60 protein-coding genes (2 of these 60 running past the window's edge) are annotated in these 55,593 nt (G+C 72.5%); 47 read left to right on the plus strand and 13 right to left on the minus strand.

Annotated features, from left to right (window positions below; genetic code table 11):
• The 15 genes from rplF to truA form a co-directional block, all read left to right on the plus strand.
• Positions 1–28 carry the 3' portion of a 50S ribosomal protein L6 gene (gene rplF, locus AB0P07_RS01555; RefSeq protein ID WP_030145478.1) on the plus strand. It extends 512 nt beyond the left edge of the window, so the window shows 28 of its 540 coding nt (coding positions 513–540); its start codon lies beyond the left edge, outside the window; the stop codon is at positions 26–28.
• Positions 29–31: 3 nt separating this feature from the next.
• On the plus strand, positions 32–415 hold the full coding sequence (rplR, locus tag AB0P07_RS01560) for a 50S ribosomal protein L18 (protein ID WP_052839849.1): 384 nt from the start codon (positions 32–34) through the stop codon (positions 413–415).
• Between the two features lie 43 nt (positions 416–458).
• On the plus strand, positions 459–1,064 hold the full coding sequence (gene rpsE, locus AB0P07_RS01565; RefSeq protein ID WP_003974251.1) for a 30S ribosomal protein S5: 606 nt from the start codon (positions 459–461) through the stop codon (positions 1,062–1,064).
• 2 nt (positions 1,065–1,066) lie between these two features.
• Complete coding sequence (gene rpmD / locus AB0P07_RS01570; RefSeq protein ID WP_003974250.1) at positions 1,067–1,249, plus strand: 50S ribosomal protein L30; 183 nt, start codon at positions 1,067–1,069, stop codon at positions 1,247–1,249.
• A gap of 2 nt (positions 1,250–1,251) precedes the next feature.
• On the plus strand, positions 1,252–1,707 hold the full coding sequence (rplO, locus tag AB0P07_RS01575; protein WP_043381011.1) for a 50S ribosomal protein L15: 456 nt from the start codon (positions 1,252–1,254) through the stop codon (positions 1,705–1,707).
• Positions 1,708–1,963: 256 nt separating this feature from the next.
• Positions 1,964–3,277 carry a preprotein translocase subunit SecY gene (gene secY, locus AB0P07_RS01580; protein ID WP_365543536.1) on the plus strand — a complete coding sequence of 438 codons (1,314 nt, stop codon included), beginning with the start codon at positions 1,964–1,966 and terminating at the stop codon, positions 3,275–3,277.
• A complete protein-coding gene (locus tag AB0P07_RS01585; protein WP_030400231.1) occupies positions 3,277–3,930 on the plus strand; it encodes an adenylate kinase in 654 nt (217 codons plus the stop codon). Before secY ends, AB0P07_RS01585 begins: the two co-directional genes overlap by 1 nt.
• A 130-nt stretch (positions 3,931–4,060) precedes the next feature.
• Positions 4,061–4,897 (plus strand): type I methionyl aminopeptidase, encoded by an 837-nt coding sequence (gene map, locus AB0P07_RS01590; protein WP_365543539.1) that lies wholly within the window; start codon positions 4,061–4,063, stop codon positions 4,895–4,897.
• A gap of 158 nt (positions 4,898–5,055) precedes the next feature.
• Entirely contained in the window at positions 5,056–5,277 is a 222-nt protein-coding gene (infA, locus tag AB0P07_RS01595) for a translation initiation factor IF-1 (RefSeq protein ID WP_003948620.1), read from the plus strand.
• Positions 5,278–5,345: 68 nt separating this feature from the next.
• Positions 5,346–5,459 (plus strand): 50S ribosomal protein L36, encoded by a 114-nt coding sequence (gene rpmJ / locus AB0P07_RS01600; RefSeq protein ID WP_003974245.1) that lies wholly within the window; start codon positions 5,346–5,348, stop codon positions 5,457–5,459.
• Between the two features lie 188 nt (positions 5,460–5,647).
• Positions 5,648–6,028 (plus strand): 30S ribosomal protein S13, encoded by a 381-nt coding sequence (gene rpsM, locus AB0P07_RS01605; RefSeq protein WP_004984507.1) that lies wholly within the window; start codon positions 5,648–5,650, stop codon positions 6,026–6,028.
• A 66-nt stretch (positions 6,029–6,094) separates the two neighbouring features.
• Positions 6,095–6,499, plus strand: coding sequence for a 30S ribosomal protein S11 (gene rpsK, locus AB0P07_RS01610; RefSeq protein ID WP_007443997.1), 405 nt, complete (start codon positions 6,095–6,097; stop codon positions 6,497–6,499).
• 123 nt (positions 6,500–6,622) lie between these two features.
• Positions 6,623–7,645: a DNA-directed RNA polymerase subunit alpha gene (locus tag AB0P07_RS01615; RefSeq protein ID WP_004946635.1), complete on the plus strand. Its 1,023-nt coding sequence runs from the start codon at positions 6,623–6,625 to the stop codon at positions 7,643–7,645.
• Positions 7,646–7,826: 181 nt separating this feature from the next.
• Positions 7,827–8,330 (plus strand): 50S ribosomal protein L17, encoded by a 504-nt coding sequence (rplQ, locus tag AB0P07_RS01620; RefSeq protein ID WP_365543544.1) that lies wholly within the window; start codon positions 7,827–7,829, stop codon positions 8,328–8,330.
• Between the two features lie 140 nt (positions 8,331–8,470).
• A complete protein-coding gene (gene truA, locus AB0P07_RS01625) occupies positions 8,471–9,325 on the plus strand; it encodes a tRNA pseudouridine(38-40) synthase TruA (RefSeq protein WP_365543546.1) in 855 nt (284 codons plus the stop codon).
• A 9-nt stretch (positions 9,326–9,334) separates the two neighbouring features.
• Here the strand turns inward: truA and AB0P07_RS01630 are convergent, their stop codons facing one another.
• Positions 9,335–10,231 carry a hypothetical protein gene (locus tag AB0P07_RS01630; RefSeq protein WP_365543549.1) on the minus strand — a complete coding sequence of 299 codons (897 nt, stop codon included), beginning with the start codon at positions 10,229–10,231 and terminating at the stop codon, positions 9,335–9,337.
• 74 nt (positions 10,232–10,305) lie between these two features.
• Here AB0P07_RS01630 and AB0P07_RS01635 point away from each other — a divergent pair, with 74 nt between their 5' ends.
• The 4 genes from AB0P07_RS01635 to glmM all read left to right on the plus strand — a co-directional run bounded on the left by AB0P07_RS01635 (position 10,306) and on the right by glmM (position 14,300).
• Positions 10,306–11,511 (plus strand): glycosyltransferase family 87 protein, encoded by a 1,206-nt coding sequence (locus AB0P07_RS01635; RefSeq protein ID WP_365543551.1) that lies wholly within the window; start codon positions 10,306–10,308, stop codon positions 11,509–11,511.
• Positions 11,512–11,718: 207 nt separating this feature from the next.
• Entirely contained in the window at positions 11,719–12,162 is a 444-nt protein-coding gene (rplM, locus tag AB0P07_RS01640; protein WP_031034795.1) for a 50S ribosomal protein L13, read from the plus strand.
• A 42-nt stretch (positions 12,163–12,204) separates the two neighbouring features.
• Positions 12,205–12,717 carry a 30S ribosomal protein S9 gene (gene rpsI / locus AB0P07_RS01645; RefSeq protein WP_061443016.1) on the plus strand — a complete coding sequence of 171 codons (513 nt, stop codon included), beginning with the start codon at positions 12,205–12,207 and terminating at the stop codon, positions 12,715–12,717.
• Between the two features lie 224 nt (positions 12,718–12,941).
• The gene (glmM, locus tag AB0P07_RS01650) at positions 12,942–14,300 is read left to right on the plus strand and encodes a phosphoglucosamine mutase (protein WP_031034797.1); all 1,359 of its coding nucleotides are present in this window, start codon (positions 12,942–12,944) and stop codon (positions 14,298–14,300) included.
• A 130-nt stretch (positions 14,301–14,430) separates the two neighbouring features.
• Here the strand turns inward: glmM and AB0P07_RS01655 are convergent, their stop codons facing one another.
• Entirely contained in the window at positions 14,431–15,378 is a 948-nt protein-coding gene (locus AB0P07_RS01655; RefSeq protein ID WP_365543556.1) for a DUF389 domain-containing protein, read from the minus strand.
• A 154-nt stretch (positions 15,379–15,532) separates the two neighbouring features.
• Between AB0P07_RS01655 and AB0P07_RS01660 the strand changes: the two genes are divergently transcribed.
• A complete protein-coding gene (locus AB0P07_RS01660; RefSeq protein WP_365543559.1) occupies positions 15,533–16,042 on the plus strand; it encodes a hypothetical protein in 510 nt (169 codons plus the stop codon).
• Between the two features lie 19 nt (positions 16,043–16,061).
• Here the strand turns inward: AB0P07_RS01660 and coaA are convergent, their stop codons facing one another.
• On the minus strand, positions 16,062–17,051 hold the full coding sequence (coaA, locus tag AB0P07_RS01665) for a type I pantothenate kinase (RefSeq protein ID WP_365543561.1): 990 nt from the start codon (positions 17,049–17,051) through the stop codon (positions 16,062–16,064).
• Between the two features lie 239 nt (positions 17,052–17,290).
• On the opposite strand from coaA, the gene AB0P07_RS01670 reads away from it, so the two are divergent.
• Both AB0P07_RS01670 and glmS read left to right on the plus strand, forming a co-directional pair.
• Complete coding sequence (locus AB0P07_RS01670; RefSeq protein WP_365543564.1) at positions 17,291–18,097, plus strand: hypothetical protein; 807 nt, start codon at positions 17,291–17,293, stop codon at positions 18,095–18,097.
• 114 nt (positions 18,098–18,211) lie between these two features.
• Positions 18,212–20,059, plus strand: coding sequence for a glutamine--fructose-6-phosphate transaminase (isomerizing) (gene glmS, locus AB0P07_RS01675; protein WP_365543567.1), 1,848 nt, complete (start codon positions 18,212–18,214; stop codon positions 20,057–20,059).
• Between the two features lie 14 nt (positions 20,060–20,073).
• On the opposite strand, the gene AB0P07_RS01680 is transcribed toward glmS, so the two are convergent.
• Together AB0P07_RS01680 and AB0P07_RS01685 are read right to left on the minus strand one after the other, a co-directional pair.
• Positions 20,074–20,532 (minus strand): ASCH domain-containing protein, encoded by a 459-nt coding sequence (locus AB0P07_RS01680; RefSeq protein WP_365543570.1) that lies wholly within the window; start codon positions 20,530–20,532, stop codon positions 20,074–20,076.
• Between the two features lie 42 nt (positions 20,533–20,574).
• Positions 20,575–22,035 (minus strand): NAD(P)H-hydrate dehydratase, encoded by a 1,461-nt coding sequence (locus tag AB0P07_RS01685; protein WP_365543573.1) that lies wholly within the window; start codon positions 22,033–22,035, stop codon positions 20,575–20,577.
• 86 nt (positions 22,036–22,121) lie between these two features.
• On the opposite strand from AB0P07_RS01685, the gene AB0P07_RS01690 reads away from it, so the two are divergent.
• On the plus strand, positions 22,122–22,730 hold the full coding sequence (locus AB0P07_RS01690; protein ID WP_365543576.1) for a helix-turn-helix transcriptional regulator: 609 nt from the start codon (positions 22,122–22,124) through the stop codon (positions 22,728–22,730).
• Positions 22,731–23,387: 657 nt separating this feature from the next.
• Here AB0P07_RS01690 and AB0P07_RS01695 read toward each other — a convergent pair.
• Positions 23,388–23,759, minus strand: a complete 372-nt coding sequence (locus AB0P07_RS01695; RefSeq protein WP_164247434.1) for a holo-ACP synthase — start codon at positions 23,757–23,759, stop codon at positions 23,388–23,390.
• A 69-nt stretch (positions 23,760–23,828) separates the two neighbouring features.
• Here AB0P07_RS01695 and alr point away from each other — a divergent pair, with 69 nt between their 5' ends.
• The 4 genes from alr (at position 23,829) to AB0P07_RS01715 (ending at position 27,480) form a co-directional block, all read left to right on the plus strand.
• Positions 23,829–24,998 carry an alanine racemase gene (alr, locus tag AB0P07_RS01700; protein WP_365543580.1) on the plus strand — a complete coding sequence of 390 codons (1,170 nt, stop codon included), beginning with the start codon at positions 23,829–23,831 and terminating at the stop codon, positions 24,996–24,998.
• A gap of 91 nt (positions 24,999–25,089) precedes the next feature.
• Positions 25,090–26,340 carry an alpha/beta hydrolase gene (locus tag AB0P07_RS01705; protein WP_365543583.1) on the plus strand — a complete coding sequence of 417 codons (1,251 nt, stop codon included), beginning with the start codon at positions 25,090–25,092 and terminating at the stop codon, positions 26,338–26,340.
• Positions 26,309–26,851 carry a tRNA (adenosine(37)-N6)-threonylcarbamoyltransferase complex ATPase subunit type 1 TsaE gene (tsaE, locus tag AB0P07_RS01710; protein WP_365543585.1) on the plus strand — a complete coding sequence of 181 codons (543 nt, stop codon included), beginning with the start codon at positions 26,309–26,311 and terminating at the stop codon, positions 26,849–26,851. The genes AB0P07_RS01705 and tsaE overlap by 32 nt, the downstream gene beginning before the upstream one ends.
• A gap of 410 nt (positions 26,852–27,261) precedes the next feature.
• Positions 27,262–27,480 carry a hypothetical protein gene (locus AB0P07_RS01715; protein WP_365543588.1) on the plus strand — a complete coding sequence of 73 codons (219 nt, stop codon included), beginning with the start codon at positions 27,262–27,264 and terminating at the stop codon, positions 27,478–27,480.
• 31 nt (positions 27,481–27,511) lie between these two features.
• Here the strand turns inward: AB0P07_RS01715 and AB0P07_RS01720 are convergent, their stop codons facing one another.
• Positions 27,512–28,066, minus strand: coding sequence for a hypothetical protein (locus AB0P07_RS01720; protein ID WP_365543591.1), 555 nt, complete (start codon positions 28,064–28,066; stop codon positions 27,512–27,514).
• Between the two features lie 182 nt (positions 28,067–28,248).
• Between AB0P07_RS01720 and tsaB the strand changes: the two genes are divergently transcribed.
• The 12 genes from tsaB (at position 28,249) to AB0P07_RS01780 (ending at position 41,881) form a co-directional block, all read left to right on the plus strand.
• Positions 28,249–28,902: a tRNA (adenosine(37)-N6)-threonylcarbamoyltransferase complex dimerization subunit type 1 TsaB gene (tsaB, locus tag AB0P07_RS01725; protein ID WP_365543594.1), complete on the plus strand. Its 654-nt coding sequence runs from the start codon at positions 28,249–28,251 to the stop codon at positions 28,900–28,902.
• 44 nt (positions 28,903–28,946) lie between these two features.
• A complete protein-coding gene (gene rimI, locus AB0P07_RS01730) occupies positions 28,947–29,432 on the plus strand; it encodes a ribosomal protein S18-alanine N-acetyltransferase (protein WP_365544494.1) in 486 nt (161 codons plus the stop codon).
• Entirely contained in the window at positions 29,425–30,537 is a 1,113-nt protein-coding gene (tsaD, locus tag AB0P07_RS01735; protein WP_365543596.1) for a tRNA (adenosine(37)-N6)-threonylcarbamoyltransferase complex transferase subunit TsaD, read from the plus strand. The genes rimI and tsaD overlap by 8 nt, the downstream gene beginning before the upstream one ends.
• Complete coding sequence (locus AB0P07_RS01740; protein ID WP_365543599.1) at positions 30,534–30,788, plus strand: hypothetical protein; 255 nt, start codon at positions 30,534–30,536, stop codon at positions 30,786–30,788. The genes tsaD and AB0P07_RS01740 overlap by 4 nt, the downstream gene beginning before the upstream one ends.
• A 114-nt stretch (positions 30,789–30,902) precedes the next feature.
• Positions 30,903–31,301, plus strand: a complete 399-nt coding sequence (locus AB0P07_RS01745; protein WP_365543602.1) for a CU044_2847 family protein — start codon at positions 30,903–30,905, stop codon at positions 31,299–31,301.
• Positions 31,302–31,304: 3 nt separating this feature from the next.
• On the plus strand, positions 31,305–33,446 hold the full coding sequence (locus tag AB0P07_RS01750) for a trypsin-like peptidase domain-containing protein (RefSeq protein ID WP_365543604.1): 2,142 nt from the start codon (positions 31,305–31,307) through the stop codon (positions 33,444–33,446).
• Entirely contained in the window at positions 33,443–34,393 is a 951-nt protein-coding gene (locus tag AB0P07_RS01755) for a MoxR family ATPase (protein ID WP_365543606.1), read from the plus strand. Before AB0P07_RS01750 ends, AB0P07_RS01755 begins: the two co-directional genes overlap by 4 nt.
• A 2-nt stretch (positions 34,394–34,395) precedes the next feature.
• Positions 34,396–37,740, plus strand: a complete 3,345-nt coding sequence (locus tag AB0P07_RS01760) for an SAV_2336 N-terminal domain-related protein (RefSeq protein WP_365543609.1) — start codon at positions 34,396–34,398, stop codon at positions 37,738–37,740.
• Between the two features lie 94 nt (positions 37,741–37,834).
• Entirely contained in the window at positions 37,835–38,887 is a 1,053-nt protein-coding gene (locus AB0P07_RS01765) for a LacI family DNA-binding transcriptional regulator (RefSeq protein WP_102931226.1), read from the plus strand.
• 170 nt (positions 38,888–39,057) lie between these two features.
• The gene (locus tag AB0P07_RS01770) at positions 39,058–40,095 is read left to right on the plus strand and encodes an LCP family protein (RefSeq protein WP_365543612.1); all 1,038 of its coding nucleotides are present in this window, start codon (positions 39,058–39,060) and stop codon (positions 40,093–40,095) included.
• Positions 40,096–40,203: 108 nt separating this feature from the next.
• A complete protein-coding gene (locus AB0P07_RS01775) occupies positions 40,204–40,560 on the plus strand; it encodes a YciI family protein (RefSeq protein ID WP_134654388.1) in 357 nt (118 codons plus the stop codon).
• A 64-nt stretch (positions 40,561–40,624) separates the two neighbouring features.
• Positions 40,625–41,881, plus strand: coding sequence for an RNA polymerase sigma factor (locus AB0P07_RS01780; protein WP_365543616.1), 1,257 nt, complete (start codon positions 40,625–40,627; stop codon positions 41,879–41,881).
• On the opposite strand, the gene AB0P07_RS01785 is transcribed toward AB0P07_RS01780, so the two are convergent.
• A complete protein-coding gene (locus AB0P07_RS01785) occupies positions 41,878–43,068 on the minus strand; it encodes a methyltransferase domain-containing protein (RefSeq protein ID WP_365543619.1) in 1,191 nt (396 codons plus the stop codon). The two genes, AB0P07_RS01780 and AB0P07_RS01785, sit on opposite strands and share 4 nt — an antisense overlap.
• Before the next feature lie 90 nt (positions 43,069–43,158).
• Here AB0P07_RS01785 and AB0P07_RS01790 point away from each other — a divergent pair, with 90 nt between their 5' ends.
• From AB0P07_RS01790 to groL, 4 genes are all read left to right on the plus strand, one after another.
• Positions 43,159–44,151: a polysaccharide deacetylase family protein gene (locus tag AB0P07_RS01790; RefSeq protein ID WP_365543621.1), complete on the plus strand. Its 993-nt coding sequence runs from the start codon at positions 43,159–43,161 to the stop codon at positions 44,149–44,151.
• Positions 44,148–44,894 carry a polysaccharide deacetylase family protein gene (locus tag AB0P07_RS01795; protein WP_365543624.1) on the plus strand — a complete coding sequence of 249 codons (747 nt, stop codon included), beginning with the start codon at positions 44,148–44,150 and terminating at the stop codon, positions 44,892–44,894. The genes AB0P07_RS01790 and AB0P07_RS01795 overlap by 4 nt, the downstream gene beginning before the upstream one ends.
• A gap of 361 nt (positions 44,895–45,255) precedes the next feature.
• On the plus strand, positions 45,256–45,564 hold the full coding sequence (groES, locus tag AB0P07_RS01800) for a co-chaperone GroES (RefSeq protein ID WP_055418319.1): 309 nt from the start codon (positions 45,256–45,258) through the stop codon (positions 45,562–45,564).
• A 130-nt stretch (positions 45,565–45,694) separates the two neighbouring features.
• A complete protein-coding gene (gene groL / locus AB0P07_RS01805; protein ID WP_365543627.1) occupies positions 45,695–47,314 on the plus strand; it encodes a chaperonin GroEL in 1,620 nt (539 codons plus the stop codon).
• A 182-nt stretch (positions 47,315–47,496) separates the two neighbouring features.
• Here groL and AB0P07_RS01810 read toward each other — a convergent pair whose 3' ends face one another.
• The 4 genes from AB0P07_RS01810 to AB0P07_RS01825 all read right to left on the minus strand — a co-directional run bounded on the left by AB0P07_RS01810 (position 47,497) and on the right by AB0P07_RS01825 (position 50,691).
• Positions 47,497–48,744, minus strand: coding sequence for a hypothetical protein (locus tag AB0P07_RS01810; RefSeq protein ID WP_365543630.1), 1,248 nt, complete (start codon positions 48,742–48,744; stop codon positions 47,497–47,499).
• A gap of 180 nt (positions 48,745–48,924) precedes the next feature.
• Positions 48,925–49,077 carry a hypothetical protein gene (locus AB0P07_RS01815; RefSeq protein WP_365543633.1) on the minus strand — a complete coding sequence of 51 codons (153 nt, stop codon included), beginning with the start codon at positions 49,075–49,077 and terminating at the stop codon, positions 48,925–48,927.
• Between the two features lie 116 nt (positions 49,078–49,193).
• On the minus strand, positions 49,194–49,967 hold the full coding sequence (locus AB0P07_RS01820; protein WP_134654396.1) for an SDR family oxidoreductase: 774 nt from the start codon (positions 49,965–49,967) through the stop codon (positions 49,194–49,196).
• Positions 49,968–50,022: 55 nt separating this feature from the next.
• Entirely contained in the window at positions 50,023–50,691 is a 669-nt protein-coding gene (locus AB0P07_RS01825; protein WP_365543636.1) for an MOSC domain-containing protein, read from the minus strand.
• A gap of 96 nt (positions 50,692–50,787) precedes the next feature.
• On the opposite strand from AB0P07_RS01825, the gene AB0P07_RS01830 reads away from it, so the two are divergent.
• Positions 50,788–51,702 (plus strand): LysR family transcriptional regulator, encoded by a 915-nt coding sequence (locus AB0P07_RS01830; RefSeq protein ID WP_365543639.1) that lies wholly within the window; start codon positions 50,788–50,790, stop codon positions 51,700–51,702.
• A 109-nt stretch (positions 51,703–51,811) separates the two neighbouring features.
• Here the strand turns inward: AB0P07_RS01830 and AB0P07_RS01835 are convergent, their stop codons facing one another.
• On the minus strand, positions 51,812–52,144 hold the full coding sequence (locus AB0P07_RS01835; protein ID WP_356364186.1) for a WhiB family transcriptional regulator: 333 nt from the start codon (positions 52,142–52,144) through the stop codon (positions 51,812–51,814).
• Between the two features lie 381 nt (positions 52,145–52,525).
• Here AB0P07_RS01835 and AB0P07_RS01840 point away from each other — a divergent pair, with 381 nt between their 5' ends.
• From AB0P07_RS01840 to guaB, 3 genes are all read left to right on the plus strand, one after another.
• A complete protein-coding gene (locus tag AB0P07_RS01840; RefSeq protein WP_003948568.1) occupies positions 52,526–53,137 on the plus strand; it encodes a response regulator transcription factor in 612 nt (203 codons plus the stop codon).
• Between the two features lie 280 nt (positions 53,138–53,417).
• A complete protein-coding gene (locus AB0P07_RS01845) occupies positions 53,418–54,005 on the plus strand; it encodes a sigma-70 family RNA polymerase sigma factor (protein WP_031034860.1) in 588 nt (195 codons plus the stop codon).
• Positions 54,006–54,155: 150 nt separating this feature from the next.
• Positions 54,156–55,593, plus strand: the 5' portion of a protein-coding gene (guaB, locus tag AB0P07_RS01850; RefSeq protein WP_365543643.1) for an IMP dehydrogenase. Its footprint extends 68 nt past the window's final position; only the first 1,438 of its 1,506 coding nucleotides appear in the window; it begins with the start codon at positions 54,156–54,158; the stop codon falls past the right edge of the window.

Genomic DNA, 55,593 nt, shown 5'->3' on the forward strand with positions numbered 1-55,593 from the left:
CCGCAAGGTCGGAAAGGCGGGTAAGTAAGCCATGGCATACGGACAGAAGATCCTCAAGGGCGACGCCTACAAGCGCGCCGCGATCAAGCGCCGCCACATCCGGATTCGCAAGAATCTCTCGGGTACGGCGGAGCGTCCCCGTCTGGTCGTTACCCGCTCGAACCGCCACATCGTCGCCCAGGTGATCGACGACATCAAGGGTCACACCCTTGCGTCGGCGTCCACCCTGGACACGTCGATCCGCGGCGGCGAGGCCGACAAGTCCGCGCAGGCCAAGCAGGTCGGCGCCCTGGTCGCCGAGCGCGCCAAGGCCGCCGGTATCGAGGCCGTCGTGTTCGACCGTGGTGGCAACCAGTACGCCGGGCGCATCGCCGCCCTGGCGGACGCCGCCCGCGAAGCCGGTCTGAAGTTCTGAGCCGGTTCCGTAACGCTAGCGGAAACAGAGAGAGGTAATTCCAATGGCTGGACCCCAGCGCCGCGGCAGCGGTGCCGGTGGCGGCGAGCGGCGGGACCGGAAGGGCCGTGACGGTGGCGCAGGTGCCGCCGAGAAGACCGCTTACGTTGAGCGCGTCGTCGCGATCAACCGCGTCGCCAAGGTTGTGAAGGGTGGTCGTCGCTTCAGCTTCACCGCGCTGGTCGTGGTGGGCGACGGTGACGGCACCGTGGGTGTCGGATACGGCAAGGCCAAGGAGGTGCCGGCCGCCATCGCCAAGGGCGTTGAGGAGGCCAAGAAGCACTTCTTCAAGGTCCCCCGCATCCAGGGCACCATCCCGCACCCCATCCAGGGTGAGAAGGCTGCCGGCGTCGTGCTGCTCAAGCCCGCGTCCCCCGGTACCGGTGTGATCGCCGGTGGTCCGGTGCGCGCCGTGCTCGAGTGCGCCGGTATCCACGACGTGCTGTCGAAGTCGCTCGGCTCCGACAACCAGATCAACATCGTGCACGCGACCGTGGAGGCCCTCAAGGGCCTGCAGCGTCCCGAGGAGATCGCGGCCCGCCGTGGTCTGCCGCTCGAGGACGTCGCCCCCGCGGCTCTTCTCCGTGCGCGTGCCGGGGCGGGTGCGTAATCATGGCGCAGCTCAAGATTACGCAGGTCAAGTCCTACATCGGCAGCAAGCAGAACCACCGTGACACCCTGCGTTCCCTTGGTCTCAAGGGGATCAACACGCAGGTCGTCAAGGAGGACCGCCCCGAGTTCCGCGGCATGGTGCACACCGTCCGCCACCTCGTGACGGTCGAGGAGGTCGACTGATCATGGGTGAGCAGAACCCGCTCAAGATCCACAACCTCCGTCCGGCCCCCGGCGCCAAGACCGCCAAGACCCGTGTCGGTCGTGGTGAGGCGTCGAAGGGCAAGACGGCCGGTCGTGGTACGAAGGGTACGAAGGCCCGTTACCAGGTTCCGGAGCGCTTCGAGGGTGGCCAGATGCCCCTCCACATGCGTCTTCCGAAGCTGAAGGGCTTCAAGAACCCGTTCAAGACCGAGTTCCAGGTCGTGAACCTCGACAAGCTGGCCGCGCTGTACCCCGAGGGTGGCGAGGTCACCGTCGAGGGCCTGGTGGCCAAGGGCGCCGTTCGCAAGAACAGCCTCGTCAAGGTCCTCGGCCAGGGCGAGATCTCCGTGGCGCTGCAGGTGACGGTCGACGCCGTCTCCGGCTCCGCCAAGGAGAAGATCACCGCCGCCGGCGGTACCGTCACCGAGCTCGTCTGAACCCATCAGGCGTCTCGATGACTTGAGCGATCCCAACCGGGGATGCCCCACAAAAGGGGTATCCCCGGTTGGTCGTTCCAAGGGCATAGGTCCCGCCGGTAAGGTGGCCTGCGCTGCCCTCTTTCCCGGGTGTCTCACATGAGGCACTCTGGGCGGCGGTTCAGCGTTACCCACTTAGCCGTCCACTTATCAGTCGTCAGTCGAACCTCAAGACCGTCACCCTTGACGCAGTAGCGCGGGGGTCGCAGGAGGCACCGTGCTCACCGCGTTCGCCCGGGCGTTCAAGACGCCCGACCTGCGCAAGAAGCTGTTCTTCACGCTCGGCATCATCGTGGTGTACCGGCTCGGTACCCACATCCCCATTCCAGGCGTCGACTACAAGAACGTCCAGGAGTGTGTGGACCAGGCGTCCGGCAACCAGGGCCTGTTCGGCCTGGTCAACATGTTCAGCGGTGGCGCCCTGCTGCAGATCACGGTCTTCGCGCTCGGCATCATGCCGTACATCACGGCGAGCATCATTCTTCAGCTGCTGACCGTCGTGATCCCGCGCCTGGAAGCCCTCAAGAAGGAGGGCCAGGCCGGCACGGCGAAGATCACGCAGTACACCCGCTACCTGACCGTCGCGCTCGCCATCCTCCAGGGCACCGGTCTGGTGGCCACCGCCCGCAGCGGCGCCCTGTTCTCCGGCTGCACCGTCGCCGGCCAGATCGTGCCCGACCAGGCGATCTTCACCACCATCGTCATGGTGATCTGCATGACCGCCGGTACGGCCGTCGTCATGTGGCTCGGTGAGCTGATCACCGACCGCGGCATCGGCAACGGCATGTCGATCCTGATGTTCATCTCGATCGCCGCCACCTTCCCCTCCGCCCTGTGGGCCATCAAGGAGTCGGGCGACCTGGCGGGCGGCTGGATCGAGTTCGGCACCGTCATCCTCGTCGGCCTGGTCATGGTCGGCCTGGTGGTCTTCGTGGAGCAGGCCCAGCGCCGCATCCCGGTGCAGTACGCGAAGCGCATGATCGGCCGCCGCTCCTACGGCGGTACGTCGACGTACATCCCGCTCAAGGTGAACCAGGCGGGCGTCATCCCCGTCATCTTCGCCTCGTCGCTGCTCTACATCCCGGCGCTGATCGTCCAGTTCTCCGGCTCGACCTCGGGCTGGGCCGTCTGGATCCAGAAGAACCTCGCGGACACCGCGGCGACGCCGCACATCGTCCTGTACTTCTTCCTGATCGTCTTCTTCGCCTTCTTCTACGTGGCCATCTCGTTCAACCCCGAGGAAGTCGCGGACAACATGAAGAAGTATGGTGGCTTCATCCCGGGCATCCGGGCTGGCCGACCGACCGCTGAGTATCTGAGCTACGTACTCAACCGGATCACCTGGCCGGGTTCGCTGTACTTGGGTCTGATCGCTCTCGTCCCGACAATGGCGTTGGCTGGTTTCGGGGCAAACCAGAACTTCCCGTTCGGCGGCACCAGCATCCTGATCATCGTGGGTGTCGGTCTCGAGACGGTGAAGCAGATCGAGAGCCAGCTCCAGCAGCGCAATTACGAAGGGTTCCTCCGCTGATGCGAATCGTCCTCGTCGGGCCTCCGGGTGCCGGAAAGGGAACGCAGGCCACCCGCCTTGCCGAGACGCTGCACATTCCGCACATCTCCACGGGCGACCTGTTCCGCGCGAACATCAGCCAGCAGACCGAACTGGGCAAGCTCGCGAAGTCCTACATGGACGCCGGCAATCTCGTGCCGGACGAGGTCACCATCGCCATGGCGAAGGACCGCATGGAGCAGCCCGACGCCGAGGGCGGCTTCCTGCTGGACGGTTTCCCGCGCAACGTCTCCCAGGCCGAGGCGCTGGACGAGCTGCTCGAGACCGAGGACATGAAGCTCGACGCGGTGCTGGACCTGGAGGCCCCCGAGGACGAGGTCGTCAAGCGGATCGCCGGCCGGCGCGTCTGCCGCAACGACTCGGCCCACGTCTTCCACGTGACGTACACCCCGCCGAAGCAGGAAGGCGTCTGCGACGTCTGCGGCGGCGAGCTGTACCAGCGGGACGACGACTCCGAGGAGACGGTCCGCAAGCGGCTCGAGGTCTACCACACGCAGACCGAGCCGATCATCGACTACTACAAGTCGCAGGGCCTGGTCGCCACCATCGCGGCGACGGGCCCCGTGGACGAGGTCACCCGCCGTGCGCTGGAGGCGCTCAAGCGCGACCAGTAGTTCCCGACTCCGGCTGCAGCCGCGGTCCCCGCCCGGGGCCCGCGGCTGTGCTGTGCGGTGGGGGTGGCCCCCGCCCCGTATCGTTGGAAGCGTTCCCCAGACCCCCCGGTCCAGAAAGGCCGCAGCCCCCATGGTGCAGATCAAGAACCCCGAGCAGATCGCCAAGATGCGCGAGGCGGGGCTGGTCGTCGCCGCCATCCACGCGGCCACCCGCGAGGCCGCCGTGCCCGGCGCCACGACCAGGGACCTGGACCAGGTCGCCCGCAAGGTCCTCGCGGAGCACGACGCCAAGCCGAACTTCCTCGGTTACGGCGGCTTCCCCGCCACCATCTGCACCTCGGTGAACGAGGTCGTCGTCCACGGCATCCCGTCCGACGACGTGGTCCTGGGGGACGGCGACGTCATCTCCATCGACTGCGGCGCGATCATCGACGGCTGGCACGGCGACGCCGCCTACACCGCCTTCGTCGGCTCCGGTCACTCCCCGGAGCTGGTCGAGCTCTCCCGGGTGACCGAGGAGTCCATGTGGGCGGGCATCGCGGCCATGAAGCAGGGCAACCGCCTGGTGGACGTCTCCCGCGCCATCGAGACCTACATCCGCCGCCAGCCCAAGCCCGGCGGCGGCAAGTACGGGATCATCGAGGACTACGGCGGCCACGGCATCGGCACCGAGATGCACATGGACCCGCACCTGCTGAACTACGTCGACCGCAAGCGCGGCAAGGGCCCGAAGCTCGTCCCCGGCTTCTGCCTCGCCATCGAGCCGATGGTCTCCCTCGGCACCCCCCGCACCGAGGTCCTCTCCGACGACTGGACGGTCATCACCACGGACGGCACCTGGTCCTCCCACTGGGAGCACTCGGTGGCCCTGACCGAGCAGGGTCCCCTGGTCCTGACCGCCCCGGACGGGGGCAAGGCCAAGCTGGCGGAGCTGGGGATCACCGCGGCCCCGGACCCCCTTGCATAACGATCGCGTATCCGGGGCAGACTTCCTCGTTTCGCCTTTCCGGGTTCGCTGACGTAGACTGACTCGTCGGCTCACGTGTGCCCGCATGTCTGGTGGTTCGCCCCGGGGATGCGCCGCCCGCGGGAGCCGATCAAGGTAGTCGATTCGAAGGGCGAAGCGTGGCCAAGAAGCAAGGTGCCATCGAGATCGAAGGCACTGTCGTCGAGTCTCTTCCGAACGCCATGTTCAAGGTGGAGCTCCAGAACGGCCACCAGGTCCTGGCACACATCAGCGGCAAGATGCGTATGCACTACATCCGCATCCTCCCTGACGACCGGGTCGTGGTGGAGCTGTCTCCGTACGACCTGACGCGTGGACGGATCGTCTACCGGTACAAGTAGATCTTGCCCACGTCCCGTGCGCCCCGCGCGCGGGTCCGCCGGCAACTGACCCGGAGAACCTCACACCCATGAAGGTCAAGCCGAGCGTCAAGAAGATCTGCGACAAGTGCAGGGTGATCCGCCGTCACGGTCGGGTCATGGTCATCTGCGACAACCCGCGCCACAAGCAGCGCCAGGGCTGACGTCTGACCGTTCCCTCCGCGATTCGCATGACTTCGCGCGACGCGAGCTGAACATGTTCATACGCAGGACCCGGGTGAGCAATCGCCCGACACCCCCGGCTCGGAGGCCGGGGACCCGGTTCGTACCTCATACGGCGGCTGGGATCCGGTTCTGTGGAAGACCTCCGACAATCAACTGGAGCCATTGAATGGCACGCGTTTCCGGTGTTGACATCCCGCGCGAAAAGCGCGTGGAGATCGCCCTCACCTACGTGTTCGGCATCGGCCGGACGCTCTCGCAGCAGACGCTCGCCGCCACCGGCGTGGACCCGAACACCCGTGTTCGGGACCTCTCCGAGGAGCAGCTAGTCGCGATCCGCGAGTACGTCGACAACAACATCAAGACCGAGGGTGACCTCCGTCGCGAGATCCAGGCCGACATCCGCCGCAAGGTCGAGATCGGTACCTACCAGGGTCTCCGTCACCGTCGCGGTCTGCCCGTCCGCGGTCAGCGCACCAGCACGAACGCCCGCACCCGCAAGGGCCCGCGTCGCGCCATCGCCGGCAAGAAGAAGCCGGGCAAGAAGTAGTCCGCAGCGGACTCGCCGTCCAGCGGTCTTCGCTGTAGGACCGACCACCTCCCGTAGGAGAACGACATGCCCCCCAAGGGACGTCAGGGCGCGACCAAGAAGGTGCGCCGCAAGGAAAAGAAGAACGTCGCTCACGGCCACGCGCACATCAAGAGCACGTTCAACAACACGATCGTGTCCATCACGGACCCGACCGGCAACGTGATCTCCTGGGCCTCCGCCGGCCACGTCGGCTTCAAGGGCTCCCGGAAGTCCACGCCGTTCGCCGCGCAGATGGCCGCCGAGTCGGCTGCCCGCCGCGCGCAGGAGCACGGCATGCGCAAGGTCGACGTCTTCGTCAAGGGCCCGGGTTCCGGTCGTGAGACCGCCATCCGCTCCCTGCAGGCGACCGGCCTCGAGGTCGGCTCCATCCAGGACGTCACGCCCACCCCGCACAACGGCTGCCGTCCGCCGAAGCGTCGTCGCGTCTGATCTCGCCTCAGCGCTTCACCAGGGTTTCCCGGGCGGTACGGCTCTTTCGGGTCGTATCGCCCGTACCCTTGCAGTACTAGTCGGGCGTCAAATAGCGGGCGCCCCTGACTGAAGGATCACCACATGCTGATCGCTCAGCGTCCCTCGTTGACCGAAGAGGTCGTCGACGAGTTCCGCTCCCGGTTCGTCATCGAGCCGCTGGAGCCGGGCTTCGGCTACACCCTCGGCAACTCCCTCCGCCGGACCCTCCTGTCCTCGATCCCGGGTGCGGCGGTCACGTCCATCCGCATCGACGGTGTCCTGCACGAGTTCACCACCGTGCCGGGCGTCAAGGAGGACGTCACCGACCTGATCCTCAACATCAAGCAGCTGGTCGTCTCCTCGGAGCACGACGAGCCCGTCGTGATGTACCTGCGCAAGCAGGGCCCGGGTCTGGTCACCGCCGCCGACATCGCGCCCCCGGCCGGTGTCGAGGTGCACAACCCCGACCTCGTCCTGGCCACGCTCAACGCCAAGGGCAAGCTGGAGATGGAGCTGACCGTCGAGCGCGGTCGCGGCTACGTCTCCGCCGTGCAGAACAAGCAGGTGGGCCAGGAGATCGGCCGTATCCCGGTCGACTCGATCTACTCGCCGGTTCTCAAGGTCACGTACAAGGTCGAGGCCACGCGTGTCGAGCAGCGCACCGACTTCGACAAGCTGATCGTCGACGTCGAGACCAAGCAGGCCATGCGCCCCCGGGACGCCATGGCTTCCGCCGGTAAGACCCTCGTCGAGCTGTTCGGTCTCGCCCGCGAGCTGAACATCGACGCCGAGGGCATCGACATGGGCCCGTCCCCGACGGACGCCGCGCTCGCCGCCGACCTGGCGCTGCCGATCGAGGAGCTGGAGCTCACCGTTCGGTCGTACAACTGCCTCAAGCGCGAGGGCATCCACTCCGTGGGTGAGCTGGTCGCCCGCTCCGAGGCCGACCTGCTGGACATCCGCAACTTCGGTGCGAAGTCCATCGACGAGGTCAAGGCCAAGCTCGCGGGCATGGGGCTCGCGCTGAAGGACTCGCCTCCCGGGTTCGACCCGACCGCCGCCGCGGACGCCTTTGGCGCCGACGACGACGCGGACGCGGGCTTCGTGGAGACCGAGCAGTACTGAGCGCTCCGCGAGGAGGGCCGTATTGCGGGTGCGGGTGGACTGCGGCTGGTCGCGCAGTTCCCCGCGCCGCTTCCGGAGACGCCCCTTCGGGGCTGCCTCCGGATCTCTGACAGACAACCGTCTGCGCAGATACTGACTCCGGTACCTGATACGGCCGGGGCAGACACCTAGGAGAAACACCATGCCGAAGCCCACCAAGGGTGCCCGTCTGGGCGGCAGTGCCGCGCACGAGAAGCTGCTCCTCGCGAACCTGGCGAAGAGCCTCTTCGAGCACGGCCGCATCACCACCACCGAGGCGAAGGCGCGCAAGCTGCGTCCGTACGCCGAGCGTCTGGTCACCAAGGCGAAGAAGGGCGACCTTCACAACCGTCGTCAGGTGCTCCAGGTGATCACGGACAAGAGCATCGTCCACACGCTCTTCACCGAGATCGGCCCGCGCTACGAGAACCGTCCCGGTGGCTACACCCGGATCACCAAGATCGGTAACCGCCGTGGCGACAACGCGCCCATGGCCGTCATCGAGCTGGTCGAGGCGCTGACCGTGGCGCAGCAGGCCACCGGTGAGGCCGAGGCCGCGACCAAGCGTGCCGCCAAGGACGCCGAGGGCACCGAGGCTGCCGAGGCCAAGGTCGACACGGCCAAGGCCGACGACGAGGCTGCGGCCGAGGAGTCGAAGGACGCGTAGGCGTCTGCCGGGTGGCTGTGCGATCGCGGCTGCGGCTTCGTCGTAATCGTTCGCGCAGTTCCCCGCGCCCCTGGAGGGCGTTGCGGGTCCGTTCCTTTTCGGGGCGGGCCCGCTTTTTTCTTTGGTGAGAGGATCTCCGGGTGAGTGATGAAGCAGAGGCCGGGTTCGTGCGGGTGCGGCTGGATCTCTCCTACGACGGCGCCGAGTTCTCCGGGTGGGCCAAGCAGGCCGGGGGGCGGCGGACCGTGCAGGGGGAGATCGAGGACGCGTTGCGGACCGTCACCCGGTCGCGGGAGACGTACGAGCTGACCGTGGCTGGGCGGACCGACGCCGGCGTGCACGCGCGGGGGCAGGTCGCGCACGTCGATCTGCCGCGCGAGGTGTGGGCCGAGCACCACGTGAAGCTGCTCAAGCGGCTCGCCGGGCGGCTGCCCAGGGACGTGCGGGTGTGGGCGCTCAGGGAGGCGCCGAGCGGCTTCAACGCGCGGTTCTCGGCGCTCTGGCGGCGCTACGCCTACCGGGTCACCGACAATCCCGGCGGCGTCGACCCGCTGCTGCGCGGACACGTGCTGTGGCACGACTGGCCCCTCGACGCGGACGCCATGAACGAGGCCGCCCGCGGGCTGCTCGGCGAGCACGACTTCGCCGCCTACTGCAAGAAGCGGGAGGGGGCCACCACCATCCGGACGCTGCAGGAGCTGAGTCTCGTGCGGGGCGAGGACGGCATCGTCACCGCGACCGTGCGCGCCGACGCCTTCTGCCACAACATGGTGCGCTCCCTCATCGGGGCGCTGCTCTTCGTCGGCGACGGGCACCGTACGCCCGACTGGCCGGCGAAGGTGCTCGCCGCGGGCGTACGGGACTCCGCCGTGCACGTCGTGCGGCCGCACGGGCTGACCCTGGAGGAGGTCGGCTACCCGGCCGACGAGCTGCTGGCGGCCCGGAACAAGGAGGCGCGCAACAAGCGGTCGCTGCCGGGGACCGGCTGCTGCTGAGGCGGGCCGTCAGCCCTCCGCCGCCGCCGATGCCTGGGCCTCGCCGCGCCGGCGGATCTGCCGGAAGGCGAACTCGGCCAGGTCGTCACCGGCCCGGAACACCCCGGTGGACTTCTCCGTGACGTTCTCGCCGTCCGTGAAACCGGCGACCGTGAAGTAGGCGTAGCGGCCGTAGGAGTTGGTGGTGGAGCGGCAGATGGCGCCGGCGCAGAAGGACTTGACGCCGCCGCCGGACAGCGAGCGCACGATGCTCTCCTTGTCGGCGTCCTTCTTCGCCTTCGAAGCCTGAGCCTCGGTGTCGAAGACGGCCACGCCGACCGTCACGGCGGTGTCGCCCTTGGTGTAGGTGACGCGGAGCAGGCGCGTGCACTGGTTGGTGTCGAGGACCTTCGGCAGGGTGCCCTGGGCGGCGGAGCCGCAGGTGCGGGTGTCGGCCGTCGGCCCCTTCTTGTACACCGTCTCGCCCATGGTCAGCTGGGTGCCGGGGAAGAGCAGGTCCGGGCTGAGCGGGGCCTTGTCCTTCTTGGCGCTGGAGACGAAGTCCTTCGGGTCCAGCGGCGGCGGCGCGCTGGTCGGGGCGAAGGACGGCCGGGTGGCCGTGGCGCTGGGTATGTCCGCCGTCGAGGGGAGCTGCGAGGAGGGGCTGTCGGAGGCCTGGCCGGAACCGTTCGCCGAGACGACGGCCACCGCCACGGCCCCGGCTATCGCCACGGTGGCCAGCGCGCCGCCGCCGATGAAGAGCAGCCGGCGCCGCTTGGCACGGGCCTCGGAGGCCTCGGCGAGGGCGGCCCAGTCCGGGGTGTCGTCACTGTTCCCGCTGTTCCAGGGCTGCTGCGACTGCGGCTGCTGCGATTGCGGTGTCCAGGGATCCCACTGCGACTGAGGTCCCCCCTGCCCAAAGCTCATGGGCGGCATCTTAGACGGGCCTATGGGCGTGCTGGTGCCGGGACTTGGGGCCCGCAGGGCCTAGCGTTCCGTACATGCGGACGGGCAAAAGCGACATCTCCGGGTGGTTGGTGCGGCCGGCGGGCGGACATCTGTGGGCGGTGCTCGTGACGGTGCTGGCGGCGTCCGCCGCGCACGCGGCGCGGGCGACCCCGGACGGCGGGATGGACAACGCGATCGTGGTGCGGGCGGCCCGTACCTGGCTGGCCGGCGGCTCCCCGTACGACGATCCGCACTTCCTCTATCTGCCGAGCGCCGTCCTGGCCGCCGCCCCGCAGGCGCTGCTGCCCGGGGCCGTCCTGCGGGGGCTGGTGCCGTGCGCGGTGACGGCCCTGCTGGCGCTGGCCTGGGCCTGTGCGCTGCGGCTGCACCGGGTGCCGCTGGGCAGCCGGCTCGCGGCCCTCGGGCTGACCGGGCTCGCGCTGGGCTTCGCGCCGTTCGGGCACCTGGTGCGGCTCGGCAACTGGACGGTGACGGCGACGGTGGCGCTGCCGCTGGCCCTGCTGCTGGCGAGCCGGGGGCGCTGGACCGGGGCGGGGGCCGTCATCGGGGCGGCCGTGGCGCTCAAGCCGCTGCTCGCGCCGGTCGCCCTGCTCTTCCTCTTCGCCGGGCGGTGGCGGGCCCTGGGAGCCGCCGTTCTGGTGCCCGCGCTGGCCTCCGCCGCGGCGGCCCTGGCGATGCCCGACCCGGCGGGCTTCTTCACCCGCACCCTCCCCTTCCTGCTGCGTGGCGACGACGGCTTCGTACGGCTCTACGAGGCCTCCCCGGCGGCCGTGCTGCCTCGGCTCGGGGTGCCGGCGGCACTCGCGCAGGGGCTCGCGGTGGCGGCGGCGTGCGCGGGGGTGCTCTGCGCGTACCGGCGCTGGCGGCGCGCCGACCCCGGGCCGCTGCGGCTGGCGGAGACCGGCGCGGGGCTGATGCTCTCGGCCTTCCTGGTCTCCCGGCCGTCCTACGACCACTACCTGCTGGTCGCCCTGCCGCTGCTGCTCGCCGGGCTGCCGTACGCCGGGTCGGTGGCCCGCGGGGTGTGGTTCTGGATCGCCCTGGTGCCCCAGGTGCCGGGACTGACCTGGCCCTGGCTGGAGGGGGAGCGGCGGCGGGCCTTCCGGGACGCGTTCACGCTGTGTGTGCTGGCGGTGACGGTCGCCCGGCAGGCCGGGACCGGTGCGGCGGGCGCCGGGGGACGGGTGCCGCCGGGCCGGGCGCCGGAGCCCGAGCGCGCCCCCGCGGCCCCGTTTTGACCGGGCCGCCGGGGCCCGGGTATTCTGCACAGCTGTATGTGTATTGGCTTGCTCATTCTCACGTGAGGGGCCCTTACACCGGTCCACCGGGACCGATGACCAGCGACCTGCACGCGGTTTGCGTCACCGCGGTGCGGTCAGGGCTGTCGTGATCGTCTTCGGTGACCATGTCAGGACCACTCACTGAAGAAGCGAAGGCTACGAACCGTGCGTACGTACAGCCCCAAGCCCGGCGATGTGACGCGCCAGTGGCACGTCATCGACGCTCAGGACGTCGTCCTGGGTCGTCTCGCCACCACCGCTGCCACGCTGCTGCGCGGCAAGCACAAGCCGATCTACGCGCCGCACGTCGACGCTGGTGACTTCGTCATCATCATCAACGCCGACAAGGTGCACCTCTCCGGCAACAAGCGGACCCAGAAGATGGCGTACCGCCACTCCGGCTACCCGGGCGGCCTGCGCTCCGTGCGCTACGACGAGCTGCTCGACAAGAACCCGGAGAAGGCCGTCGAGAAGGCCGTCAAGGGCATGCTCCCGAAGAACTCCCTGGGCCGTCAGATGCTCTCGAAGCTGAAGGTCTACAAGGGTGACCAGCACCCGCACGGCGCGCAGCAGCCGCAGCCGTTCGAGATCACCCAGGTCGCGCAGTAAGTCCGGCCACCCCCTAAGACTGAAGAGAATCTGAGGAGCATCGTGGCCGAGACCACTGCCGAGCAGCCGCTCGAAGAGCTTGACATCGACAGCTACACCACCGAGTCCGAGGTCCCCGTCGAGGGCGAGTACACCTCGGAGTCCCTGGCCTCCGCGTTCGGCGAGCCCCAGCCGGCCGCCGGCCTGGGCCGCCGCAAGAACGCCATCGCCCGTGTCCGGATCGTCCCGGGCACCGGCAAGTGGAAGGTCAACGGGCGCACGCTCGAGGACTACTTCCCGAACAAGGTGCACCAGCAGGAAGTCAACGAGCCCTTCAAGGTGCTCGAGCTCGACAACCGCTACGACGTCATCGCCCGCATCTCGGGCGGCGGCGTCTCCGGTCAGGCCGGTGCGCTCCGTCTCGGTGTCGCGCGTGCGCTGAACGAGGCGGACGTCGACAACAACCGCGGTCCCCTCAAGAAGGCCGGCTACCTGACCCGTGACGACCGTGCGGTCGAGCGGAAGAAGGCCGGTCTGAAGAAGGCCCGCAAGGCTCCGCAGTACAGCAAGCGCTAAGTCGTACCGGCTGGTCCGGCTGTACTCCGAACGCCCCGGCGGCACGCCACTGTGCTGCCGGGGCATTCGTTTATCCCTGCCGTTGGGCGTATAACGGCACAAGACGTTCTAAGGCTTATGTGATCGATGGTCGGGCGCCGCGCGCCCGGGCCTTCGGGAGCCGACTGCGTGGGCCGCACTCATCGTCAGCCGCTTCCGGAATTGACGTTTCCTCAGGAGGACAAGTGGGACGACTCTTCGGCACGGACGGTGTGCGCGGTGTCGCCAACGCGGATCTGACGGCCGAGCTGGCGCTCGGCCTCTCCGTCGCCGCGGCGCACGTACTGGCCGAGGCGGGCACCTTCGCCGGGCACCGCGCGACCGCGGTGGTCGGCCGGGACCCGCGCGCCTCCGGGGAGTTCCTGGAGGCCGCCGTGGTCGCGGGCCTGGCCAGCGCCGGCGTGGACGTGCTGCGGGTCGGCGTACTGCCGACGCCCGCGGTGGCCCACCTCACCGGCGCGCTCGGCGCCGACCTCGGCGTGATGCTGTCCGCCAGCCACAACGCCATGCCCGACAACGGCATCAAGTTCTTCGCCCGCGGCGGCCACAAGCTCGCCGACGAGCTGGAGGACCGCATCGAGGCCGTCTACGCCGAGCACCGCACCGGCGCCCCCTGGGACCGCCCGACCGGCGCCGGCGTCGGCCGCGTCCGCGACTACGACGAGGGGCTCGACCAGTACGTCGCCCACCTCGTCGGCGTCCTGCCGAACCGTCTCGACGGGCTGAAGATCGTCCTCGACGAGGCGCACGGCGCGGCCTCCCGGGTCTCCCCGGAGGCGTTCGCGCGGGCCGGAGCCGAACTGGTCACCATCGGCGCGGTGCCCGACGGCCTCAACATCAACGACGGCTGCGGCTCCACCCACCTCGACCTGCTCAAGGCCGCCGTCGTCGAGCACGGCGCCGACCTCGGCATCGCCCACGACGGCGACGCCGACCGCTGCCTGGCCGTGGACCACACCGGTGCGGAGGTCGACGGCGACCAGATCCTCGCCGTGCTCGCGCTCGCGATGCGGGAACGGGAGGCGCTGCGCTCGGACACCGTCGTCGCGACCGTCATGTCCAACCTGGGCTTCAAGCTCGCCATGGAGCGCGAGGGCATCCGGTTCGTGGCGACCTCGGTCGGCGACCGGTACGTCCTGGAGGAGATGAAGGAGCACGGCTACGCCCTGGGCGGCGAGCAGTCCGGCCACGTCATCATCCTCGACCACGCCACCACCGGTGACGGCACGCTGACCGGCCTGATGCTGGCGGCGCGGGTCGCGCAGACCGGCCGTACGCTGCGGGACCTGGCGTCCGTGATGGAGCGGCTGCCGCAGGTGCTGGTCAATGTGCCGGACGTGGACAAGTCGCGGGTGACGAGCTCCGCCGAGCTGGCCACGGCGGTTGCGGAGGCGGAGCGGGAGCTCGGCAGCACCGGGCGGGTACTGCTGCGTCCCTCGGGGACGGAGCCCTTGGTGCGGGTGATGGTGGAGGCTGCCGACATCGAGCAGGCTCGGGCTGTTGCGGGGCGGCTGGCGGATTCGGTGAAGTCGGCGCTGGGGTAGTTTTCACGGGGCGGGTTCGGCGTGGGGGATGGTGTGTGATGCGGGCTGCGGGTTTCGCCGTGGCTGGTCGCGCAGTTCCCCGCGCCCCTTGGGGGGTCGGCCCGGCCCGGCGTTCGAAGATGGCCGTCCGTCAGGAGTTCTCCGGCTTCGTCAGTCTTGAGCGCCGAGTCGACCACAAAGCCTTCTGGGTCAGCAGGGTCAGGGTTCCCGCGACCACGATGCCCGCCAGGTTGAGCAGGAGTTGTTCGGTGGAGCCCACCGTCTGCTTCGTGTCGCCGAAGCTCAGGGCCACGGCCGCGTTCGCGGCGGCCGGGACCGTGGTGACCGAGATGGCGACGCCCACCAGGGCGCCGGACTTCGCCGAGGTGAGGGACAGCGTGCCCGCGATGCCGGCGAGGATCGCCACCACGAAGGAGAAGGCGTCCGGGGCGTAGACGAAGCCGGTGTTGGGCCGGTCGCCCTCCAGCTTGCCCTCGCTGAACTGGCCGAACCCGTCCATGATCCAGCTGAAGCCCACCGTCACCGCCATCGCCACCGCGAAGCCCACCAGCAGGGCGATCAGGGAACGCAGGGCGAGGCGCGGTGCCTTCTGGACGATCGCCGTGCAGATCCCGGCGAGGGGGCCGAACTCGGGGCCGACCGCCATCGCGCCCACGATCAGGATCGCGTTGTCGAGGACCACGCCGCAGGCCGCGATCATCGTGGCCAGCGTGATGAAGGCGACGTAGGTGAGGGAGAGCGTCGACTCCTCGTGGGTCGCCTCCTCCAACTGCTCCCACAGCACGGCGTCGGCGGCCTCGCCGGGCGCGTCCCGCTCCGCCCGGTCGGCGCGCTCGGACAGCGACAGGTCGATGTTCTCGGCGGTGATGGCACCGCAGCTTTCGAGGTCCAACGCCCGCAGCCGGTTGATGAGTTCGTCACCGGCCTCGCGGGCCACGTCGCACATGACGACGTCGCCCTGGGGTTCGCGGGCGGCGCCCGGCAGGACGACCAGGTGGGTGGTGCCGACCGTACGGTCGATCATGCGGACCACCTCGTCGGTGCGGTCGGCCGGGGTGATCAGGCGCAGATGCAGCATGGCGGCAGCGTAGCCAGGCGGGGCGGCGCGTCTGATCGGTGCGACGGGAGCGGCCTCAACGCCACCGGTCCGTGATCATCAGGTGATCTGCGAACGCTACCGTTCAGGGCGCATTGGCCGAGGTGAGAGGGGCCTGGTGATGAACCGGAGTCGTATGCGGGCGCGAACCGCACTGTCGGTGGCGTGCGTCTGGGCGGCGACGAGCGGTACGGCCGTCGCGGCGACCGGCGCCGCGCTGCCGTGGGACGGGGGCCGGACGGCGGCGGCCGTGGCGGTGACGCGGCAGGCCGCCGCACAGGAACTCGCCGTCTGGGACGCACGACGGGAAGCGGCCTACCAGGAGGCCGTGCGCGAGGCCGTGTCCCGGGCTCGGGAGTGGAAGGCCGCGGCGCTGGGCGCCGGTTCGGCCACCGTCTTTGAACCGGGCCGGGGGCAGGACGGCGTTTCGGCGGGGGCGGCGGCTCACGACGGATCGGCGGCGGGGGGTTCCACTGCGACGGGCAGTGGGTCCGGGTCCGACCTGGCCGCCCGGATCCAGGACGCGCTCGACACGCCCCACCCGCGCCCCGAGAGCACGCCCGAGGTGGATCCGGAGCTCCAGCAGGCGGTCGAGGACTCCTTCACCGACCCGGTCGGGGAAGTCACCTACAGCCCCGCCCCCTGACCGGCGCGGACGGCCGGGCTCACAGCTTGCGCAGGCTCAGGCGCTGCACCTTGTGGTCGGGGCCCTTGCGCAGCACCAGGGTGGCCCGGCCCCGGGTGGGGGCCACATTCTCCACCAGGTTGGGCTTGTTGATGGTGCGCCAGGTGGTGCGGGCGTAGTCGAGGGCCTCCTCCTCCGACACCTGCGTGTACTTGCGGAAGTACGAGGACGGGTTCTGGAAGGCGGTCGCGCGCAGCTTGCGGAAGCGGTTGAGGTACCAGCGCTCGATGTCCTCGGTGCGCGCGTCGACGTACACGCTGAAGTCGAAGTAGTCGGCCAGACCGACCCTGGTGCGGCCGTCCTTGCCGGGCAGCGCGGGCTGGAGCACGTTCAGGCCCTCGACGATCAGGATGTCGGGGCGGCGGACCACCAGCCGCTGGTCCGGGACGATGTCGTAGATGAGGTGGGAGTAGACCGGCGCGGTCACCTCCGACTTGCCCGCCTTGATGTCGGCGACGAACCGGGTCAGCGCCCGGCGGTCGTACGACTCGGGGAAACCTTTCCGCGACATCAGGCCGCGCGCCTCCAGCTCCCGCGTCGGCAGCAGGAAGCCGTCCGTGGTGACCAGCTCCACGCGCGGGTGCTCGGGCCAGCGCGACAGCAGCGCCTGGAGCAGGCGGGCGACGGTGGACTTGCCGACCGCGACCGAGCCGGCGACCCCTATGACGAAGGGGGTGCCGGACTGGGAGCCCTGCTCGCCGAGAAAGGTGTTCAGCGCGCCGCGCAGGCCGTCGGTGGCGCCGACGTAGAGGTTGAGCAGCCGGGAGAGCGGGAGGTAGATGTCCCGCACCTCGTCGAGGTCGATGACGTCGCCGAGACCGCGCAGCTTCTCGACCTCCTCGGCGGTCAGCGGCAGCGGCGTCTTGTCGCGCAGCGCGCTCCACTCGGGGCGGGTGAGGTCGACGTAGGGAGTCGCCTCCGGCCGCTGCCGGTGGGCGCTCCGGGATATCGAGGGGACCGGAGAGATCACAGTCCATTGTTAACGGAGTACGAACGGGGCGGCAGGTGGGGTGCGTCACGCCCCGGTGAGATCACGGTCGGGTTTCGGTCGGCCTGTTTCGATCGTACGTGCGATTGCCGTAGGTAAGGTACGGGCAAAGTCGACCGGATCCGAACGCCGATGTCGACGCGAATCCCCAAACTCCGACGCGACCGGACGTGGTCCGACTCGGCCACGTCCCCACGCGCCTCCGACGAAAGAGTGCCGACGTGAGTTCGACCGCTGTCCGCCGCACCGTCCTCGCGGCGTCCGCCGCCGCCCTGGCCCTGCTCGCCACCGCCTGCGGCGGCTCCTCCGACGACGACGGTTCGGCCGGTGACGACAAGGCGAAGGCGGAGCAGTCCGTCCCGGCGGGCGAGGCCGGCCCGTCCGCCCCCGCGGGCGAGGCGCTGACCGCCGCCGAGCTGGAGAAGGTCGCCCTCGCCCAGGCCGACGTGAAGAACGGCGAGGTCGCCACCGAACTGTCGGCGGACGACAAGGTGGCCAAGAGCGAGATCTCGACGGACGACAAGGCCTGTCTGCCGCTCGTCCACGTCCAGGGTGCCCTGGCCCAGGGCGAGCCGGCGGCAAACGTGCAGCGCTCCTGGCAGGGGCAGACTCAGTCGCCCTCCGAGAGCAAGGGCCCGGACGGCCAGGACATGACCGACGTCGACGTGAACAAGATCCTGCTGAACGTCGCCTCCTACGCGGACGGCGGCGCCGAGCAGGCGATGGCGGGGCTGAAGACGGCCGTCGAGAAGTGCGCGGGCGGCTTCGAGACCACCGTGGGCAGCGACAGGATGCGGGTCACCGAGGTGAGCGGCGTGGACCGCCTCAAGGCCGGTGACGAGGGGCTCACCGTCAACCTCGGTGTGGCCACCGGCGGGGACGACAGCGGACTCATGAAGCTCGTCGCGGTCCGCAAGGGCTCCACCCTCGCCACCTTCAGCGTGGTCAACCTCTCCGCGATGATGACCGGCGCGGACTTCGAGGTCCCCTCGGACGTCGTCGACGCCCAGGTCGCCAAGCTCGGCTGAGGCGCCGGAGTCGGGCGGGCGGCGTTCGTACCCCGGTGGGAATTTCCGATTTCGGGCACAGAACGGCCCCTTCTGGATCGCTGCACCGCCGATCTTGCTCGTAGGCTGCCGCGTATGTGCGGAATCGTGGGATACGTAGGGCCTCAGTCGGCACTCGACGTCGTGATGGCCGGACTGAAGCGGCTCGAGTACCGGGGATACGACTCGGCGGGCGTCGCCGTGCTCGCGGACGGCGGCCTCGCCACCGCCAAGCGGGCCGGCAAGCTCGTCAACCTCGACAAGGAACTGTCCGAGCACCCGCTGCCGTCCGCCGCCACCGGCATCGGCCACACCCGCTGGGCCACCCACGGCGGGCCCACCGACGCCAACGCCCACCCGCACCTCGACAACGCGGGCCGGGTCGCCGTGGTCCACAACGGCATCATCGAGAACTTCGCACCGCTGCGGGCCGAGCTGGCGGAGCGCGGCCACGCGCTGGGTTCGGAGACCGACACGGAGGTCGTCGCCCACCTGCTCGCCGAGGAGTACTCCGGCTGCGCCGACCTCGCCGAGGCGATGCGGCTGGTGTGCCGGCGGCTGGAAGGCGCGTTCACGCTGGTCGCGGTGCACGCGGACGCGCCGGACGTGGTGGTGGGCGCCCGCCGCAACTCGCCGCTCGTGGTGGGCGTGGGGGAGGGCGAGTACTTCCTCGCCTCGGACGTCGCGGCCTTCATCGCCCACACCCGGGACGCCGTCGAACTGGGCCAGGACCAGGTCGTCGAACTGCGGCGGGACGGCGTCACGGTCACCGCCTTCGACGGCACCCCGGCCGACGTCCGCTCCTACCACGTCGACTGGGACGCCTCGGCCGCGGAGAAGGCAGGTTACGCCTCCTTCATGCTCAAGGAGATCGCCGAGCAGCCGAAGGCCGTCGCCGACACCCTGCTCGGCCGCGTCGACGCCTCCGGCACGCTGAGCCTGGACGAGGTGCGCATCCCCGCCGGAGTGCTCCGGGAGGTCGACAAGGTCGTCGTCGTCGCCTGCGGCACGGCCTTCCACGCCGGGCTGATCGCCAAGTACGCCATCGAGCACTGGACGCGGATCCCCTGCGAGGTGGAGCTGGCCAGCGAGTTCCGCTACCGCGACCCGATCCTCGACCAGCAGACCCTGGTCGTCGCGATCTCCCAGTCCGGCGAGACCATGGACACCCTGATGGCCCTGCGCCACGCCCGGGAACAGGGCGCCCGGGTCCTCGCCATCTGCAACACCAACGGCTCGACCATCCCCCGCGAGTCCGACGCCGTGCTCTACACCCACGCGGGCCCCGAGGTCGCCGTCGCCTCCACCAAGGCCTTCCTGACCCAGCTGGTGGCCTGCTACCTGGTCGCCCTCTACCTGGGCCAGGTGCGCGGCACCAAGTACGGCGACGAGATCCGCGACGTGGTCCGCGACCTGTCCGGCATCTCCGGCGCCGTCGAACGGGTCCTGGGGACCATGGACCCCGTACGGGAACTGGCCCGCTCCCTCGCCCACAAGAACACGGTGCTCTTCCTCGGCCGGCACGTCGGCCACCCCGTCGCCCTCGAAGGCGCCCTCAAGCTGAAGGAGCTGGCGTACATGCACGCCGAGGGCTTCGCGGCGGGTGAGCTGAAGCACGGGCCGATCGCGCTGATCGAGGAGGACCTGCCGGTCGTGGTCGTGGTGCCGTCCCCGCGCGGCCGCTCGGTCCTGCACGACAAGATCGTGTCCAACATCCAGGAGATCCGCGCCCGCGGCGCCCGCACCATCGTCATCGCCGAGGAGGGCGACGAGGCGGTCGTCCCCTACGCCGACCACCTCGTCCGCGTCCCGGCCACCCCGACGCTGCTCCAACCCCTGGTGGCCACGGTGCCGTTGCAGGTCTTCGCCTGCGAGCTGGCGACGGCCCGCGGCAACGAGGTGGACCAGCCGCGCAACCTGGCGAAGTCGGTGACGGTGGAGTAGCCCCGGAGGGTCCCTCAGGCGCCGGTGCCGGGCAGCACGGTGACGACCCGGAAGCGTTCCAGGACCGCCGGTGTCGTGTCGTCCACCGTGAACCCCGGGTCGCCCAGCGCCGCGCGCATCTCCTCGCCGTGCCGGAACCGCTCGTGGTCCGCGCGCCCCTCGGCCACGCTCGTGTGTCCCCCGCCCTCGTCGACCGCGTGGGCGGGGTCCACCTCGACCGGCGGGACGACGCGGACCTGTGTCACCTCGATGACGGCGACCGGGCGGCCGGACGCGTCGACGACCACCTCACGGTGCCCGGACCGCGGCAGCGGATCGCCGTCGTGCTCGGAGTCGGCGACCAGACCCGTCGTCGAGGTCTTCGAACCGTCGAGGACCGCGGCGACCAGCCGGTCGCGCAGCGGGCCGGGGAACGCGAACTCCGCCCGGGGGAGCGCGTCGAGGTCCGGGTCCGGGGCCGGTGCGGCGGCCATGTGCTCACCGTACCGGCGCGGCCCGCACCCGGGCCCGCGGTCTCATCCGCCCCGCACGTCCCGCCAGGCCCGCGGGATCGCCTCCGCCACGTCGTGCGCCCCCGCGGGCGCGCCCTGTGCCGCGAAGCGGCCCGCGAGGCCGTGGAGGTGGGCGCCCGCGCTCCCCGCGTCCACCGCCGACAGGCCCGCCGCCAGCAGTGAGCCCGCCAGGCCGGACAGCACGTCCCCGCTGCCCGCCGTGGCGAGCCACGAGGTCCCCGTCGCGTTGACCCGGACGGGACCGCCCCGCGCGCCGGCCACCAGCGTCGTCGAGCCCTTCAGCAGCACCGTCGCGCCGTACCGCGCCGCCAGCTCACGCACCGAGGCCAGCCGGTTCCCCTCGACCTCCTCCCGGGCCACCCCGAGCAGCGCCGCCGCCTCCCCGGCGTGCGGGGTCATCAGCGTCGGTGCCCTGCGCGTCCGTACGGCGTCCGCGTCGGCCAGGCGCAGGCCGTCCGCGTCGATCAGCACCGGCACCTCCGCCGCCAGCACCTGGGCCACCGTCGCCGCGTCGTCACCCGCCCCCGGCCCGACCACCCACGCCTGCACCCGCCCCGCCCGCTGCGGCCCCCGGTCGGACACGAGCGTCTCCGGGAAGCGGGCGATCACCGCGTCCCCCGCCGGCCCGACGTACCGCACCGCCCCGGCCCCGCCCCGCAGCGCGCCCGCGACGGCGAGTACCGCCGCGCCGGGGTAGCGGGCCGAGCCGGCCGCGATGCCCACGACCCCGCGCCGGTACTTGTCGCTCTCGGCCGCCGGCACCGGCAGCAGGCGGGCCACGTCCGCGTGCTGCAACGCCTCCAGTTCCGCCCCCTCGCGAGGCAGCGGCAGGCCGATGTCCACCAGCCGCACCGACCCGGCGTACTCCCGCGCCGGATCGATCAGCAGACCCGGCTTGTGCGCCCCGAACGTCACCGTCAGGTCGGCCCGCACCACGCCCCCCGGGACCCGGCCGGTGTCCGCGTCGACGCCGCTCGGCAGGTCGACGGCGACCACGGTGGCCCGGGAGCGCGCGGCCGCGTCCGCCAGCGGTACGGCCTCCTTCCGCAGGCCGCCCTTGCCGCCGATCCCGACGATGCCGTCCAGGACCAGGTCGGCCCGCGCGATCCGTTCCGCCGCCGCGGCCGAGGCCGCCCCGTCGTCCAGTGTCCGGCCGCCCGCCCGGCGCAGCGCCCCGAGCCCGCCGCCGTGCGCCCGCTCCGGCGCGAGCAGCACCGCCGTCACGCCCGCGCCCCGCCGGGCCAGCCGCGCGCCCGCGTACAGGGCGTCGCCGCCGTTGTCACCGCTGCCGACCAGCAGCACCACCCGGCTGCCGTAGACCCGCCCGGCCACCCGGCCCAGCACCTGGGCGCAGGCGGCGGCCAGCCCGGCCGCGGCCCGTTGCATCAGCGCCCCCTCCGGCAGCCGTGCCATCAGCTCCCGTTCGGCGTTCCTGACCGTTTCCACGCTGTACGCAGTCCGCATGCCGTCGAGTCTTCCCCGTACGCCGGGAACACGCACGGCCCGAGCCCCGCCGTCCTCCGGGACGCGCGATGGGGGACAGTGGTCCCATGACGGGCGGTGACGACGAGACGGCACAGGTGATGACCTCGCTCGGGGCCCGTCTGCGCGCCATCCGGCAGGCCCGCGGGCTCACCCTGGCCCAGCTCGCCGCCGTCACCGGCATCTCCGTGAGCACCCTGTCCCGGCTGGAGTCGGGGCGGCGCGAGCCGGGGCTGCGGCACCTGCTGCCGCTGGCCCGGGAGCACCGGCTGCCCCTGGACGAACTCGTCGGCTCGCGGACCGGCGACCCCCGCGTCCACCCCCGCCCCTTCACCCGGCACGGACAGACGTGGGTCCCGCTCACCCGCAACCCGAACGACGGTCTGCACGCCTACAAACAGATCCTCCCCGCCCCGGCCACCCCGCGGAACGAGTGGACCCCTCGCCCGGCGCAGGGCTCGCACGAGGGCCACGAGTGGCTCTACGTCCTCTCCGGCCGTCTCCTCCTCGCCCTCGGCGAGCACGACCTCGTGCTGACGGCGGGGGAGACGGCGGAGTTCGACACCCGCGTCCCGCACGGCATCGCCAACGCCGGGGACCGGCCCGTGGAGTGGATCGCCCTCTACGGCGCCCAGGGCGAACGCATGCACATCCGGGTCCGCCCGACCGCGGACTGACCGCACCGCGGGCTGCGGGACCGGGCTGCGGTACGGCGGCCCACACCGCGGTCACGGGTCCGGCTCACACCGCGGTCACGGGTCCGGGCCGTCCTGCCACGGGTCCGGGCCGTCCGGTCATGGGCTCGGGGCACCTGGCCGCCGTGGTCCGGGGCGCCTGGCCGCCACGGAGGGCCGACCGTCCGGCCACGGGGTCGCCGCCGCGCCCCGTCCGTCGCCCCCCGGCTTCCGTGCCCCGTCCGTCGCCCCCCGGCTTCCGTGCCCCGTCCGTCGCCCCCCGGCTTCCGTGCCCCGTCCGTCGCCCCCGTCTCCTGCGCCCCGTCCGTCGCCCCCGTCTCCCGCGTTCCGTCCCCCGCCCCCGTCTCCCGTGCCCCGTCCGTCGCCCTTCGTCTCCCGCGCCCCGTCCGTCGCCCCCGCCTCCCGCGTTCCGTCCCCCGCCCCGGCCTCGTCCGTCGCGCCGGTTCGCCGTCCTGGTCCGCCGTGCCTGTGGACGGCTTGGGGCCGTGCTCGCTCCTCGACGTCGCCGAGGCCGGTCTGTACGGCTTGGGGTCGTGCTGGCCCGTCGATGCCGGCGGGGTCGGTCTGTGGACGGCTCCGGGCCGTGCTCGCCCCTCGGCGCCGACGACGAGCCCGCCGTGGCCCGGTCCGCCGAACGCCCTAGCCCTCCGCGATCACCACCGCCGACGCGATCCCCGCGTCGTGGCTCAGGGACACGTGCCACGACGCCACGCCCAGCTCAGCCGCCCGCGCCGCCACCGTCCCCGTCACCCGCAGCCGGGGCTGCCCGCTGTCCTCGACGTACACCTCCGCGTCCGTCCACAGCAGTCCCGCCGGTGCGCCCAGCGCCTTGGCCAGCGCCTCCTTCGCCGCGAAGCGGGCGGCGAGCGAGGCGACGCCCCGGCGCTCACCGCTGGGCAGCAGCAACTCGCTCTCCACGAAGAGCCGCCCCGCCAGGGCCGGCGTGCGCTCCAGCGACGCCCCGAACCGCTCGACCTCGGCCACGTCGATCCCGACCCCGATGATGCTCATGCCGGAACCCTAGCCACTGCCGGGCGGTGGCGAACCGGGGCGCCCGGTGCTCTGAGAGACTGGGGCACGATGAGCGAGACACCTGCTCGGCCGGACGCGGTACTGCGTGCCCGGGCCGAGATCGACCTGGCCGCCCTGCGGGCCAACGTCCGCGCGCTGCGCGAACGGGCCCCCGGGGCGGCTCTCATGGCCGTCGTCAAGGCGGACGCCTACGGCCACGGCGCGCTCCCCTGCGCCCGCGCCGCCGTCGGGGCCGGCGCGAGCTGGCTCGGCACCGCCACCCCGCAGGAGGCCCTCGCCCTGCGGTCGGCGCAGGCCGGACTGCCGGACGACGTACGGATCATGTGCTGGCTGTGGACGCCGGGCGGGCCCTGGCGGGAGGCGGTCGAGGCCCGTCTCGACGTGTCCGTCAGCGCTCTGTGGGCCATGGAGGAGCTCGTCGCGGCGGCCCGGGCGGCCGGCGTGCCCGCGCGCGTGCAGCTGAAGGCCGACACCGGCCTCGGACGGAACGGCTGCCAGCCCGGCGCGGACTGGGAAGAGCTGGTCGGGGCCGCGCTGCGGGCCGAGGCGGAGGGGCTGCTGCGAGTCACCGGGCTGTGGTCCCACTTCGCCTGCGCCGACGAGCCGGGCCACCCCTCCATCGCCGCGCAGCTCACCCGTTTCCTGGAGATGACGGCCTACGCCGAGCGGCAGGGACTGCGCCCCGAGGTGCGGCACATCGCCAACTCGCCCGCCACCCTCACCCTTCCCGACACCCACTTCGACCTCGTACGCCCCGGCATCGCGATGTACGGCGTCTCGCCCAGCCCCGAGATCGGCACCCCGGCCGACTTCGGGCTGCGCCCCGCGATGACGCTGTCCGCCTCCCTGGCCCTGGTCAAGCAGGTCCCCGGCGGCCACGGGGTCAGCTACGGGCACCACTACGCCACCCCCGGCGACACCACCCTCGGCCTCGTCCCGCTCGGCTACGCGGACGGCATCCCCCGCCACGCCTCCTCCACCGGCCCCGTCCTGGTCGACGGCAAGTGGCGCACGGTCGCGGGGCGGATCGCGATGGACCAGTTCGTCGTCGACCTGGGCGGCGACCGGCCCGAACCGGGCGCCGAGGCCGTGCTGTTCGGTCCCGGCGACCGCGGCGAGCCCACCGCCGAGGACTGGGCCCAGGCGGCGGGCACCATCGCGTACGAGATCGTCACCCGGATCGGAACCCGCGTTCCGCGCGTCTACGTCAACGAGTGACAGGGCGTACCGACGCGCGTCCAGGTGAGAAGGCGACGAGCAGCGGGTGGCGCACAGCGGCCCGGTGAACCGGCGAAGAGGAGCGGTACACGTGAGCGAGAGCAGCGGGGAGGCCGTCGCTGCGGCCGTCGCCTCCGCCACGGAGGCCGCAGGCGGCGGCTGGCGCCGGGCGACCGGCATCGCCGGGGTCGCGATAGGCGTGGTCGCGGCGGGCGCCGCGGCCGGCGTGGCGATAGAACGGCTCACCGTCGGCCGGGGAATGCGCCAGAAGGCCCGCCTCGCCCTCGACTCGGCGGGCCCGTACGGCGGACTGCGCGGCACCCCCGCCAGGGCGTACGCGGAGGACGGCACCGAGCTGTACTACGAGGTCGACGAGGTCGATCCGGCGGTCGACGCCGAGATCCACCGCGCCCCGCGCCGCAGGCGGCTGTTCGGCCGCAAGGCGCCCGCGCCCGTCACCGTCGTCTTCAGCCACGGCTACTGCCTCAACCAGGACTCCTGGCACTTCCAGCGGGCGGCCCTCAGGGGCGTCGTCCGCACCGTCCACTGGGACCAGCGCAGCCACGGACGATCCGGGCGGGGCGTGGCCCAGACCCGGGACGACCGGCCGGTCAGCATCGAGGAACTGGGCCGCGACCTCAAGGCCGTCATCGACGCGGCCGCGCCCGAGGGCCCGCTCGTGCTGGTCGGGCACTCCATGGGCGGCATGACCATGATGGCGCTGGCCGACGCCTTCCCCGACCTGGTCCGCGAGCGCGTCGTCGGCGTCGCCCTCGTCGGCACGTCGTCCGGACGGCTGGGTGAGGTCAACTTCGGGCTGCCGGTGGCCGGCGTCAACGCGGTGCGGCGGGTGCTGCCGGGCGTGCTGAAGGCGCTGGGGCAGCGGGCCGAGCTGGTGGAGAAGGGGCGGCGGGCGACGGCCGACCTGTTCGCGGGGATCATCAAGCGGTACTCGTTCGCGTCCCGGGACGTCGACCCGGCCGTGGCCCGGTTCGCCGAGCGGATGATCGAGTCGACGCCGATCGACGTCGTCGCCGAGTACTACCCGGCCTTCAACGACCACGACAAGACCGAGGCCCTCGCCCACTTCGCCGACCTTCCGGTGCTGGTCCTGGCCGGGGTGCGGGACCTGGTGACGCCGAGCGAGCACAGCGAGGCGATCGCCGGCCTGCTCCCGGACGCGGAGCTGGTCCTGGTCCCCGACGCGGGGCACCTGGTGATGCTGGAGCACCCGGAGCTGGTCACCGACCGCCTCGCCGACCTGCTCGCCCGCGCGGGCGCGGTGCCGGCAGCGGCTAACGTGGACGGTTATGGAAGCACCAGCAGCGCAGGGCCCGGCTGAGCCCTCCGGTCACTCCTCCGGCTCGTCCGCCGACGTCGAGATCACCGTCACCTCCCCCGAGCAGATGCGGGAACTGGGCCGCAGACTCGCCAAACTGCTGCGCGCCGGCGACCTGGTGATGCTCAGCGGCGAGCTGGGCGCGGGCAAGACGACCCTGACCCGCGGTCTCGGCGAGGGCCTCGGCGTGCGCGGTGCCGTCACCTCCCCGACCTTCGTGATCGCCCGCGTGCACCCCTCGCTCGGCGACGGACCGCCGCTCGTCCACGTGGACGCCTACCGGCTGTCCGGCGGCCTGGACGAGATGGAGGACCTCGACCTCGACGTCTCCCTGCCCGACTCGGTGATCGTGGTCGAGTGGGGCGAGGGCAAGGTCGAGGAACTGACCGAGGACCGGCTGCGGGTCCGCATCGACCGGGCCGTCGGCGACACCGCGGACGAGGTGCGGCACGTGACGGTCACCGGACTCGGCGAGCGGTGGGCCACCGCCGACGTGAACGTCCTCGCGGGCTGAGCTGCCCCGGCGAGCCCTCGGACCGGGCCCAGGGGCCTTGGGCCGGGCCCGCGAGCCCAGGGGCCTTGGAGCGGGCCCACTGGCCCGCGGGCCTTGGAGCGGGCCCGCGAGCCCGCGGGCCTTGGCCGGGCCCGCGAGCCCAGGGGCCTTGGAGCGGGCCCGCGAGCCCACGAGCCTTCGACCGGGCCCACGCGCCCACGAGTCTTCGACCGGACCCACGCGCCCCCGGACCGGGCACAGGGCCCCGACCGCACCCCACGGCCCCCGGGGCCGGACCCCCGCGCCGGGTTTTCCGACAAAGCGTCGGCAAAAGATTGCGTCGGGGGTCTTGCGCGTGGTCACATGGTAGTCGGCTCGTAGTTAGGCATGCCTTACCGCGGCGCCCGGCCCCCGAGCTTCAGGAGGCGTCCATGTCGTCCATGTCCCAGGCCCAGCCGCAGGACCGCCCCGGGCCCCAGGCGTCCGCGCCCGCCGGGGTGTCGATGCGCGACCTGCTCGCCTCGTGCGCCGCGGCGGCGGCGGTCTCGACACCGCCGAGCGCCCCCGAGCCGGAGGCGCGCCGCCCGGTCCGCGACCGTCCCGGCGGCCGCGAACGGCGCGACGGCCCCGACCACCGCGAGGCCGCCTGACGCCGGTGTGCCCCGTCCGACTGGCGCGCAGTCAGCGGACGACGACGACCGGCCGCCCGATCGTCGCGAACTCCCACATCGCGTCGCCGTCCGCGCGGGACTCGCGGATGCCGCCCGTGCGCCGGTCCGGGTCGGGCTTCGCGGTCGAGCCGTCGATCGCCGCGCTGAACCCGACGGCCACACCCTGGGCGCTGGCGAAGCGCACCACGTGCTCGACCGGGACGCCGTCGGACCCGGTGACCCGGTTGGACCGGGACGTGACCGTGTAGGCGCCCGGCACCGGATCGACCGTGCTGGGCGTGACCTCGAAGGTGCGCCGCACCTTGTTCCCCGGGCCGACCAGCCACACGCGGTCGTCGTCCACCGAGTACACCACCCGTTCACCCGTTCCGGACCCCCCGGGCAGGGCGTCCGGGTGCCGCCGGTCACGCGGTGCCTTGACGGCGCCCGGGGCGGGACTGGCGGTCGCGCGGGCGGGGCCGAGGTCGGCCGGGGCGCTGACGGACGCCTGGTGGGCGAGGGCGCCGATCGTCACGAGGGCCGCCGTGACGAGGCCGGTGACGATACCGGCGCTGCTGCTTGCCACGGGCGACCACCTCGTCGTCGTACTTGTGCGTCCTGCGTGCCGTGTCTCGGGGCGACGGTAGCAGTACGTGAGCAGGTGAACGCGGTGAGCGACACGGAGTGGCCGGGGCGTGCCGACCGAGGGTCCCCGAAGTTGTCCACAGGGCGTCCGGCGAGGGCCGCGCGGCGCCGTAGGCTGTTTGTGTGCTCTTGCTCGCTCTGGATACCGCCACGCCCGCCGTGACCGTCGCGCTGCACGACGGTACGGACGTCATCGCCTCGTCGAGCCAGGTCGACGCCCGCCGCCACGGTGAGCTGCTGCTGCCCGCCGTCGACCGGGTGCTCTCCGAGACCGGCCTGCGGCTCGACGCCGTCACCGGCATCGTCGCCGGCACCGGACCCGGCCCGTACACGGGGCTGCGCGTCGGCCTGATGACCGCGGACGCCTTCGGGCTCGCCCTCGGCGTGCCCGTGCACGGCCTGTGCACGCTGGACGGCCTCGCCTTCGCCGCCGACCTGGAGGGCCCCTTCGTGGTCGCCACCGACGCCCGCCGCAAAGAGGTCTACTGGGCGCGCTACGCCGACTCCCGCACCCGCCTCACCGACCCGGCCGTCGACCGCCCCGCCGACATCGCCGAGCGGGTGGCCGGGCTCCCGGCCGTGGGCGCGGGCGCGCTGCTCTACCCGGACACCTTCCCCCGGGCGCACGAGCCGGAGCACGTGTCCGCCGCCGCCCTGGCCCGCCTGGCCGCCGAGAGGCTGGCGGCGGGGGAGGAGCTGCCGGCGCCCCGGCCGCTGTACCTGCGCCGGCCCGACGCCCAGGTCCCCAAGAACTACAAGGTGGTCACCCCCAAGTGACCGAGCCAGCCACCGCCGAGCCCGCACCCGCCGTACTGCGCGAGATGCGCTGGTGGGACATCGGCCCCGTGCTCCGCATGGAGCGCGAGCTGTTCCCGGAGGACGCCTGGTCGCGGGGGATGTTCTGGTCCGAGCTGGCGCACGCGCGCGGCCCCGGGGCGACCCGGCGCTACCTCGTCGCCGAGGAGGACGGCCACGTCGTCGGCTACGCGGGCCTGGTCACCTCCGGCGAGCAGGCCGACGTGCAGACCATCGCCGTCGCCCGCGACCACTGGGGCACCGGGCTCGGCGCCCGGCTCCTGACCGAGCTGCTGCGGGCGGCGACCGCCTTCGAGTGCACCGAGGTGCTGCTCGAGTGCCGGGTGGACAACACCCGCGCCCAGCGGCTGTACGAGCGCTTCGGCTTCGAGCCCATCGGCTTCAGACGCGGCTACTACCAGCCGGGCAACGTGGACGCCCTGGTGATGCGCCTGACCGACCCTTCCACCTCCGTACCGGGAACCGAACGAGGAACCGACAACCATGGCTGACTCACGCGACGAGCCTCTCGTCCTCGGGATCGAGACCTCCTGCGACGAGACCGGCGTCGGTGTCGTGCGCGGCACCACCCTGCTGGCCGACGCCGTCGCGTCCAGCGTCGACGAGCACGCCCGCTTCGGCGGCGTCGTCCCGGAGGTGGCGAGCCGCGCCCACCTGGAGGCGATGGTCCCCACCATCGACCGCGCCCTCAAGGAGGCGGGGGTGAGCGCCCGCGACCTCGACGGCATCGCCGTCACCGCGGGACCCGGCCTCGCGGGCGCCCTGCTGGTCGGCGTCTCGGCGGCCAAGGCGTACGCCTACGCGCTGGGCAAGCCGCTGTACGGCGTCAACCACCTCGCCTCGCACATCTGCGTCGACCAGCTCGAACACGGGGCGCTGCCCGAGCCGACGATGGCCCTGCTGGTCTCCGGCGGACACTCCTCCCTGCTGCTCTCCACGGACATCACCTCCGACGTCCGCCCGCTGGGCGCCACCATCGACGACGCGGCCGGCGAGGCCTTCGACAAGATCGCCCGCGTGCTGAACCTGGGCTTCCCCGGCGGCCCGGTCATCGACCGGTACGCGCGCGAGGGCGACCCGAACGCGATCGCCTTCCCGCGCGGTCTGACCGGCCCGCGCGACGCGGCGTACGACTTCTCCTTCTCCGGGCTGAAGACGGCCGTGGCCCGCTGGATCGAGGCGAAGCGGGCGGCGGGGGAGGAGGTGCCGGTGCGCGACGTGTCGGCCTCCTTCCAGGAGGCGGTCGTGGACGTGCTGACCCGCAAGGCGGTGCGGGCCTGCAAGGACGAGGGCGTCGACCACCTGATGATCGGCGGTGGCGTGGCCGCCAACTCCCGGCTGCGGGCCCTGGCCCAGGAGCGCTGCGAGGCGGCCGGCATCCGGCTGCGGGTGCCGCGCCCCAAGCTGTGCACGGACAACGGCGCGATGGTGGCCGCCCTCGGCGCCGAGATGGTCGCCCGCAACCGGGCCGCCTCGGACTGGGACCTCTCGGCGGACTCCTCCCTCCCCGTGACGGACCCGCACGTGCCGGGACACGGCCACACGCATACGCACGACCACGTGCACGAGGTCGGCAAGGAGAACCTGTACTCGTGACCGTCGCGCTGATGTGGGAGGCGCGGGCGGTGCCCGGCCGGGGCGGGGAGCTTCTGGCCTGGGCGCGGCGGCAGGAGCTGGAGCTGCGGCCGCTGCGCCGGGAGACCCTGCGCGCCCCGCAGGACCGCGTCCTCGTCATCACCTGGTGGGACGCCGCCTACGACGCCGAACTCCCGGAACTGCCCGAACCGGAGGAGGGCCTGGTGACCCGCGCGGTGCACCGGTGGCGGTTCGAGTCGGTGGGTGGGTGACCGCGGCGCAGCCGGACCGGTACGGTGACTGATTCCTCACGCAATGCATCGATCTCGTAACCGAGTTGAGAAAGATCGCCGCCGAAGTCACCGTCGACGACGACAATATGAGGCGTGTCCACTACACCTGACCTCACGCTCGACGACGGCAGCCCGGTCCGGTTCCTGCTCGCGCCCGCCGACGGCACGCCCGGGGCGCCGTCCGACGACGACCTGCCCGAGGGCATGGGACGGGCGGTGCCCGTGGCGCGCGGAACGGGCACCGTGGCCCGGTTCGCGGCCGGGGCCCTGCGCGGCGCGCTGAGCCCGCTGGGACCGCTGATCCAGGAGGTCCACGACGCGGCCACGGCCGTACCCGACCCGCCCACCGAACTGAGCGTCACCTTCGGCGTCCAGGTCGGCCAGGACCTCAAGCTCGGGATCGTGGGCGGCACGGGAACGGCCCACCTCACCGTCACCGCGAGCTGGAGCCCGACGGCGCCCGCGGCCGGCCCCGCAGCCACGGGGGAGTGAGGCGTGGGGTGGTTCGGGACCGCGGCGAGCGATGTCGAAGACCCCGTCCATCACGTGGTCTCCGTACGCGGGGCCGGGACGGGCAAGATCGTGGGCGGTGGCCTGCTGCTCGGCTCCGAGACCGTGCTGACCTGCGCCCACGTCGTCAACGCCGCGCTGGACAGGCCGATGCTGGAGCCGCGGTCGCCCGGTCTGGGAGAGGTCGCCGTCGAGATCCGCGACGACTCCGGCGGCGCACGGCGCTTCCACGCGAGCGTGGCCCACTGGATCGCCCCGCGCACCCGGGAGGGCGGGCCGGTGCCGGCGGGGGCCGACGAGTGGCTCGGTGACCTCGCCGTGCTCCGGATCGCGGGCTCCCCCGGCGGTCTGCCCGTGCCCCGGCTGACGGCCATGGCACCCGGCCAGCGGGTGACGGCCTGGCACGGCAGCGGCGAGCCGGCCACGTACGCCTGGCTGACGGTCCACGGACCCGTCGATGCCCGCGCCTACCTGGACGGCGCCCCCACGGGCATGGCGGTGGGGCCCGGATACAGCGGCGGCCCGCTGTGGTGCCGCACGGAGCAGGCCGTGGTCGGACTGGTCGTCGCCCACTTCATGCCGCCGCGCGACCGGGCCACCGGCGCCGCGCTCCCGCACAGCCCCCAGCACATGGTGCGGCGCAGTTGGTGCGTGCCCTGGCAGCGCGTCCAGGAAGAGCTGCATCCCCTGGGCGTGCTGGACGACGCGGCGCCCGGGGCCCCCGACCCCGACGATCCCGCCCTCCTGCTGCTGACGGAGGCGATCGAGGACGCCTTCCCCTCGTCGAGCAGCCTCGTGGCCGGTGCGCAGCGGCTGGCCCGGGCCTGCGGCGTCACGTCCGGCAGCGACGTGGTCCCGCCCACGCCGCAGGAGTTCGCGGTGTTCCTGCTCAGCCACCCGCGGGCCCTGGCGGCGCTGTCCGGCACCCTGCGGCGCGGCGCTCCCCAGGACGCCGACCGCGTGCTGGCCGCCGGCGGACTCTCGCACACCCCCAAGCTGCTGTCCCCGCAGGAGCACACCGCCCTGCGCGGACACCTGCGCACGTTGCCGCCCGAGGTGCTCGCCCGGTTCCCGGAGGCGGTCCGCGCCGCCCTCCCGCACCTGGCGGCGCTGCCCGACGGGGACGGCGCGGAGGCACTGCTCGACCACCTGGAGGCGCTGCCCGGCGACGGCCGCGCACCCAGCGGCGAACGCCGGGTCCCCGCGCTGCTGCGGGTGATGGAGTACGTCGCCGCGCTGTGCGGTGCCCGGCGGGCCGCGCTGCGGCTGTGGTCGGACGGGGTGGCGGCCCGGCTCGGCATCGAGCGCGCCGCCCTCGGCGAACGCCGCTTCGACGCCCAGGAGTGGGCGCGTTCCCTGCGCGCCCGCGTCTTCCGCGTCCGCGTCCTGGTCCAGGTGAACCCCGCCGGGCAGGGCCGCCACCGGCTGCGCATCTGGTGCGACGAGGGCGCGGGTCCGCGCCAGGTCTCCACCGACAGCGTGCGCTCCTACTCCGCGCCGCAGGCGGCCCGCGAGGTCCTGCGCGTGCTGGACTCCCTCACCCCGCCCGCCGAGGACGAACGGCCTCCCCTCGTCGAGGTGCTGGTGGACCGCGCCGGGCTCAACCTGCCCGTCGACGAGTGGACCGTCCGGGACCCGGACGCGCTGGTGCCCGGGGTGCTCGGCGTGGAGTTCCCGCTGGTCGTGCACTGCCCCGAACTCCTGCGCCGGCACGGACGGTTCATGTCCCACTGGCGCAGCCGCTGGAACCGGCTCGACTCGGGCAAGACCTTCGTGGTCTCCGAGGCCATGGACCGGGACACCATCTACTCCCGGCTGGTCAACCAACTCGACACCGTGCGCGTCTGTGTGGACGTACCGCCCGGCCCGCGGGACGGCATCGTGCAGACCTGCCTCGCCCTGGGCATACCGGTGGTGGTGTGGGACCGGGGCCGGGACGGCGCCGCGCACACCGTCCGCCACATGGCTCGGGTGGCCACCCGCGAACTGCCCGACGGTGTGCGCGACTACCGCGCGGGTGCCCGGGCCAGCCCGCCCGACTACCCCGGCCGCCCGGTCCTCGCCTGGGCGGACGCCGACCGCACCGTGCCCCGTCTGCGCCTGACCGAACCCCAGGAGAGCACATGACGTCCGCTGCCGACGCCGAGTGGCGCCTCTTCCGCGGCGACGGCGAGCCCCGGCCCGTCGCCCTGCCCCCGGCACCACCGTGGCGGCGCTTCGTCCCCCTGCGCACGACGCGCCCCGAACTGCCGTACGTGATCGCCCCGCAGCACGCCGACGTCGTCAACGCCGCGCTGCACCTGCGCCGTCCGCTGCTGGTGACCGGGCCGGCGGGTACCGGCAAGTCCTCCCTGGCCCGGGCCGTCGCCCACGAACTGAGCCTGGGCGAACTGCTGCGCTGGCCCGTCAACAGCCGCTCCACCGTCAAGGACGCGCTGTACCAGTACGACGCGATCGGCCGGCTGCGCGAGACCACCCTCAGCCGGGACCGCGGCGAAGGAGAGCCGTCCATCGGCACGTTCGTCCGGCTCGGCCCGCTCGGCACCGCGCTGGTGCCGTCGGCCGTGCCGCGCTGCCTGCTCATCGACGAGATGGACAAGGGCGACGTCGACCTGCCCAACGACCTGCTCACCGTCTTCGAGGAGGGGTTCTTCGACATCCCCGAACTGACCCGGCTGCCCGAGGAGATGGCCGACGTGGAGGTGCAGACCCACGACCACCGGGGCACCGTACGGGTGCACCAGGGGCTGGTGCAGTGCGCCGAGTTCCCCGTCGTCGTCATCACCAGCAACGGCGAGCGGGACTTCCCGCCGGCGTTCCTGCGCCGCTGCCTGCGCCTCGACCTGCCGCTGCCCGACGAGGAGCGGCTGCGCACCATCGTCGTCGCGCACCTCGGCGAGGAGGCCATGCGGGAGGCGGACGACCTGATCGGGGCGTTCCTGCGCCGCCGCGCCCTGGGCGAACTCGCCACCGACCAGCTCCTCAACGCGGTGTTCCTGCGCGCCGGCGGCGTCGATCTGGACGCGGAGGGCCTGCTGGACGCCGTCCTGCACCAGCTCACCGGGGCGATGTGACCGTGCCCGCCGGGGGAGAGCGGCTCGCCGAGGCGCTGCGGCACCTCGGCGCCTGCCGGGTGGACCTGGACGCCGACCAGGTCCTCGACGTGCTGTGGCTGGCCCGGCAACTGCCCGCGGGCCCCGAAGCACCCCTCCACCGGCAGGCACCCGACCGCACTCCGGAGCCCATGTCCTCCGACGGCCCCGGAGTCTCCGAGCCGTCCGTGCCGCGACGTCCGCCGCCCGAGCCCGGCGACCGGGACCTGCCCGACCTGACCAGCCCCGCCACCCTGCACGCGGGCGCCCGGACCGCTCCCGAGCCCCCGCCCCGGTTCGCGGCCACCGGCCACGAGCCCCGCAGGGCGCTGCCGGTGCGCGTCCCGGAGGAGAAGGCACTCGACGGCGAGCTGGCGCTCGGTCGGTCGCTGAGGCCGTTGCGTCGCCGCCACGACAGCCGCCACCGCACGGAGATCGACGAGGACCGCACGGCCACCCAGCTCGCCGAGACCGAGCTGCCCGACGTGGTGGAACGGCCGGTGCGCGAACGCTGGCTCAACCTCACGCTGCTCGTCGACGACGGCCTGTCGATGCTGCTCTGGCACCGGCTCGCCACCGAGCTGCGCACCCTCCTGGAACGCCTGGGGGCCTTCGCGGTCACCCGCGTCCTGGGGCTGGACACGGGCAACGCGGCAGGACCGCGCCTGCACGCGCGGCCGTTCGCCCAGACCGGTACCGAGCTGCCGCTGAGCACCGTCAACGACCCCTCCGGCCGCACCCTGCTGCTGGTCGTCAGCGACGGCATGGGCCCGGCGTGGCGCTCGGGCGCCGTCCACGCGCTGCTGGCCGAACGGGCGGCGCGCGGTCCCGTCGCGGTCCTGCACACCCTGCCGCCCGACATGTGGGAGGCCTCCGGGATCGCCGCCGAACGCTGGCAGGCCACCACCCGCCGGGTGGGCGGGGCCAACACCTCCTGGAAGGTCGTCGACCCCGTACTTCCCCCGGAGCTGAGCCGCTTCGACGACATCCCGGTCCCCGTCCTGGAACCCACTGTCGGCTCCCTCGGCGTGTGGGCCCGGCTGCTCGCCTCTCCGGGCGCCACCGTGGAGCTTCCGCTGCTGGCCAGCCCCGACCGGCACGCGGCCGTCGCCCCCGCCCGGGACCTCGGCGGCGCCCAGCACTTCCGGGACGCCGCGACCCCCGAGGCGTACCGTCTGGCCGCCCACCTCGCGGCGGTCGCCCCGCTGTCCGTCCCCGTGATGCGGCTGGTGCAGAGCGCCGTGCCCTGGGCCGCCACCACCTCCCACCTCGCGGAGGTGTTCCTCGGCGGCCTGGTCCGGCCCCACCCGGCGCCCGTGTCGGGTCCGCTGCCCGCCAAGCACCGGGTCTTCGACTTCTCCGACGCCTCCAAGGCCGTACTGCTCGACGCGGTCCCGCAGGCCGAACTGCTGCGCACCGGCCGGCGGATCGGACGACGGCTGGAGGAGCTCGCCGGCAACTCCCCCGACTTTCCGGCCTGGCTGCTCCATCCCGACGGCTCCGACCGCCTGCCCGGCTCCCAGCAGCCGTTCACCAGCGTCGAACGCAGGCTGCTCGCCCGGTTCGGAGTGTCGGTCGGCAGGACCTCACCCGCCCTCGGCCGCGGCCGGCCGGGCACGGGCGGCACCGGGGCCCGGACCGGCGGCGGACTCTGGGAGCCGCTCACCGAAGACGACCCGGCCCACCTCGGCGGCTACGGGCTGCGCGGCCGCCGCCGCGGCCGGCGCACCCTGCTCTACCGGGGCGTCGACGGCCGCGGCAACGCGGCCGTCCTCAGAGTGCCGCGCCCCGACCTGCCCGCCGTCAACGCGCAGCTCGTCACGGTGGAGGCCGAGGCGCTGCGCCGCCTCCAGGGGCAGTATGCGCCGGTACTGCTCGCCGCCGGGCTCCAGGACTCCCCGCCCTGGCTCGCCATGACCCCCATCGCGGACGAGGGGGACCCCGACGTCCAGCCCACCCGGCTCACGGAACTCTTCGACCGGGCCCTGACCGAGGGCACCGCCCCCTTCGACACCCTGCGCGGCCTGCTGGTCTCCTGCTACCTCGCCAACGCGGTGGCCCTGTGCCACCTCAACAACCTCGTGCCCGCCACCCTGGACGCCGACAGCGTGTACGTCCTGCGGCGCACCGTCGTCCTGGGCGACCTGTCGGACTGCGCCGTCGACGGCGTGTACCTGGGCTCGGGCGCCGCGCCCACCCCTGAGGACAACGTACGGGCGCTGGGGGAGCTGCTCCAGGTCATCAGCAGCAAGGCCGGCTGGGACCTGCCGTCGCTGCCGGAGGGCATGCACCTGTGGCAGGGCGACACCTGGGAGCAGTTGCGGCGGCTGGTGCTGCGCTGCGTGGACCCGGACCCCGCCGAGCGGCCCTCCGCGAGCGAGGTCGCCGAGGTCCTCGCCCGGTACGTTGCCCGCACCCGGCTCCAGCTGGCCGGGGCCGGCCCGGCCGCCGAGTGGGAGAGCCGGGCCCCGCGCGGCCCGCTCGCCCCGCCCGCCCCGGACGCCGGCGCCCCGCGCCCGGAGCTGCGGCTGCCCCGCTTCGGCACCGCCCGCAGGCAGGCCCTGCACCGTCTGGACCGGTTGCGGGCACCCATGCCGCGCAGCAGGCGCCTGACCCTGATCGGCGCCTATCACTACAGCGGACGCGCCACCACCACGATGGTGCTCGGCTCCCTCCTGGCCGCCGCGCGGGGCGAGCCGGTCCTGGCCCTCGACGGGTCCCCCACCGAGGGGTCGCTGGACGCCTTCCTCACCCGCCGCAACCCGGCCGTCGTACGGGACCTGGCGGCGCTGCCCGCCGACGTCCCCTACGAGGAGATCCGCGCCCGTACCACCCGGCTGCCCTCCGGCCTCGAGGTGGTCGCCCACCGCAGCGGGCACTTCAGCCCCAACCCGGCGCACCAGCAGGAGTACGTGCGCGTCCTGGCGCAGACGGCGCACTACTACCCCTTCGTCCTCACCGACTGGGCCCCGCTGCGGCTCGACGAGTCGGCCGCCGCCGTCCTCGACCACACCGACCGGCTGATCCTGTGCTGCGGCACCGCCGACTGGTTCCTGGACGCGGCCGTGCGCGTCCTCGCCCTCGTCCGGGGCGCCGGCCGGGAGCACCTCGCGCGCACCGCCCTCGTCGTGGTCACCGACACCGGCGGGGCGTCCGTACGCGAGCTGCCGGAGTCCTTCGCCCCACGGCTGCGCGTCGAGCCCGAGCAGGTGGTGCGCGTGCCCTTCGACGGGGCCCTGCAGTCCTCGGGCTGGGAGCTGCGCAGGCTGCGTCCGGCCACCACGGAGGCGTTCCTGAACCTCGCCGACCTGGCGATGCGCGACGACTGAGCCTCGAATGTTTCGAATTCAACGCCTAATGTTTTGACGGCCCTGAGCGGCCGACGTCTTCGCCCTGGGAGCGCGTGGGGTTACGATCGCCGCCATGACCTCCCCGCAGCCTGCTGAGACTCCGACGCGAAAGCGGTCCGCGCAGACCGCGACCCTCGCCGAGATCGCGCGTGAGGCCGGTGTGTCGGCGCCGACTGTTTCGAAGGTGCTCAACGGCCGCGCCGACGTCGCCCCGTCGACCAGGGCCCGCGTCGAGGAGCTGCTGCGCGTGCACGGCTACCGGCGCAGGCGGGCGGAGTCGACCCGCTCCCCCCTGATCGACCTGGTCTTCCACGAACTGGAGAGCGCCTGGGCGATGGAGGTCATCCGGGGCGTGGAGAACGTGGCCCGGGACGCCGGGCTCAGCGTGGTGCTCTCCGAGAGCGCGGGCCGTCTCACCCCCGGCCGGACCTGGGCCGACCAGGTCGCCGCCCGCCGTCCGCACGGCGTGATCCTCGTGCTGTCCGGCCTCGACGAGTCCCAGCGGGCCCTGCTCACCAGCCGGTCCATCCCGTTCGTGGTGATGGACCCGGCCGGCGACCCGGGCGCCGACGTGCCGTCCATCGGCGCCACCAACTGGCAGGGCGGACTCGCCGCCACCCGGCACCTGGTCGACCTCGGCCACACCCGCATCGGCGCGATCAGCGGCCCCACCCGCATGATGTGCAGCCGCGCCCGCGTCGACGGCTACCGGGCCGCCCTGGAGACGGCCGGGCTGCCCGTCGACCCCGGCCTGATCGTGACCGGGGACTTCCACCACGAGGCCGGCTACCGACAGGGCCTGGAGCTGCTGCGCCGCCCGGACCGGCCGACCGCCGTCTTCGCCGGCAACGACCTCCAGGCGCTCGGACTGTACGAGGCCGCGCGCGAGCTGGGGCTGCGCATCCCGCAGGACCTGAGCGTGGTCGGCTTCGACGACCTGCCGGTGGCCCGCTGGGTGGGCCCGCCGCTGACGACCGTACGGCAGCCGCTGATGGAGATGGCCGAGGCTGCGGCCCGGCTGGTCCTGGACCTCGGGCGGGACGACGGTTCGCCGACGGCGACCCGGGTGGAGCTGGCCACCAGCCTGGAGGTGCGCAGCAGTACGGCGCCGCCCCGGGAGGCGTAGCCGGCCGCGCACGCCCCGGGCCCGGGAGTGTCCGGCGGCCTCAGAAGTCTGAGAATTTCCGCAGAAGCCCGACCCACCTGTTCCAGTTTTCAATAATTCGGACTTATGTTCCTTCCGGCGGGGCATCCGAGTGGGGACGCGAACGGGACGGGCGGGGCGGAGGCTGACGCATGGCGGCGCGGGGCGGGCAGGAGGGCCGGGACGGCCGCCGGAGGGGGCTGAAGGCGGCCGGCCTGGCCCTGACCGGCGCCCTGCTGCTCGGCGCCGGGGCGGCGGGCTGGGCCTACTGGCACCTCAACGGCAACATCAAGAGCGTCGACATCAACGGCGCGCTCGGCGACGACCGCCCCGCCCGCCCCGTCACCGTCCCCTCCGCCTCGCCCTCCGAGTCCCCGGTGCCCACCGGCGCCCTGAACCTCCTCGTCCTCGGCTCCGACTCGCGCAGCGGCGAGGAGAACCGGGAACTCGGCGGCGGCGACAGCGGGGGCGCCCGCTCGGACACGGCGATGGTCGTCCACCTCGACGCGGGCCGCACCGCCGCCACCGTCGTCAGCATCCCGCGCGACACGCTCGTCGAGCGGCCCTCCTGCCCGCTGCCGTCCGGCGGCACGACCAGGGCGGCGAGCGGCGCGATGTTCAACACCGCCTACGAACTGGGCGGTCCGGTCTGCGCCGTCAAGACCGTCGAGTCGCTCACCGGCGTCCGCATGGACCACTACGTCGAGGTCGACTTCGCCGGCTTCGCCGACCTGGTCGACGCACTCGGCGGGGTCACCGTCACCACGGACGTGGACATCGACGACGACAAGAGCCACCTCCACCTGGACGCCGGCACCCACCACCTCGACGGCACCGAGGCCCTCGGCCTGGCCCGCACCCGGTACGGACTGGCGGGCGGCAGCGACCTCGCCCGGATAGAGCTCCAGCACAAGCTCGTCAAGGCGCTGCTCGAACAGATCTCCGCCACCGACCTGCTCGCCGACCCCGCACGCCTCTACCAGGTCGCCGACGCCCTCACCGGCAGCCTCACCACCGACACCGGCCTGGACTCGCTGGGCGAGCTGACGAACCTGGGCCGCAGTCTCGGCCACCTGGACGCGGACGACGTACGCACGCTGACGATGCCGGTACTGCCCGCGCCCTCCGACCCCAACCGGGTGGTGGCGGACCAGCCGGACGCCGCCGAGCTGTGGGAATCGCTGCGCTGAGCGACGTCCCGGAATTCCTCCGCGGCGGGTGTCGATCCGCGGCCGGCCCGTTCGACGCAAGGGTGAGAGGCCGGGAGATCCCGGCACCGAACCACCCGAGGAGTCACCATGCCCCGCTACCTGTCCCTGATCCGCATCGAGGAGTCCGACACCCTCGCCGGCGGCCCCAGCCCCGAGCTGATCCAGCGGATGGAGAAGCTGATGGACGAGATGACCAAGGCCGGCGTCCTGCTCGACACGGCCGGGCTCACCCCGACCGCCCAGGGCACCCGCGTCCACTACGAGGGCGGGCGGATCTCCGTCACCGACGGGCCCTTCACCGAGTCCAAGGAGGTCATCGGCGGCTACTCCCTCCTCCAGGCGAAGGACCGGGCCGAGGCGGTCGAGTGGACCAAGCGGTTCCTGAAGGTGCACGAGGAGCACTGGACGGTGACCTGCGAGGTCCGGGAGCTGATGGAGGGCTGAGCCGACGGGCCCGGGCCCGGGCGCCGTTTTGCCCCGGCGGCCCGAGGGTGTTGCATGGTGGGCTGTGGAAGCGCAGCCCACCGCCGCCCTCGAAACCGTCTTCCGGCTGGAGTCGCCCCGGGTGATCGCCGGCGTCGCCCGGCTCGTCCGGGACGTCGGCATCGCCGAGGAACTCACGCAGGACGCCCTGGTCGCCGCCCTGGAACAGTGGCCCAGGGACGGCCTGCCCGACAACCCGGGCGCCTGGCTCATGGCCACCGCCCGCCGCCGCGCCGTCGACCTGATCCGGCGCCGGGAGAACTACGCCCGCAAGCTCGCGGAGATCGGCCGCGACCTGCCCGCCTCCGCGCCGCCGCCCGAGGAGCCGGCCGACCCGGAGGACATCGACGACGACCTGCTGCGGCTGGTCTTCACCGCCTGCCACCCGGTGCTGTCCGCCGAGGCCCGCATCGCCCTCACCCTCCGCCTGCTCGGCGGCCTGACCACGCCCGAGATCGCCCGTGCCTGCCTCGTGCCCGAACCGACCGTCGCCCAGCGCATCGTCCGCGCCAAACGCACGCTGGCCAGGAAGAACGTCGCCTTCGAGGTGCCGTACGGACCGGACCGCGAGGCCCGTCTCGGCTCGGTTCTGGAGGTCATCTACCTGATCTTCAACGAGGGCTACGCGGCCACCGCCGGCGACGACTGGCTCCGCCCCGCCCTGTGCGAGGACGCTCTGCGGCTGGCCCGCGTCCTGTCCGCCCTGATGCCGAAGGAGCCCGAGGTCCACGGTCTGGCGGCGCTGCTGGAGTTCCAGTCCTCCCGCACCGCCGCCCGTACCGCCCCCGACGGCGAGCCGGTGCTGCTGAAGGACCAGAACCGCCACCGCTGGAACCGCCTGCTCGTCGCCCGCGGCGTCACCGCCCTCGGCCACGCCCACGCCACCACCGGCTCCGCCGCCCCGGGCACGTACGCCCTCCAGGCCGCGATCGCCGCCTGCCACGCCACGGCCCACACCTACGAGGAGACCGACTGGCCGCGCATCGCCGCGCTCTACGGCCTGCTCGCGGCCCGCGCCCCGTCCCCGGTCGTCGAACTCAACCGCGCGGTCGCCGTCTCGATGGCCGAGGGACCGGCCCCCGCCCTGGCCCTCGTCGACACCCTCGCCGCGGAACCCGCCCTGCGCGACTATCACCTGCTCCCCAGCGTCCGCGGCGACCTCCTGGCCCGTCTGGGCCGCACGGCCGAGGCCCGCGAGGAGTTCGAACGGGCCGCGTCCCTGACCCGCAACGCCCGCGAGCGCGCTCTCCTGCTGCACCGCGCACAGGAGGCGACCGGTTAACGCGCCGGGTGCCCGATCAGCATCGTCGGCGCCCCCGCGACCCGGGTCAGGAACACGGTCGCGGCGTTCGGCCCCTGCGGCTTGACCTTCTTGCGCAGCTCCTCCGGTTCGACCGCCGAGCCCCGCTTCTTCACGGTCAGCGTGCCCACCCCGCGCTCCCGCAGCAGCGCCTTCAGCTTCTTGACGTTGAACGGGAGTTGACCGGTGATCTCGTAGGCCGTGGCGTACGGCGTGCGGTGCGGCTCGTCGGCGGTGACGTAGGCGATGGTCGGGTCGATCAGCCCGCCGTCCAGGTCGTCGGCCACCTCGGCGACCAGATGGGCGCGGATGACGGCGCCGTCCGGCTCGTACAGGTACCGCCCGACCGGCCGGACCTCCGGATCCGGGAGCATGGTGCCGGGGGTCGCGTAGAGCCCCGCCCGGGTGGGCAGCAGCGTCGCCCGTCGCGCGCCCGGCGTCACGTCCGGGCCGAACCAGAGCACGGCCTCCTTGACGTCGCCGCCGTCCGAGACCCATTCCGCCGTCGCCTGAGGGGGGATCGCCTCGTGCGGAATGCCCGGCGCGATCTTCAGCAGGCCGAGCGGTGCCCCGAGTGCGGCGGACACGGCCCAGGACAGCGGCGGGGAGTAGGCCTCCGGGTCGAAGATCCGGCCGCGCTTGGAGGAACGCCGGGCGGGGTCCACGAACACGGCGTCGTATCCGGCGGTGTCCACCTCCGTCACATCGGCCTCGCGCACCTCGATCAGGTCGGCGAGACCGAGCGCGTCGGCGTTGGCGCGGGCCGCCGCGCAGGTCACCGGGTCCCGGTCGACGGCCAGGACCCGGATCCCGGCGCGGGCGAACGCGATCGCGTCGCCGCCGATCCCGCAGCACAGGTCGGCGACCGACCGTGTCCCGAGCGCCTGGAGGCTCTCGGCGCGGTACGTCGCCACACTCGCCCGCGTCGACTGCTCCACCCCGTTCGGCGTGAAGAACATCCGCCGCGCGTCCTCGGCCCCGAACTTCGCCACCGCCCGCTGACGCAGCCGCGCCTGCCCGAGCGCCGCCGAGACCAGCCCGGCGGGGTGCGTGCGCCGCAGCCGGGTGGCGACCGCCAACTCCTGCGCGGGGTCGGTGTCGCGCACCTCGTCGAGCAGCGCGCGGCCCTCGGGGGCGAGCAGGGCGTGGAGGGAATCGAGGTCGTTCACCGGGACATTGTGGGCCAGTCGGTGGACGGTGTGCCTCCGGCGCGGTGTCGGACCGGGTTCGGCGGCCGGGTCCTGCGAGGATCCGGCACCATGCGAGCAGTCGTACAAAATGACAAAAGTCGGGCGTCGCGTCGCGTGTCCCGGGCATCCCGTCCCGCACTCCGCGGGGTCCGCCGCCGAGCGCTGCGCCGGCCCGGGGCGGCGGCCGCCGCCGTCCTCGCCGTCGCCGCCCTCGCCGGAGGCTGTGCGCAGGGCGACGGCCACGGGGAGCGGGGCGCCGCCGGCCGGCAGGGTCCGGAGGCTGCCCCGGCCCGCGCGGCCGATGCCGCGGCCGATGCCGCGGCCGAGGCGCGCGAGGCCCGGGCCGCCCTCGTCGCCGCCGCCAAGCGCTGGAACCTCGAGAAGGTCCCGCTGACGGCCCCCGCGCCGCCCGAGAAGAAGCCGGTGATCAAGGCCCGCGAGGGCTTCGAGGTCGACGGCCAGGAGGAGGACGGCCTCCCGCCGGTCTTCACCACGGTCCCCACCAAGGAGAAGGTCGTCTTCCTCACCATCGACGACGGCGCCGAGAAGGACCCGGCGTTCCTGAGGATGATGAGCGAGCTGAAGATCCCGTACACCGTCTTCCTCACCGACGAGGAGATCAAGGACGACTACGGCTACTTCAAGAAGATGCAGGCCCGGGGCGTCACCCTCAACAACCACACGCTCAGCCACCCCTACCTGCCCGCGCTCTCCTACGAGGAGCAGAAGCACGAGATCTGCGGCATGCAGGACGTGATGGAGAAGCACTACGGCAAGCGCCCCGTCCTCTTCCGCCCGCCCTTCGGCAACTACAACCGCGACACCCTGCGCGCCGCCAAGTCCTGCGGCATCGAGTACGCCCCGATCTGGAGCGAGGAGGTGTACGTCGACCACTGGGAGTACCGCGAGTGGGACCAGGACCTGCACCCCGGCGACATCGTCCTCACCCACTTCCGGGGCGAGAACGACTGGGACGGCACCATGACCGACATGGTCCGCCGCTTCCTGGACCGGATCACCGCCGACGGGTACGCGGTGGCCCGCCTGGAGGACTACCTGTGAGGCGAGGGCGGTCCCGCCCGGCAGGCACCGCCCCGGCCGCCCTCCTGCTCCCGTTGGTCCTGCTGCTCCCGCTCACCGCCTGCGACCGGCTCGCCGCCCCCGCCGAACAGGCGGCGGTGGCCGGGGACCCCGCCCAGGACGCCGACCGGGGGCGCCGGCTGCCGCCCGTCGTGGACCACGTCCGCACCGACGACCCGGTCGTCTTCCTCACCTACGACGACAGCGCCGAGCGCGACCCCGCCTTCGCGGGCCTGATCCGCGAACGGCGGCTCCCGGTCACCCTGTTCCTCACCGACACCGTCGCCGGACCGGCGTACGGCGACTTCGCCCGGCTGCGGCCGTTCGGGGCGAGCCTGCAGAACCACACCCTGGACCACCGCACCCTGCGCGGCCTGCCCTACGCCGGCCAGCGCGCCGAGATCTGCGGCCAGCAGACCAAGCTCAAGTCCCGCTTCGGCGTCCGCGCCCACCTCTTCCGGCCGCCGCACGGCACGTACGACACCACGACCCTGCGTGCCGCCGCCGACTGCGGCATCACGGCGCTGGTCCTGTGGCGCGCCACCCTCGACACCGACGGCGACCTCACCTGCACCCGCGGCGAGCCCCGCCTCCACCCCGGCGACATCATCGCCGTGGACCCGGACCACCCGACGGCCACGAACCTCACGGCCCGCACGGAACGCCTGCTGAAGACGATCGAGCAGCAGGGGCTGAGGGTGGGCAACTTGGAGGACTACGTCTGACCTCTCGACGCCGGCCGGCATCGTCCAGCCCGTTGGGGGTGCCCGCTCTGGGGGAGTTTGAGGACGAGGCCCGTTCAGGGCCGAAGCGGGGGCCCGGGGGGCGGCAGCCCCCAGCGACGCCCACCCCCACGCAGGGTGCCTTCACGAACCGGCGTTCACACGAAAACTCCGCCGACGCGCCGCCGGCATTGGCACTCCGCTTGACCGAGTGCTAATCGCGGTCATAGTCTCGGCTCTGGCACTCCCCACCGGAGAGTGCCAACACAGCGACGGGCAGGTCCGGCACCCGCGACGACGGATCGACCTGGTCGCCACCTCAGACAGTTAACCCCGTGAGATCTCCGAAGGGGGAGGTCGGATCGTGACGACCACCAGCTCCAAGGTTGCCATCAAGCCGCTCGAGGACCGCATCGTGGTCCAGCCGCTCGACGCCGAGCAGACCACGGCTTCGGGCCTGGTCATTCCGGACACCGCCAAGGAGAAGCCCCAGGAGGGCGTCGTCCTGGCCGTGGGCCCGGGCCGCTTCGAGGACGGCAACCGTCTTCCGCTCGACGTCACCGTCGGCGACGTCGTGCTCTACAGCAAGTACGGCGGCACCGAGGTGAAGTACAACGGCGAGGAGTACCTCGTCCTCTCGGCCCGCGACGTGCTCGCGATCGTCGAGAAGTAGAAGTAGCACTTCACTTCGAAGCACCTTGCTTTCCAGCTGCGCCCCTGGCTCCCGCGACCATAAAAAGCCGGGCGTCGGGGGCGCAGTTGCCGTATAACCCCAAGATTTCCGGAAGAGGGCTCACGCTCCCATGGCGAAGATCCTGAAGTTCGACGAGGACGCCCGTCGCGCCCTCGAGCGCGGCGTCAACAAGCTTGCCGACACGGTGAAGGTGACGATCGGCCCCAAGGGCCGCAACGTCGTCATCGACAAGAAGTTCGGCGCCCCCACCATCACCAACGACGGCGTCACCATCGCCCGCGAGGTCGAGGTCGAGGACCCGTACGAGAACCTCGGCGCCCAGCTGGTGAAGGAGGTGGCGACCAAGACCAACGACATCGCGGGTGACGGCACCACCACCGCCACCGTGCTCGCCCAGGCGCTCGTGCGCGAGGGCCTGAAGAACGTCGCCGCGGGTGCCTCCCCGGCGCTGCTCAAGAAGGGCATCGACGCCGCCGTCAAGGCCGTCTCCGAGGACCTCCTCGCCACCGCCCGCCCGATCGACGAGAAGTCCGACATCGCCGCCGTGGCCGCGCTGTCCGCCCAGGACCAGCAGGTCGGCGAGCTGATCGCCGAGGCGATGGACAAGGTCGGCAAGGACGGTGTCATCACCGTCGAGGAGTCCAACACCTTCGGTCTGGAGCTGGACTTCACCGAGGGCATGGCCTTCGACAAGGGCTACCTGTCGCCGTACTTCGTGACGGACCAGGAGCGCATGGAGGCCGTCCTCGACGACCCGTACATCCTGATCAACCAGGGCAAGATCTCCTCCATCGCGGACCTGCTGCCGCTGCTGGAGAAGGTCATCCAGGCCAACGCCTCCAAGCCGCTGCTGATCATCGCCGAGGACCTGGAGGGCGAGGCGCTCTCCACCCTCGTCGTCAACAAGATCCGCGGCACCTTCAACGCGGTGGCCGTCAAGGCCCCGGGCTTCGGCGACCGCCGCAAGGCGATGCTGCAGGACATGGCCGTCCTGACCGGTGCCACGGTCATCTCCGAGGAGGTCGGCCTCAAGCTCGACCAGGTCGGCCTGGACGTGCTCGGCACCGCCCGCCGCATCACCGTCACCAAGGACGACACCACGATCGTCGACGGTGCCGGCAAGCGCGACGAGGTCGACGGCCGCATCGCCCAGATCAAGGCCGAGATCGAGGCCACGGACTCCGACTGGGACCGCGAGAAGCTCCAGGAGCGCCTCGCGAAGCTGGCCGGCGGCGTGTGCGTGATCAAGGTCGGCGCCGCCACCGAGGTGGAGCTGAAGGAGCGCAAGCACCGTCTGGAGGACGCCATCTCCGCGACCCGCGCCGCGGTCGAGGAGGGCATCGTCTCCGGTGGTGGCTCCGCGCTGGTCCACGCCGTCAAGGTCCTCGAGGGCAACCTCGACAAGACCGGCGACGAGGCCACCGGCGTCGCGGTCGTCCGCCGCGCCGCCGTCGAGCCGCTGCGCTGGATCGCCGAGAACGCCGGCCTGGAGGGCTACGTCATCACCTCCAAGGTCGCCGAGCTCGACAAGGGCCAGGGCTTCAACGCCGCCACCGGCGAGTACGGCGACCTGGTCAAGGCCGGCGTCATCGACCCGGTGAAGGTCACCCGCTCCGCCCTGGAGAACGCCGCGTCCATCGCCTCCCTCCTGCTGACGACCGAGACCCTGGTCGTCGAGAAGAAGGAAGAGGAAGAGCCGGCCGCCGCGGGCCACGGCCACGCCCACTGAGCGCTGCGCTGAGCTGAGCGAACGGTGCCCGGTCCCCTGCGGGGGGCCGGGCACCGTTTGTCACTACCGGGTGAGAGTCCGCCCCGCTGGGCAGGTGGCCGGGTGCGGCGCCGTCGTGGTCGGTCACGCAGTTCCCCGCGCCCCTTGGGGTGTTGGACCTGACGAACCTCAGGAAAGCGTCGTCACAGCAGTCCGCTCAGCGGCAGTACGCGCTCGGCGAGCCGCCCCCGCAGCCGCCCCCCGGCCGTGTCGGCGTCTTCCTCGAGCCAGCCCGCGGCGGCCAGCAGTCCGGCGTGCTCGGCGACGTCCTCGGGCCGCAGGCCGCAGAAGGAGGCCACTGTCTCCAGCGCGAGCCCGTCACCGTCCTCGCCGGCCTCTCCCAGGCACCCGTCGGGACGGCTGTGGGCCGCGGTGTACACGGCGAGGAGCCGCGTGGCGGCCCCCGCCTTCTTCTTGCGCAGCTTCCGGTCGCCCACCACCTTCTGCGCCCACCCCGAGAGCCGGGCCCGGGTGACCTTGCCGAAGAAGAACGGACGGGGCCGGGTGGGAATCAGCGTGGGCACGGTGATCCGGGTGGGCTCCTCGGGCCGGGACATCAGCGCGTCGTCGACGGTGACGGCCTCCGGCAGCACCAGCCAGCCCGCGTCGGCCAGCGCCTGGAGCACCCGCTCGGCGTCGCCCTGCAGCCAGCCGCCGAGATCCTGCCCGGTGACGTTCCCGGTACCCGCACGCGCGGCCCGCAGGGTGAGCATCAGCACCGCGAGGCGGGCCTCGGCCTCGGGGAACGGGGAGTCGACCCGGACGTGCTCCAGCACAGTGCGCAGGTGCACACCCTGGCCCCGGGTCAGCAACCGCTCGACCGCCGGCCCGTCCACGCCCACCGGGACGCCGTGCCGGTTGGCGTCCATCTCGCGGGTGGTCCGCGCGGCCGCCGCGGCCCGGTCCGCCTCCTCGCGCAGGGATGCGTCGCCGGTGACGTCGGCCCACAGGGCGAAGGCACGGGCCTTGCGGTCGTGGAGTTCGGCGAGGACGGCGAGGTCCGGCTCGGGGCGCCGCTGGTAGGCGCGGAACGCGTCCCCGAGCTCGGTCAGCTCCTCCCGCAGCACCTCGGGCCGGAGGTCGTCCGGCACGATCCGCTGCCCGACCTTCGCCCATCGTCCCGCCTTCCGGGACCTGGCAGGAACACCGCCGGGGCGGGGACGGGGGGCGGTCCGGGCGTGCGGGACGGAGGCGGCCCGGCGACCGGCGGCACCCGGGCGGGGCGGCGCCGGAGCCGCCGACGGCGACCCGCCGCCACCGCCGGGAGCGTCGGAGAACAGCATCGCCCCATCCCCGGTCACCGCTCCCCGGCCCGTCCTCACCCCGTCCGTACGACCCTTGCCGGTGCCGTCGACGAACAACTCGCCCCCCTCACCAGTGCCCGCGTTCACGCGATGCCGTCCTTCCCTCGCCGAACCTGCGACCTCCCGCTCGCTGCGGGCGCAGCCACCCGACGCTATGTCGCACGGGCATCCGACCAGGCAAGGACCGGGATGGACCACACGTTCGGGTGACGATTCCGTCGGGCCCAGGTGCGGCGACACCGCCGGTCCCCGGCGTGCGGGCAGGGCTCAGGTCGAGACGGGCGTACGGGACAGGGCGGTGCGCAGCGCGAAGACGCCGAGCAGGCCGCCCGACGCGAACCGCTGAGCGGTCATCACCCGTGGCCGAGCGGCCAGGGACCCGGACACCCGTGCCGCGGCCGGCATGACCGCGGCGTTCACGGTGACCCCACGACGATCTGCACCCCGCCGAGCTGGAGCAGTTGCGCCCAGCCCGGGCCGGCCTGCGGATCCCGACCGTCGGGTGGCCACGGCTGCTCCCCGCGCCGGCCGCGTCCTCACTGCGGCCCGTACTTGCGTCCCGTCCGTGACGTGATTCCGCCCAGCAGGCCCCGCGGCACCAGCTTCGCCGCGCCCATCAGGGTCTTGTAGCGCGGGTCGGGGATCGACAGGGACTTTCCGCGGGAGAGGTCGGCGAGTGCCGCCGCGACGACGTTGTCCGCGTCGAGCCACATCCAGTTCGGGATGTTGTCCGTGCCCATTCCGGCCCGCTCGTGGAACTCGGTGCGCACGAAGCCGGGGGCCAGGGCCATCAGGCGTACGCCGCTGCCGGCCAGGTCCTTCGCCACGCCCTGCGTGAACTGCACGACCCACGCCTTGGAGGCGCCGTAGGTGCCGCGCGGGACGAAGGCGGCGACCGAGGCCACGTTGACGACGCCGCCGCGGCCCCGCTCCCGCATCGCCTCCACCGCCGCCGAGGTCAGCCGGAGCACCGCCTCGCAGTGCACCTTGAGCATGGTCAGCTCGTCGGCCATGGGGACGTCGAGGAAACGGCCCTTGTTGCCGAAACCGGCGTTGTTGATCAGCAGGTCGACGGGGCTCCTGCGGTCCGACAGCCGGGCGGCCACCGCGTCGATGCCGGCGTCCGTCGACAGGTCCGCCGTCAGCACCTCCGCCTCGATGCCGTGCCGGTCGTGCAGTTCGGTGGCCTGTTCGCGCAGCCGCTCGGTGTCGCGGGCCACCAGCACCAGGTCGTGCCCGTCGGCCGCCAGCCGGCGCGCGAACGCGGCGCCGAGGCCCGCCGTCGATCCCGTAATCAATGCCGTTGTCATGGCGCAAGATTAGGGGGGCGCGATCATGGGTGCGGACCGAGCGCGTCCGCTTTGCTCAGGCCCCGTACTCCGCCGCGTACTTCCGCGCCGAAGCCAGCGCCTGCGGGTGCAGCGCGTCACCCGCCGCGAGCAGCCGGGGGAGCAGCTCCCGCTGGGTCGTCACCGCGCGGAACTGCAGGGCCACCGTCACCTCGTGGGCGGGCCGGTGCACGACGCGCACCGGGTCGCCCGCACGGATCTCACCGGGTTCGAGCACGCGGAAGTAGGCGCCCGGCGCGCCCTTGTCGGTGAAGCGCTTCACCCAGCGCGGTTCGCCCAGGTGACCCTGGAAGGTGCGGCAGGGGATGCGTCCGGACGTCACCTCCAGGAGCAGTTCCGGACCGATCCGCCAGTGCTCGCCGATGAGGGCGCCGGCGAGGTCCAGGCCCGTGGTGGTGAGGTTCTCGCCGAACGAGCCGTTCGGCAGTTCGCGACCCAGCTCGCGCTCCCAGGCGTCCATGTCCTCGCGCGCCATCGCGTACACCGCCTGGTCGTCGCCGCCGTGGTGCCGCGTGTCGCAGACGGCGTCGCCGGCCAGACCGCCGGCCCCGAAGCCCTTCGTCCCGGGCGCCGCCACCCGTACGGGTCCGTCCGCGGGCCGCTTGTCGATGCCCGTGACGCCCTCGGGCTGGTCCGTGTAGGGCACCGCCTTCGCGCGGCCCAGGTTGACGGACAGAAGCCTCATGGCGGGAAGGTGCATGCGAGAAGGGTAGGTCGTGCATGCCCAAAGCGGCGACCCGTTATTCGGTGTCCGGTCAAAGGGTCGCTTATCCTCGTGGGTGTGATCGAGGCTCGTCATCTCCGCGTCCTGCGCGCCGTGGCATCGACCGGTTCCTTCTCCGCCGCCGGGCGTGAGCTGGGCTGCACCCAACCCGCTGTCAGCCAGCAGATGAAGGCCCTGGAGTCCTCCGTCGGCACCCCGCTGCTCGTGCGCACCGGGCGCGAGATGCGGCTCACCCAGGCCGGAGAGGCGCTGGTGCGGCACGCCGCCGGGATCATCGCCGGGCTCACGGCGGCCGAGGAGGAGGTCGCCGCGATCGCCGGGCTGCGGGCCGGCCGGGTCCGGCTGGTCTCCTTCCCCAGCGGCAGCTCCACCCTTGTACCGACCGCCCTGGCCGCGCTGCGCGCCGCGCACCCCGGCACCCGGGTTTCTCTGGAGGAGGCCGAGCCGCCGAAGTCCGTCGAGCTGCTGCGCGAGGGCGACTGCGACGTGGCGCTCGCCTTCCGCTACGAGGGTGCGGCCGGCGCGGAGGAGTGGGACGACCTGGTCGTACGGCCACTGCTGACCGACCGGCTGGTGGCGCTGGTCCCGGAGGGGCACCGACTCGCCCGAACCGCGGGGGCCGTGGCCATCGGGGAGCTGGCCCGGGAGTCCTGGATCGCGGGCTGCCCCCGCTGTCGCGGCCAGCTGGTCGAGGTGTGCGAAGGGGCCGGGTTCTCGCCCCGCATCGACTTCGCGACCGACGACTACCCCGCCGTGGTCGGCCTGGTCGGCGCGGGGCTCGGGGTGGCCGTACTGCCCCAGCTCGCCGTCGAGTCCGTACGGCCCCGGGGTGTACGGACAGTCACGCTGAAGCCGGCCGTGCGGCGGGAGATCGTCGCGCTCACGCTGCCCGACCTGGCGCAGGTGCCGGCGGTGACGGCGACCCTGGACGAGCTGGCCCGGGCGGGCACGCGCCAGTCCACGGCGCGCTGACCGCTTCGGGAGCCGTCCCGCGCCGGGTCTGTCCGGGTCCCGCTTCGCGGGCGCCCACTTCGGGTCCTTCGGCGCATCCCTTCTCGAGCCGTTCCAGAGAAACGTTCCTTCAGTGAGGTGCGGCCGCCTCCCCGCCGGCCGACGCCGAGGCCGCCACCAGGCGGTTGCGGGCCCGGCCCATGAGTTCCTCGCGCTCGTCCTCGGTCAGCCCGCCCCACACGCCGTACGGCTCACGCACCGCCAGCGCGTGCGCCGCGCACTCGGCGCGGACCGGGCACCTCATGCAGACCTCCTTGGCCGAGTTCTCGCGAGCGCTCCGTGCCGCACCGCGTTCGCCTTCCGGATGGAAGAAGAGCGAGCTGTCCACCCCTCGGCATGCAGCCAGGAGCTGCCAGTCCCACAGGTCCGCGTTCGGTCCGGGAAGGCGGGAGAAATCTGCCATTGCGTGACCCCTTGTAGCCGTTCTGGGTGGATACGGTATCCACGACCGTACAACTACGATCTAAGGAGATGAAAATATGACTCATTGCGAATCTAGCCGCAGACACCAGCGAAGTGGAAGAAAAGCGGCTGAATGGGGCACTGCTGGTGATGAAACGGCGCGAGTCCCACGCGCATGTCTGCTGCGTGGCCGCCCCCTCACGTAGAGTGCCGAAGACGACACACAGCCCCGTAACTCTTTCGAGTGACCATCGTTGAGAGTGCGGAGGCGGTTGAAGGAACAAGTGCTCGGGCGGGCGTCCGGGACGGTCGACCGCACAGGTGACGATTTCGTACCAGCCTGGAGGCTCAACGTGACGCGCAAGAGCTGCGGAGGACGGCCATGACTTCCGTCCTCGTCTGCGACGACTCCCCGCTTGCCCGAGAGGCGCTCCGCCGCGCGGTCGCGACCGTGCCCGGCGTCGAGCGCGTGACGACGGCCGCCAACGGCGAGGAAGTCCTCCGCCGCTGGGGAGCCGACCGCTCGGACCTGATTCTGATGGACGTGCGCATGCCCGGCCTGGGCGGCGTCGAGACCGTCCGGCGGCTGCTGTCCGCCGACCCCGGCGCGCGCATCATCATGCTCACCGTCGCCGAGGACCTGGACGGTGTGGCCCTCGCGGTCGCCGCCGGTGCCCGTGGCTATCTGCACAAGGACGCCTCGCGCGCCGAACTGCGCGCCACCGTCACCCAGGCCCTCGCCGACCCGACCTGGCGGCTCGCCCCGCGCCGGCTGCGCTCGGCCGAGATGGGCGCGGCGCCCACGCTCACCGCGCGGGAGATCCAGGTGCTGGAGGGCATGAGCCACGGCCGCTCCAACGCGGAGATCGGCCGCGAGCTGTTCCTCTCCGAGGACACCGTCAAGACCCACGCCCGTCGGCTCTTCAAGAAACTCGGCGCCTCGGACCGGGCGCACGCCGTGGCGCTCGGCTTCCGGTGGGGCCTGGTCCGCTAGGGGCTCCCCGTGCGAGGGAGTCCGAAAGGGCCCGTCGGGGACGTGACGCTCCCCGCTTATCGCGAGGTGAGCGGGGGTGACAAGGCGACCCGCCGAGTGCCCGCTGCTCGTTTCGGCGCGGATGACGCATCCTTGAGGTGTGGAGTTCCTCGGGGACGAGTCGGTCGAGCGGAAGGGGAGGGCGCAGGGGATGAGTTCCGGCGCACCTGCTCATAACGCTTCGGTGCACAACAACGGGCACGGAGCCACGGATCGGACGGCCGCAAGGCACCATGGACCGATGCGTGACGACGAGGCGCCCCCGGACCAGGGGACGGTGGGTGGGCTCGTCCACCGCGCCGTGGACGGGGACGAGCAGGCCACGCACGACCTGCTCGCCCATGTCCACCCCCTGGCGCTGCGCTACTGCCGCACGCGGCTGTCCCGGCTGCCCGGTGACGCCCGGCACTTCGTCGAGGACCTCGCCCAGGAGGTCTGCGTCGCGGTGCTCCTCGCTCTGCCCCGCTACAAGGACACCGGGCGCCCCTTCGAGGCGTTCGTCTTCGCCATCGCCGCCCACAAGGTCGCCGACCTCCAGCGGGCCGCGATGCGCCACCCCGGCTCGACGGCCGTCCCCTCCGACGAGATGCCCGAGCGGCCGGACGACTCCCTGGGCCCCGAGGAGCGCGCGCTCCTCAACAGCGACGCCGCCTGGGCCAAGAAACTGCTGGCCAACCTCCCCGAGAACCAGCGCGAGCTGCTCCTGCTGCGCATCGCGGTCGGGCTCACCGCCGAGGAGACCGGGCAGATGTTGGGAATGTCACCGGGGGCCGTGCGGGTCGCCCAGCACCGGGCGCTGAGCCGGCTACGGGCGCTGGCGGAGCAGTAGTTCGGGCGACGGCCCGCATCCGACCCGCGAGGCGGCGCCTCTCGTGCAAAAGCACGAAGGTCGCACGCTTCCTTGATCGTGGAATGACCCACGTCCACTTCCCGTTAGCATGGACATCCGCACCGATCAAGGCCATTTGGGGAAGGTGTCATGACTGCCAACGTCGACGGAGTGCCCGAGAAATTCGCGACACTCGGGCTGACCTACGACGACGTGCTGCTGCTGCCGGGCGCCTCCGCGGTGCTTCCGAACGCGGTCGACACCTCGTCCCGCATCTCCCGCAACGTGCGGGTCAACATCCCGCTGCTCTCCGCGGCCATGGACAAGGTGACCGAGTCCCGGATGGCCATCTCCATGGCCCGCCAGGGCGGCGTCGGCGTCCTGCACCGCAACCTGTCCATCGAGGACCAGGCCAACCAGGTCGACCTGGTGAAGCGCTCCGAGTCCGGCATGGTGGCCAACCCCATCACCATCCACCCGGACGCCACCCTCGGCGAGGCCGACGCCCTGTGCGCCAAGTTCCGCATCAGCGGCGTCCCGGTCACCGACGGCGCGGGCAAGCTGCTCGGCATCGTCACCAACCGCGACATGGCGTTCGAGACCGACCGCACCCGGCAGGTGCGCGAGGTCATGACGCCGATGCCGCTGGTCACCGGCCAGGTCGGCATCTCCGGCGTGGACGCCATGGAGCTGCTGCGCCGCCACAAGATCGAGAAGCTGCCGCTGGTCGACGCCGACGGCGTCCTCAAGGGCCTGATCACGGTCAAGGACTTCGTCAAGGCCGAGCAGTACCCGCACGCCGCCAAGGACGCCGAGGGCCGCCTGCTCGTCGGCGCCGCCGTCGGCGCCAGCCCCGAAGCCCTCGACCGCGCCCAGGCCCTCGCCGAGGCCGGGGCGGACTTCCTCGTCGTCGACACCTCGCACGGCCACAACAGCAACGCGCTGAGCTGGATGTCGAAGATCAAGTCGAGCGTCGGCGTCGACGTCGTCGGCGGCAACGTCGCCACCCGCGACGGCGCCCAGGCCCTGATCGACGCCGGTGTCGACGGCATCAAGGTCGGTGTCGGCCCCGGTTCCATCTGCACCACCCGCGTCGTCGCCGGCATCGGCGTCCCCCAGGTCACCGCGATCTACGAGGCCTCCCTCGCCGCCCGCGCCGCCGGGGTGCCCCTGATCGGCGACGGCGGCCTGCAGTACTCCGGCGACATCGGCAAGGCGCTGGCCGCCGGTGCCGACACCGTGATGCTGGGCAGCCTGCTGGCGGGCTGCGAGGAGTCGCCGGGCGAGCTGCAGTTCATCAACGGCAAGCAGTTCAAGTCCTACCGCGGCATGGGCTCGCTGGGCGCCATGCAGTCCCGCGGCCAGGGCCGGTCGTACTCGAAGGACCGGTACTTCCAGGCCGAGGTCGCCTCCGACGACAAGCTCGTGCCCGAGGGCATCGAGGGCCAGGTCCCCTACCGGGGCCCGCTGGCCAACGTGCTGCACCAGCTCGTCGGCGGCCTGCGCCAGACCATGGGCTACGTGGGCGCCGCCACCATCGAGGAGATGGAGTCCAAGGGCCGCTTCGTCCGGATCACCTCCGCGGGCC

It is taken from the genome of Streptomyces sp. NPDC085944, from assembly GCF_040686295.1.
Taxonomy (GTDB): Bacteria; Actinomycetota; Actinomycetes; order Streptomycetales; family Streptomycetaceae; genus Streptomyces; species Streptomyces salinarius.

Bases quoted from the DNA above. Each gene is read 5' to 3' on its own strand.
- rplR (WP_052839849.1), top strand. From the start codon at position 32: ATGGCATACGGACAGAAGATCCTCAAGGGCGACGCCTACAAGCGCGCC.
- rpsE (WP_003974251.1), top strand. From the start codon at position 459: ATGGCTGGACCCCAGCGCCGCGGCAGCGGTGCCGGTGGCGGCGAGCGG.
- rpmD (WP_003974250.1), top strand. From the start codon at position 1,067: ATGGCGCAGCTCAAGATTACGCAGGTCAAGTCCTACATCGGCAGCAAG.
- rplO (WP_043381011.1), top strand. From the start codon at position 1,252: ATGGGTGAGCAGAACCCGCTCAAGATCCACAACCTCCGTCCGGCCCCC.
- AB0P07_RS01585 (WP_030400231.1), top strand. From the start codon at position 3,277: ATGCGAATCGTCCTCGTCGGGCCTCCGGGTGCCGGAAAGGGAACGCAG.
- map (WP_365543539.1), top strand. From the start codon at position 4,061: ATGGTGCAGATCAAGAACCCCGAGCAGATCGCCAAGATGCGCGAGGCG.
- rpmJ (WP_003974245.1), top strand. From the start codon at position 5,346: ATGAAGGTCAAGCCGAGCGTCAAGAAGATCTGCGACAAGTGCAGGGTG.
- rpsM (WP_004984507.1), top strand. From the start codon at position 5,648: ATGGCACGCGTTTCCGGTGTTGACATCCCGCGCGAAAAGCGCGTGGAG.
- rpsK (WP_007443997.1), top strand. From the start codon at position 6,095: ATGCCCCCCAAGGGACGTCAGGGCGCGACCAAGAAGGTGCGCCGCAAG.
- AB0P07_RS01615 (WP_004946635.1), top strand. From the start codon at position 6,623: ATGCTGATCGCTCAGCGTCCCTCGTTGACCGAAGAGGTCGTCGACGAG.
- rplQ (WP_365543544.1), top strand. From the start codon at position 7,827: ATGCCGAAGCCCACCAAGGGTGCCCGTCTGGGCGGCAGTGCCGCGCAC.
- AB0P07_RS01630 (WP_365543549.1), bottom strand. From the start codon at position 10,231: ATGAGCTTTGGGCAGGGGGGACCTCAGTCGCAGTGGGATCCCTGGACA.
- AB0P07_RS01635 (WP_365543551.1), top strand. From the start codon at position 10,306: ATGCGGACGGGCAAAAGCGACATCTCCGGGTGGTTGGTGCGGCCGGCG.
- AB0P07_RS01655 (WP_365543556.1), bottom strand. From the start codon at position 15,378: ATGCTGCATCTGCGCCTGATCACCCCGGCCGACCGCACCGACGAGGTG.
- AB0P07_RS01660 (WP_365543559.1), top strand. From the start codon at position 15,533: ATGCGGGCGCGAACCGCACTGTCGGTGGCGTGCGTCTGGGCGGCGACG.
- glmS (WP_365543567.1), top strand. From the start codon at position 18,212: ATGTGCGGAATCGTGGGATACGTAGGGCCTCAGTCGGCACTCGACGTC.
- AB0P07_RS01680 (WP_365543570.1), bottom strand. From the start codon at position 20,532: ATGGCCGCCGCACCGGCCCCGGACCCGGACCTCGACGCGCTCCCCCGG.
- AB0P07_RS01685 (WP_365543573.1), bottom strand. From the start codon at position 22,035: ATGCGGACTGCGTACAGCGTGGAAACGGTCAGGAACGCCGAACGGGAG.
- AB0P07_RS01690 (WP_365543576.1), top strand. From the start codon at position 22,122: ATGACGGGCGGTGACGACGAGACGGCACAGGTGATGACCTCGCTCGGG.
- AB0P07_RS01695 (WP_164247434.1), bottom strand. From the start codon at position 23,759: ATGAGCATCATCGGGGTCGGGATCGACGTGGCCGAGGTCGAGCGGTTC.
- alr (WP_365543580.1), top strand. From the start codon at position 23,829: ATGAGCGAGACACCTGCTCGGCCGGACGCGGTACTGCGTGCCCGGGCC.
- tsaE (WP_365543585.1), top strand. From the start codon at position 26,309: ATGGAAGCACCAGCAGCGCAGGGCCCGGCTGAGCCCTCCGGTCACTCC.
- AB0P07_RS01715 (WP_365543588.1), top strand. From the start codon at position 27,262: ATGTCGTCCATGTCCCAGGCCCAGCCGCAGGACCGCCCCGGGCCCCAG.
- rimI (WP_365544494.1), top strand. From the start codon at position 28,947: ATGCGCTGGTGGGACATCGGCCCCGTGCTCCGCATGGAGCGCGAGCTG.
- tsaD (WP_365543596.1), top strand. From the start codon at position 29,425: ATGGCTGACTCACGCGACGAGCCTCTCGTCCTCGGGATCGAGACCTCC.
- AB0P07_RS01755 (WP_365543606.1), top strand. From the start codon at position 33,443: ATGACGTCCGCTGCCGACGCCGAGTGGCGCCTCTTCCGCGGCGACGGC.
- AB0P07_RS01765 (WP_102931226.1), top strand. From the start codon at position 37,835: ATGACCTCCCCGCAGCCTGCTGAGACTCCGACGCGAAAGCGGTCCGCG.
- AB0P07_RS01770 (WP_365543612.1), top strand. From the start codon at position 39,058: ATGGCGGCGCGGGGCGGGCAGGAGGGCCGGGACGGCCGCCGGAGGGGG.
- AB0P07_RS01775 (WP_134654388.1), top strand. From the start codon at position 40,204: ATGCCCCGCTACCTGTCCCTGATCCGCATCGAGGAGTCCGACACCCTC.
- AB0P07_RS01790 (WP_365543621.1), top strand. From the start codon at position 43,159: ATGCGAGCAGTCGTACAAAATGACAAAAGTCGGGCGTCGCGTCGCGTG.
- groL (WP_365543627.1), top strand. From the start codon at position 45,695: ATGGCGAAGATCCTGAAGTTCGACGAGGACGCCCGTCGCGCCCTCGAG.
- AB0P07_RS01820 (WP_134654396.1), bottom strand. From the start codon at position 49,967: ATGACAACGGCATTGATTACGGGATCGACGGCGGGCCTCGGCGCCGCG.
- AB0P07_RS01825 (WP_365543636.1), bottom strand. From the start codon at position 50,691: ATGAGGCTTCTGTCCGTCAACCTGGGCCGCGCGAAGGCGGTGCCCTAC.
- AB0P07_RS01835 (WP_356364186.1), bottom strand. From the start codon at position 52,144: ATGGCAGATTTCTCCCGCCTTCCCGGACCGAACGCGGACCTGTGGGAC.
- AB0P07_RS01840 (WP_003948568.1), top strand. From the start codon at position 52,526: ATGACTTCCGTCCTCGTCTGCGACGACTCCCCGCTTGCCCGAGAGGCG.
- AB0P07_RS01845 (WP_031034860.1), top strand. From the start codon at position 53,418: ATGCGTGACGACGAGGCGCCCCCGGACCAGGGGACGGTGGGTGGGCTC.